A 49,128-nucleotide genomic window follows, 5' to 3' on the forward strand; every position below is an offset into this window, starting at 1 on the left:
GGGCGAGGTGCCCGTAGGGGCTGTGGTTGTCGATGCGCAGGGAGAGATTATTGGTGTGGGGTGTAATGCGCCGGTGGCCAGCTGCGACCCTAGCGGCCATGCGGAAGTTCGTGCCCTACGCGAGGCGGGCAAGCACCAGGGCAACTATCGCCTTGAAGGCTGCACGCTGTTTGTCACCCTGGAGCCCTGCATGATGTGTGCGGGTACGATGATTCATGCTCGCCTGGCCCGCTTAGTCTACGGTGCCGCCGAGCCCCGTGCGGGCATGGTCGAATCAAAGGCTAACCTGTTGGCACAGCCGTGGTTTAATCATCAGATCGCGGTGACCGGTGGGGTATTGGCCGCAGCCTCGCAAAAGCTGCTGAAGCGATTTTTCGCCGCCCGGCGCGAGGAATTGAATCAGTAATACTGAATTGGAAATGCCACGGCGCTGTTAATCAAGCGGCGGGACAAGTTCAAACAATAACAGCGGGTCATCGTTGACAGATGTTTGTTCTAGTTGAAAAAATTGCTGACGACTACGTTCCACATATTGAATCATTTCGTAATAACGACGGATGTTGCGTACGTATATCACCGGCTCACCGCCACGGGCGTAGCCGTGACGCGTTTGGCTATGCCATTCACGCTGCTGTAATAGCGGTAGCGCCGCGCGCACATCTTGCCAGCTGTCGGGGTCGCCGCCGCGCATTTCCGCAATCTTACGCGCGTCATAAAGGTGGCCAAGACCCACGTTGTAGGCCGCCATGGCCATAAACAGGCGATCATCGCCGGTGATGCCTTCCGGTAAGCGGTCTTTAATACTGCGTAAATAGCGGGCACCGCCGTCAATGCTCTGGGCGGGGTCTGTGCGGTCCGTCACGCCCATTTCACCCGCCGTGGGGTTGGTCAGCATCATCAAGCCACGCACGCCCGTTGGCGAGACGGCGTCTGGGTCCCAGTGGGATTCCTGATACCCCACTGCCGCTAATAACTTCCAGTCAAACTCTGTTTCGCGGGCAGCCTGCTGGAACAGTTCCGTGTAACGGGGCAAGCGTGCATCAAGGTGATCAAGAAAGGTGCGCGTGCCGACATACTCTAAATAGTCGTCATGGCCGAAGTAGCGGCTTACCAGCCGATCAAGCGTGCCGCTTTCCTGAAGGTCTTGTAGGAAGCGATTGGCGGCTTCAAGCAATCCTAAGCCGCGACCGCTAGGCACCGCCCATGCCATGGAAAGTGGGTCCCCGAGTATGAAACCACGTTCTACGTTGGGGAAAAAAAGCCGATTTAAACGAAACTGATGCTCGAAAATGACCGCGGCGTCCAGGGTGCCGTCCTCAACGCGTGCCAGCAGTTCGGCGACTTCAAGCTCGTGAGACTCTTTCCAGCTCAAGGTAGGATGACGCCGCTGAAGGTCGCGCAGCGCTTCATCGGTACCGGCTTCGCTGAGTGTGCCAAGTTCTAAGCCGACAAGGTCACTCGGCTCTTTAATGCCATTCAGGCCGCGGCGGTAAACCACCAGCGGCTGCATTTGAATGATTGGGCGTGTGTAGTGGATGCCAGGGCTGTCAGGCAGTAATGGCAGCGCTGCCGCGCCCAGGTCGCCTTTTTCACGCACCGCCGGCAAGACGCTTTCTGGGTGGTGGCTGGCGTCAAGGTTAAGGCTCACTCCCAAGTAATCGGCAAAACGGTGCATCAGCTCGTATTCAAAGCCGGTAGGGCCTTGGCGGCCTTCGTAATAGGTCGTGGGGGTGTTGCGGGTGTGAACGGTAATAAAGTCTTTTGTACCGATATGCGTTAAATGCTCGCCTGGGGGAACAAGAGAGAGAGTGGGCACCATGGTCAAAAGCGTAACGGCAGTTAACGCATAATAAGCGCTGGCACGGGCAATAAAATGTCGGCAAATCAACGTCAGCATGGCGTCTTGTCGGCATGAAACAAGCTGCCACGATACCCAGCCCGGGTCACGCTGTCACCTTGTTGATTTCGTGTGGTGGCTGGTTTCCAGTATCATAGGCGTTTTTCGCTATCATAAAAGCACGGCCGCCTAGCGGCCCGGTGATTTCCCTGCTCGAATTTCCCTGCTCTAGAGGCTTCAGGATATGCTCGAACTGCGAGGCGCGCCCGCCCTTTCTGCCTTCCGTCATGCTCGGCTGTTAACGGTGCTGCGTGAACGTGCTCCCGAGGTGGAAGCGCTGTCTGCCCACTATGTTCATTTTATCGATCTTAATTCCCATGACCGTCATGAGGAATTGGATGACGCTGCCCATGAGCGTTTGGTGCAGTTACTTGACTATGTGACGGGCGATGGCACTCAATCGAGCGTGGAAGTGCCTGAGCGAGCCCAGCGTTTTTTAGTCGTGCCACGCTTGGGCACTCAGTCACCCTGGTCGTCAAAAGCGACCGATATCGCCCACAATTGCGGCTTGCACCAAATTAACCGCATCGAGCGCGGTATCGATTACCGGGTCAGCTTCACCGCTATGCCGAACGAAGAGAGCCTGAGCGCGCTGGCGTCACTGCTGCACGACCGTATGACTGAAACCGTGCTATCCGATGCTTCAGACGCTGCCAAGCTGTTTGCCCACCACGAGCCGGCACCGCTGGGCAGTGTGGATATCCTAGAGGGCGGTAGGGATGCACTGGCAACGGCCAATCAGGCGCTAGGGTTGGCGCTGGCAGAAGATGAAATCGACTATCTTGTCGATGCGTTCAATGAGCTGGGGCGTAACCCCAGCGACGTTGAACTGATGATGTTCGCCCAAGCCAACTCTGAGCACTGTCGCCACAAAATTTTTAACGCCGACTGGGTGATCGACGGTGAGCCGCAAAACCACTCACTGTTTAAGATGATCAAGAACACCTTTGCGTCGTCACCGGATAATGTGCTCTCCGCTTACAGCGATAATGCTGCCGTCATTAAGGGCAGTCAGGCAGGGCGCTTTTTTGCTAAGCCGCTAACCGGGGCTGAAGAAGAGCGGGCGCTTTACGACACCCATCAGGAGCCTATTCATATCCTGATGAAAGTAGAAACACACAATCACCCCACCGCGATTGCCCCGTTTCCCGGTGCCGCAACGGGCTCGGGTGGTGAAATTCGTGATGAGGGCGCTACGGGTATCGGTGGCAAGCCCAAAGCCGGCCTGTCAGGTTTTACCGTCTCCAATCTGCGCATTCCTGAGTTCGTACAGCCTTGGGAAGCCTTCGATTACGGCAAGCCAGGACGGATGGAGTCGGCGCTCAACATTATGCTCGATGGACCGATAGGCGGTGCGGCGTTTAACAATGAGTTTGGTCGCCCCAATTTAACCGGCTACTTCCGTACTTACGAGCAGGAGTCACTGAACGAGGGCGGTATCGAGCGGCGCGGTTTCCATAAGCCGATTATGCTCGCGGGCGGTTACGGCAATATTCGTGCACATCACGTCCAGAAGGGCGATATCCCGGTCGGCGGCAAGCTGATTGTGATGGGTGGCCCGGCGATGCTGATTGGTCTGGGCGGCGGTGCTGCCTCCAGCATGGCGTCCGGTACCTCCAGCGCCGATTTGGATTTCGCCTCGGTACAGCGTGAAAACCCGGAAATCGAGCGTCGCGCTCAAGAAGTTATAGACCGCTGCTGGGCGCTGGGCGATCACAACCCCATCCGCTTTATTCACGATGTGGGCGCAGGCGGGCTTTCCAACGCTTTGCCGGAGCTTGTCAAAGACGGCAACCGTGGTGGCCGTTTTGACTTGCGCGCGGTTCCCAACGCAGAGCCGGGCATGAGCCCGCTGGAAATTTGGTGCAACGAAGCGCAGGAACGCTATGTGCTCGCGGTCGCGCCCGAAGACCTGGACACCTTTGACGCGCTGTGTAAGCGCGAACGTTGCCCTTATGCCGTGGTTGGTGAGGCGATGGAAGCGCACCATTTGGAAGTGTGCGATGGCCATTTCAGCAGCAAGCCGGTCGATTTGCCGATGAGCGTGCTATTCGGCAAAGCACCCAAAATGCAGCGTGAGTTTGAACGCCACGATCCCGAGCTTTCCGGCATGATGCTCGATAATCTTGACCTTCGCGAAGCGCTGGATCGGGTGCTGCGCCTGCCGACAGTCGCCTCCAAAAGCTTCCTGATCACCATTGGCGATCGCTCGATTACTGGCCAAGTGGCCCGTGATCAAATGGTCGGCCCCTGGCAGGTGCCGGTAGCCGATGTGGCGGTCACCACGGCAAGCTATGATACCCAGGCCGGTGAAGCCATGGCGTTGGGCGAGCGTCCGCCGGTGGCGTTGATCAACCCCGCGGCAAGTGCTCGCTTGGCCGTTGCCGAAGCAATTACCAATCTGGCGGCCGCGCCAATTGCCAAGCTTAGCGATATCAAGCTCTCCGCTAACTGGATGAGCGCTGCTGACCACCCCGGTGAAAATCAAGCGCTTTATGATGCTGTTTACGCCGTGGGCATGGAGATGTGCCCGGCATTGGGCATTGCGATTCCGGTGGGCAAGGATTCGATGTCCATGCGCACCGCCTGGACTGATGAGAACGACCAAGGTGAAAGCGAAGACAAGAGCGTTACTTCGCCGCTTTCGCTGGTCGTCACGGGCTTCGCGCCGGTCACCAATGCGATGGCAACGCTTACGCCGCAGATCAACCTGGATCAAGATGAGTCTGATCTGATTTTGATTGACCTGGGCAGCGGTCAAAACCGCTTGGGTGGTTCTGCCTTGGCGCAGGTATACGGCCAGGTGGGTAACGACTGCCCTGATGTAGACGACCCGGAGGATATTAAAGCCTTCTTCGAGGTCATTCAGGGCCTTAACCGCGACGGTAAGCTGTTGGCCTACCACGATCGCAGCGATGGCGGCCTGTTGGTCACCCTGCTGGAAATGGCCTTTGCGGCCCATGCGGGGCTTGAGATCAAGCTCGATTGGATGATCGATGAGCCGGTAGAGGCACTGAATGCGTTGTTCTCCGAAGAGCTGGGCGCGGTCATTCAGGTCAACCGTCAACACACTGAAGAAGTGCTGGCGCAGTTTGCCGTGGCCGGTATTGAAACCTGTGGCGTGATTGCTCGTCCCCGTTACGACGACCAAGTGCGCGTCACGCTATTTGAAGAGCCTTTGCTGGAAACCACGCGTCAGCTGACCCAGCGTACCTGGGCGGAAACCAGCTACCGTATGCAGGCGCTGCGCGATAATCCTGAATGCGCCAAGAACGAATTCGACAACTTGCTCGATAGCCGTGATCCAGGGCTTTCCGCGACGCCAACCTTTGATATCAACGACGATATCAGTGCGCCGTTTGTGAATACTGCCAAGCCCGCCATGGCGGTGCTGCGCGAGCAGGGCGTTAACGGTCAGGTCGAGATGGCCTGGGCCTTCGATAAAGCCGGATTTGAAGCGGTGGATGTGCATATGAGCGACATCCTCGAAGGGCGTGTTTCGCTGGATGCGTTCAAAGGGCTTGTCGCCTGTGGCGGCTTCTCATACGGCGATGTGCTTGGCGCTGGCGGCGGTTGGGCTAAATCGGTGTTGTTCAACGAACGCGCCCGTGAACAGTTCGCGGCATTCTTTGCCCGTGACGATAGCTTCTCGTTGGGCGTCTGCAATGGCTGTCAGATGCTCTCGCAGCTGAAGTCGCTGATTCCTGGCGCGGAAAATTGGCCGACGTTTGTGCGCAATGAGTCCGAGCAGTTTGAAGCGCGGGTCTCTATGGTGCGGGTCGAAAAGAGCCCTTCGATTCTGCTCGCTGGCATGGAAGGCTCTAAACTACCCATTGCGGTTGCCCATGGCGAAGGGCAGGCGGCGTTCCGCGACAGCGCGCATCTGCGTAGCATGCAGTCGAGTAGCCAGATCGCGCTGCGCTACATCGACAACTACGGCCAAGCGACCACCCGTTACCCGGCGAACCCTAACGGCTCACCGTCGGGTATTACGGGGCTAACCACGCCTGATGGCCGTGTGACTATCATGATGCCGCACCCTGAACGTGTCGCTCGGGCGGTCACGAACTCCTGGCGTCCGGCGGAGTGGACTGAAGACGGTGCTTGGCTGCGCCTATTCCGCAATGCTCGCGTTTGGTTGGGCTAACGGATACACCCTCATAGGTGAATGATGACGCAACACCTCAAGGCGGCCTCAGGGCCGCCTTTCTCATCCATAGCCCAGACGCCCCAATTGCGCCCCTATCAACAGGAAGCGGTAAAACGGGTGGTCGTTCATTTTCGTGCTTCCAGTGAGCCGGCGTTGGTGGTGCTGCCTACCGGCAGCGGTAAATCCTTGGTCATTGCTGAGTTAGCGCGCCTGGCGCGGGGGCGAGTGTTAGTGCTGGCCCACGTACGCGAGCTGGTGGAGCAGAACCATGCCAAGTATCAGGCGTATGGGCTTGAGGCCGATATTTTTAGCGCGGGCTTAAAGCGTAAAGAGGCGAGTCGGCAAGTGGTCTTTGGCTCGGTTCAGTCGGTGGTACGCAACTTAGATCGCTTTAATGACGCTAATTTTACCTTGCTGGTCATTGATGAGAGTCACCGCGTATCGCTTAACGAGGATGCAAGCTACCGCCAAGTGATTGAGCATCTGCGGGCCCAAAACCCACAGCTTAAAATTCTCGGGCTCACCGCGACGCCGTATCGGTTAGGGCAGGGTTTTATCTATTATCGCCATCACCACGGCATGGTGCGGGGCAGTGAAGAGAGTTTTTTTCGCGACTGTGTCTTTGAGCAGCCGCTGCGGCTGATGGTGAAACAGGGCTATCTGGCGGCTCCCAAGCGCCTGGATATGGCCATTGAGGGCTATGGTTTCTCAGCCCTCAAGCCCTCTTCAAGCGGTTTTTTTCAGGAGGAGGAACTCAATCGCGTGGTGGCGGGTAGCCGGGCAACGCCGGGTATTATCGGACAAATCGTCGAACGCGCGGCTGATCGCCAGGGGATAATGATCTTTGCCGCCACGGTGGCCCATGCCGAAGAAATTATCGGCTATTTGCCGCGAGCCGAAGCGGCGCTTATCACCGGCGCGACCCCCTCCCAGGAGCGCACAGCGCTAATTGATGCCTTCAAAGCACGGGAGCTGAAGTATCTGGTTAACGTCGCGGTGCTGACCACTGGTTTCGATGCTCCCCACGTGGATCTGATCGCTATTTTACGCCCCACTGAGTCGGTTAGCCTTTATCAACAAATGGTGGGCAGAGGACTGCGTTTATCGCCGGGTAAGAGTGACTGCCTGATTCTGGACTATGCCGGTAACCCCTGGGATATCTTCGCGCCGGAAGTGGGTGAGCCGAAGCCTAATAGCGACAGCGAGCCGGTGCAGGTCGAGTGTCCCGCCTGCGGCCACGCCAATCTATACTGGGGCAAGCGAGATGGTGACATCGTCATCGAGCACTTTGGCCGCCGGTGCCAGGGGCTAATGGAAGATGATGAGGGTAAGCGCCATCAGTGTGACTTTCGGTTTCGCTTTAAAGTTTGCGATGAGTGCGGTGCCGAAAATGATATCGCTGCCCGGGGCTGCCATGGCTGCGACAAGCTATTGGTGGACGCAGATGACAAGCTAAAAGATGCCCTAAAGCTGAAAGATGCCAAAGTATTGCGAGTAGGCGGTATGCAACTGGAAGCGACGACCAATGGTCGTGGCCTGCCGCGTTTGAAAGTGACTTACCACGATGAAGATGGCACCCAGCTCTCCGAGTGGTTCGCACTGGAAACGCCTGCTCAACGGCGTGCCTTTTATGCCGCATTTCTGCGCTATCACCTGCGCGCACCAGGCGGTAAATGGCAGCCGCTAAGCGCTGATGAGGTCGTTGCCGAGCAGCGCCGCCTGCGACATCCTGATTTTGTCGTAGGCCGTAAAGTGGGCCGCCATTTCCAAATCCGCGACAAGCTGTTTGATTACGAAGGACGCTATCGTAAAGCGGTGGAGGCAGGGTGATGCGCTTTCATTACCTGCGACTTGGGCGTCGCCAAGGGTGTCGACTTTGCTAAACTGTGCGATTGTGTTGATCCCCTTTTACCAGGAGAGCCGACCCGCGTGAGCGAGACGCCAAGCGATACGACTGAGCTAGAGAATCCTGACGCTGCGACCACTGACCCAGTGGCGGTTTCGTTTGGGCGCCTGTTCAATGAGCAGATAACGGAAATGCCGGAGGATTTGTATATTCCTCCCGAGGCACTACGCGTCTTTCTGGAGACTTTTGAAGGCCCGCTGGATTTACTGCTCTACCTGATTCGGCGTCAGAACCTGGATATCCTGACCATCAATGTGGCCACTATCACCCACCAGTACATCGAATACGTGGAACTGATGAAGGCCATGGAGATTGAGTTAGCGGGTGAATACTTGCTGATGGCCGCTATGCTCGCTGAGATCAAGTCGCGCACCTTGTTACCCCGCCCGCCGAAGGCCGAGGGCGACGATGAGGAGGATCCTCGCGCAGAGCTTATCCGACGCCTCCAGGAGTACGAACGCCTCAAAGAGGCAGCCGAGACACTGGATACGCTACCGCGCATGGGGCGTGACTGGTTCAGCGTGCAGGCGGGCTTGCCTCCACTGGAATCTCGTGTGATTCACCCTGAGGTGGAATTGGATGAATTGCTCAGCGCGCTTTCGGATATTCTCAAGCGCGCTGAGCTGGTGCAAGCCCACCAGATCAGTCGCGAGGTGCTATCTACCCGCGAGCGCATGCTCAAGATTATGGAGTTACTCAGCTACGATGATGCGCATCATCGCTATACCCCCTTTGAAGCGCTGTTCACCTTAGAAGAAGGGCGGCCTGGCGTGGTGGTCACGTTTATGGCGATTTTAGAACTGGCCAAAGAAGCCATGATTGAAATTGTTCAGAATGCACCGCTTTCGCCGATCCACGTACGTGCTCGGCGTGCCGCCCTTGCCGACGATGAGGAGGGCGCTTTTGAGGCGAGCGAGATAGAAGACGATGCCTATGGTGAGTCCGCCTTTGAATCTGGAGAAGAGACGCCATGAATAGTGCCGCCAACGCGTTAGATGACATTATTGAAGCGGCGCTCCTGGCCGCTGGCGAACCGTTACCCCTTGAACGTCTAGAAATGCTTTTTCTTGAAGGCGAATGCCCGACTCGCAAGGAGTTTCGCGATGTCCTTGAGCGCTTGCAGTTGCGACATTCAGCTGGGGCGCTAGAGTTGTTGGAAACGGTCTCAGGCTATCAGCTACGCATTCGCCCGCGTCTGTCGCAGTGGGTGTCGCGGTTATGGGACGAGCGCCCCCAGCGCTATTCACGGGCCTTGCTGGAAACGCTGGCGCTGATCGCCTACCGCCAGCCGGTTACTCGTGGCGATATCGAAGAGGTGCGTGGGGTCAGTGTAAGCAGTTCAATCATGCGTACCCTGGCGGAGCGCGGTTGGATTCGGGTAGTGGGCCACCGGGATGTGCCGGGGCGCCCGGCGGTATATGCCACCACGCGGAGTTTTTTAGATGACTTTGGATTAAAAACGCTCGATGCGCTGCCGCCGATGCACACCCTGGCGAACTGGGACGAGAGCGAAATACCTGAAGACACAGGGATGACTAATAATGCTGCTATCCAGGAAGAACAAGACACCGGTTCAGACCACGAAGCACTAGACGAAACGATCAAAACGGTGCAGGATGCGCCACCCCAGAAAGAAGACATAACGTCGGCTGAAACAGCCGATACGCACGCCGAGACGGCGTTAACCCAGCCGCTAAGCTTTGCCGATTTACAGGCACGGTTGGCGGCACGTGCGCAGCGCGCGAACGAAGAAGAGCGCGAGCGCACGCAGACTACCGATGTGAGGTCAGACGACCATGAGTCAGAGTGATAGCACCACGCCCCCTACCAGCGAAAAGCTGCAAAAAGTCCTGGCCCGCGCAGGCCTTGGCTCACGGCGTGAGATGGAAACGGCAATTTCCGATGGCCGTGTAAAGGTGAATAGCCAGGTGGCCAAGCTGGGTGACCGTGTTGAAGCGCGGGATAAAGTCAGCTTTGATGATCGCCCGGTATCGCTGCGCCCTGAAGAGGAAGTGCCGCGTCGAGTGATTATGTACAACAAGCCGGAAGGCGAGTTGTGCACACGCAAAGACCCGGAAGGTCGGCGCACCGTATTTGAACGCTTGCCGCGCTTGAAAGGCGAGCGCTGGATTGCGATTGGTCGCCTGGATATTAACACCAGCGGTTTGCTGCTGTTTACCACGGATGGCGAGTTGGCCAACCGCTTGATGCATCCCTCTACCCAGGTGGAACGTGAGTATGCCGTTCGCGTAATGGGTGAAGTGAAGCGCGAGCATATCCTGGCGATGGTCGATGGCGTTATGCTGGAAGACGGCCCGGCTCGCTTCACGGATGTGCAGGAGTTTGGCGGCGAAGGCATCAATACCTGGTTCCACGTGGTAATTTTGGAAGGTCGTAACCGCGAAGTGCGGCGCCTTTGGGAGTCGCAAGCCCTCACGGTGAGTCGCCTGAAACGCGTGCGTTACGGCAACATCTTCCTCGATAAGCGCGCTAAAGCCGGTGAATGGGTTGAACTTAACCAGGATGAGGTGGATGACTTAGCGACATTGGCTAACTTAGAAACCCGTAAAGTGCCTGCGTTGACGCCCGATGAAAAGAACCGCTGGAACCGCGATAAGCACAAGCGTAAGCCGGTTCAAGCGATGCGTAAACCGAAAAGCAAAGCCCGTTAACAAAGCCCGCTAAGTAGATAAGTGAACGTGCCTGAACCGGTCTGTATTGTTCAATCAGGCACGTTGTATGGTTCATTTCTGTTATCCGAGACTAAAAAACACTTGCTATCAAAAGGGTGTAAGCGTAGGATATGCATCCGTTCAGGCGGGTCGTTAGCTCAGTTGGTAGAGCAGTTGACTTTTAATCAATTGGTCGCAGGTTCGAATCCTGCACGACCCACCATCAAAGCCGTTGTTTTTACGATATGTTTGAACAACAAGTGGCGTCGGGTGGTTGTGAACGAAGACAGTATGATGATGTAGCAGCGCAAATTTGGGTCGTTAGCTCAGTTGGTAGAGCAGTTGACTTTTAATCAATTGGTCGCAGGTTCGAATCCTGCACGACCCACCAAATTCAACGCCCCTGGCAGCATAGCTGCCAGGGGCGTTTTGCTATGCGGGTGAAAAGCACTTTTGGGTAATGCCTCTACGTGACAATCTGTTTGCAGCGGGCAGCTATTTCCAATCAGAATGGGCTAGAATAGATATTCAGACGATAGGCCACCGCGAGAGACGTAGCGGCCCATCGCACGCGAGCGGTGCGGGAATAGAGCGAAACGCGCCTGTGCCGTGACCCAGTGTTTAGCAGGGGGATTCCCTGTTCGTCACAGTGGTAGACACGATGACTATTATGACTACTCAAGCCGAGCTCAGTGCTCCGTTGCCCGTTGCGTACTGTCCGACCCGGATTCCGGCGGAAGATTTGGCAAGGGTCGAAGAAATCAAGCAGCTATTGAAAGCTCATAACGCTGTTTTGGTCGCGCATTATTACACCGATGATGCTATTCAGCAGCTCGCCGAAGAGACCGGCGGCTGCGTTGCCGATTCGCTAGAAATGGCACGCTTTGGTGCCCGTCACGACGCCACCACGCTGGTAGTTGCCGGGGTTCGCTTTATGGGCGAAACCGCCAAGATACTGTCGCCGGAAAAGCGCGTGCTCATGCCCACCCTTGAAGCGACCTGTTCACTGGATATTGGCTGCCCTGCCGATGAATTCAGCGCTTTTTGTGATGCGCACCCTGATCGCACCGTGGTGGTGTATGCCAACACCTCCGCGGCGGTTAAGGCGCGAGCGGATTGGGTGGTGACTTCATCGATTGCGGTAGAGGTGATTGAGCACCTGCAGGCCAAAGGCGAGAAGATTCTCTGGGCGCCTGATAAGCATTTGGGCGGCTACATCCAGAAGAAAACCGGCGCCGATATGTTGATGTGGGACGGCGCCTGTATCGTCCATGAAGAGTTCAAGGCCAAAGGCGTTGAAGACCTTAAGCGAATCTATCCCGATGCAGCGGTACTGGTGCATCCCGAGTCGCCCGAGCCGGTGGTGAAACTGGCCGACGTGGCCGGTTCCACTTCGCAGTTGATCAAGGCCGCTAAAGAGCTACCTAACGATAAGCTGATTGTGGCGACGGACCGAGGCATCTTTTTCAAGATGCAGCAGGTGGTGCCCCATAAAACCCTGTTTGAAGCGCCCACCGCAGGTAACGGCGCTACCTGTCGCAGCTGCGCGCACTGCCCCTGGATGGCCATGAACGCGCTGGATAACCTGGCGGGTGCATTGCGCGAGGGAAGTGGTGAGATTCAGGTCGATGAGTCGATGCGTTTGAAGGCCTTGATGCCCCTGGAGCGGATGCTTAATTTTAACGCCTAGCGAGAAAAGATTAACCGAATGTCATTGCGTATAGGGACTCCTCCCCGGTTGCAAGCGACGATGATGGAAAAACATAAGCCGATGCGTGCGTATAGTCGGTCTCTTAATGGGGACGCTATCCCCTGACCCTGATGAACGTCGCGCACCTTCTCTCCTCAACGAACGATAGGCTTTTTCAGCCATCGCAATGATCAGGTTTCGAGAAGGCCGGTCTGACCTGTTTTTCATCGATCCTTGCTCAGCAACAAGGTAGCCGCCTGTCGGCGCTTAGGCGCTGATGGTGCCGCTTAGCTCACTATCAGCGCTGAACCATCGTTAAACTCTCTACAATAGGACTGACCGCTGTGCAGAACCGCCCAGGCGGTTCGTACTGTCTTGTTCGCTAACGCAACAGCCGCTTTGTTCTTGCCAACGCGAGCGACCAGGGATCGTAGCCAACGACTTTTAGCATCCTGTTTGTCACCCACGGTGTTGATGGCCGAGTGTGCGCCACGTATCAGGGCGGCTTTTAGTGAGACTTGACCCGTTCGGCCAATGCCCTTGATGCTTGCGGTACCACCACTGCTGTGTTGCTTCGGCGTTAACCCCAGATAGGCTGACGCTTGGCGACCTTTCTTGAACGCGTCGCCTTTCCCGAGGGCGCTATAGAGCTGCGTGGCGACCACCGGCCCCACACCCTCTATCGCCAGGAGTTCGCGACAAGGCACTGTGGTGCGGCTCATCAGCTCCACCCGCTTATCCAGTGACTGAATACGTTCGTTGAGCCGATCCAGCTCTGCCATTTGTTCAGCGATTAAGTCACGCATCAGCATTGAGAGTTCGTTGTCGGCATCTTCTAACACGCGCCAAACACGTTGCTTTAATGCCTTCTGACCACGACCGCTGATAATCCCGTACTCCTGTAATAGCCCATGAACTTGATTGATCAACTGGGTGCGCTGATGAATGTACCTTTCCCGAATGCGGTGCAGGCTCTGAATATCCTGCTGCTCTACGCTTTTGAGTGGTACGAAGCGCATGTCCGGACGACATCCGGCTTCTACAATAGCGAGGGCGTCATTGGCATCGGTCTTGTGCCCTTTGCGAAAAGGCGTCACAAACTGGGGCGAAATGAGGGCAACGGTATGGCCGAGGGCCTGCAGTTGTCGCGCCCAATAATGCGATCCACCGCACGCTTCCATGAACACCTGACAGGCCGGTTGGCGGCGCATAAAATCCAAGACCTGATGCCGTTTAAGCTCTTTGTTGACCTGAACACGCGAGGAGCGGGTGTCGACAACACACACTTGAAAAACACGCTTTGCCAGATCAATACCGATTATCTTATGCTTGTTCATGACTCTTCCCCTCCGCATTGAAGTGGTTCAACTATCAATGTAGCTCTCTGAAGCTTCGAGAGGGGAGGAGTCCCTTTCATTGAACGAAGTGAAGCAATCTTAGGGTTATTGCAACCGCTGGTTAAGATTGCCGCGTCGCTGCGCTCCTCGCAATGACATGGGTTTAGTTGACCTAGATTTAGTTGAAATCTTCCAGCGCTTCGCGATACTCAATAAAGGCCTCGCGGCGCTGTTCAATCCTGGCTACTACCTGCTGATCATCTTCACGTTCCGCCGCATCGCGAGCGATGGAGAGCTGGCGAATGCCGCGGTCTACTCGGCCCGTCAATTGCAGGTGCTCAGCGCGGGCCAAATGTCCCCAGCCATCATGCCCACTGCGTCCGGCGGCTTCAGCTAATAGATTGAAGACTTGTGGATTTTCTGGGTGCTGATCGGCCATGTCCCGTAACACGTTATAAGCCGATTGAGGATCACGCTGTAGCTGTGCTTCGGCCAATATCAGTTGAGCCGGTAGGTAGTTAGGCATAAAGCGCAGCAATCGCTGGCTGCGCTGGATGGCCTCATCGTACTGACCGGCCTCTAAGGCGACGCTCGCGGCAGAGGCGGGGAGCATGGCAAAGTCAGGCTGCTGATTGGCAAGTTGATCAAGGCGTTGTAAGGCATTATCAGTCTGGCCGTTACGGGCAGCGATCAAGGCGTCCAGATAGCCCTGGGCAGTCTCGTCAGCGCCTTCTTGGGCAAGGCGCGAAGCCGCTTGCTCAGGCGTGTTGGCATAAATGCTCAACAGGGCGCGGGCGCGCATCATGTCGTAAAGGGTGTCGCTGGTATAGGCATCGGCGACATTGAGCTGGGCAGCGCGATCCTGGGCAGCGGTTAAGCGGCTATCGGTGACCGGGTGGCTAAGCAGGAACTCCGGCGGTGTATCGCCCTGCAGACGGGCCATGCGCTGCATAGCGGCGAACATGCGCACCATGGCCTCTGGGTCGTAGCCCGCGTCGGCCATCGCCTGGAGGCCTAGGTTGTCGGCTTCTTGTTCAAATAAACGTGAATAGCTGAGCTGATCCTGTATGAGCGCTGCCTGGGAGCCCATGGCGGCCGCCATGCCCGCGTCACCACCGCCACTCGCAGCAATTAACATGCCGGCTAGCATGGCCGCCATGGCGGGCAGTTGGGTTTGTGATGCCCGTGCGCTTCCCCGTGCATAGTGGCGTTGAGAGAGATGGCCCAACTCATGCGCCAGTACCGAAACGAAGGCACCTTCATCTTCGGCAAAGGCGAACAGCCCTGAATTGATGCCTACCACCCCGCCAGGCACGGCAAAGGCGTTAAGCGATTCGTTATCCACCATCACGGTAATAGTGCGTAGACCATTAATCTTGCTATGGGGGGCGAGCCGGGCAATCAGGCTTTCCAGGTAGTCGCTGGTAATAGGATCTTGCCACTGGGGGGCTTGAGCACGAAACTGTCGTAACCACGCGCGGCCCAGGCGGTACTCTTCATTGCTGACCGAGGTAGACGCCGCCCCCAGGCTCGGCAGGTCGTAATCGTTGATGGCAACGCTTGGGGGGCTAAAAAGTAAACTGCCACAGGCGCAAGCGAACGCACATATCCAGCCTGGGTAAGCGGTACGAAAGGTCGGCATGGCATCCTCATGGGTGATGGTTAAACGCTACAGTCAGGGTATGACATCGATTAATACTATGACATTGATAAAGACGGGGAAGTGCCGTTAAATCGACGACCTAGTGAAATCAATCGCTAACAAGACAGTTTATGCGGCGGCGTCTATTACACAATGTCTATGCAGCAACATTTACAAATCTATGCCGTGAATAGGCAGGTCATTTTGAGGGAGAGTGTATGTCTGAGCAAACCGGGGGCTTTCAACCCGATACGGTGCTTGACGCTTGTGGGCTGCATTGCCCATTGCCACTACTGAAAGCTAAGCAAGCCTTAGCTACCTTGGCAGCAGGTCAGTTGCTGGAGGTGCGTTCAACGGACGCCGGTTCGTGGCGGGATATCGCGTCGTTTACCGATCAAAGTGCGCATACCCTGGAAGGCCGTGAACAGCGTGACGATGTTTATGTGTACTGGATTCGTAAAGCCGGGGATGGTCACTCATGACCCTGCGTACGATTTTAAAAAGCTGGGTTGAGCGCTACTTCTCCGACGAAGAGGCGCTGATTCTGCTGGTAGTATTGGTGGCAGGTTTTGCGGCGATCATTTGGTTTGGCCGTATGCTGGCACCGTTTTTCACTGCACTGGTAATTGCTTTTCTACTGCAAGGCGTGGTGAGCGCACTTACCCGCCGTGGGTTGCCGCATTTGCTGGCGGTGATCATGGTATTCCTGGCGTTTATTAGTGTCTTGTTAACCCTGGCGTTTATTTTAATGCCGCTGATTTGGAATCAGTTAGTGGGGTTGGTACAAGAAACACCGAGGATGTTCGCCAGTGGTCAAGGCTGGCTGGATGAGCTGCAAGCGCGCTACCCCAACATTATTACGCCGGACCAGATGCAGAACTGGATAGGCGTGGCGAGCCGCGAGATCAGCCAGTTAGGGCAGCGTGCCTTAACGCTTTCGCTGGCATCGCTAGGCAACATTATGTCGCTGATTATCTATCTGGTACTGGTGCCGATTCTGGTCTTCTTCATGCTCAAGGATCGCGACGTATTGGTTGGCTTTATGCTTTCACTGCTGCCCCAAAAACGCACGCTGTTATCGCGTATTTGGCGTGAGATGGATGATCAAATTGCCAACTATATCCGCGGCAAGTTCATTGAAATCATTATCGTAGGCACCGTAACGTTCTTTACCTTTGCCTTCTTTGGATTGCCTTATACCGCGTTGTTAGCCGTTCTGGTGGGGTTTTCTGTATTGGTGCCGTATATCGGGGCGGCGGTGGCAACACTGCCGGTGGCTGCGGTCGCTGGGTTTCACTTCGGGCTCAGCGAGGAGTTTGTGTATGTGCTAGTAGCTTATGGAGTGATTCAAGCGCTGGATGGCAACGTATTAGCCCCGGTATTATTTTCTGAAACTAACAATATCCATCCGGTTTCTATCATTGTGGCGGTGTTGTTCTTCGGCGGGATTTGGGGGTTCTGGGGTATTTTCTTTGCTATTCCATTAGCGACGCTGCTGAAAGCGCTGATCTACGCTTGGCCGCGTAGTATGCAGGAGCGAGAGGAGCGTCGTAGCTTGCAAGCCCCAGCAAAAGAGTAAGCGTAGCGCTTAAACACGGCCCGCGCTGGGTATCCTCAGCGCGGGCATAGGGGTTAACTGGCAGCGTTAAGTTGTTCAGCCGCGGCGAGTACCTCATCAACATGACCAGGCACCTTAACACCACGCCATTCGTTGGCGAGCTTGCCCTCTTTATCAATCAAGAAGGTGCTGCGCTCTATGCCGAGATGCTCCTTGCCGTACATTTTCTTGAGCTTGATAACGTCAAACAGCGTGCAGACGTTTTCGTCCTTGTCAGAGATAAGATCAAAATTAAAATCCTGTTTGGCTTTAAAGTTCTCCTGCGCACGTAGGCCGTCGCGAGAGACGCCGAGGATGACCGTATTGGCAGCATCGAAGGCGGATTTACGGTCGCGAAAGTCACCCCCCTCGGTGGTGCAGCCTGGGGTGCTGGCTTTGGGGTAGAAATAAATAACCACTTGTTTGCCGCGCAGCTCCGCCAGCGTCACGGTGGAATCACCAGTTGCAGTAGCGGAAAAGTCAGCAACGGGTTGACCAATTTCAACAGACATAAGGCGTCCTTTTGAGGGTGGGTGTTAAGATTAGTAGTCACGCGCGATTACACGTAAGCCAGGGGCAGTTGTCAAAGCTCAAATCAGGCCGGTGACAAACTTGCACCGCTTTACGCTGTACAGGCTCGAATCGCCTGAGTACCATTTGCTCTCTGTGGAACGCCAGCGCCTTATACAAAGTATCGCGATGGCGCCCAGTTTGCTAAAGACATAGCACGTAAAATACATAGCACTTAAAACACAGATAGTTGATATCACACTTTGGCTGGTGAGGAATAAACGGATGATCACAGGCAGCATTGTCGCCCTGGCGACGCCTATGAAGGTCAATGGCGACATCGACTGGGAGGCGCTTCGTCGTCTGGTGAACTTCCATCTCGAAAATGGCACCGATGGCATTGTGGCTGCTGGCACGACGGGCGAACCCACTACCATGTCCTTCGCGGAGCACTTTGACGTGATTCGCAGCGTTGTCGAAGAGGTCAATGGTCGTATTCCGGTTATCGCAGGGACTGGGGCTAACGCCACTTCTGAGGCGGTTGAGCTGGCGTGTTACGCCGGGGAAGTTGGGGCCGATTACTGCTTGTCAGTGTGCCCTTACTACAATAAGCCCACCCAGGAAGGCCTGTATCAGCACTTTAAAGCGGTCGCGGAAGGCAGCAAACTGCCGGTGATTCTGTATAACGTGCCGGGCCGTACCTGCTCTGACCTCTACAACGAGACCGTCTTACGCTTGGCCGATGTCGATAATATTATTGGTTTGAAAGACGCAACAGGGAACCTGGAGCGTGCGGAAGATCTAATCTCACGTCTAAAGGGCAGTGGCTTTATGCTCTACTCCGGCGACGATGCGACCGCCTGTGACTTTATGTTGATGGGTGGCCATGGCGATATCTCCGTGACGGCGAATGTTGCCCCACGGGCGATGCATGATCTGTGCACCGCTGCCGTGGCCGGTGATGCTGATAAAGCCCACCAGATTAATACCCGTCTGATGCCGCTACACACCAATTTGGGCATAGAGTCGAATCCTATTCCCGTGAAGTGGGCGCTTAATCGCATGGGTTATGCGGACGCAGGCCTTCGTTTACCGCTAACCTGGCTGTCTGAAAAGTACCACGCCACGGTGAGCGAAGCGCTGCAGATGGCAGGCGTCGTAGAGGAGTAACCTGGCGCAATACCCTTTGCTACCCAGCTCAGCGATAAGTTGAGCTGGGTACCTGATTTGTTGACTTAAGGTGGCTTGATGAGCTCTGTGCTTGAAATACGTGCGCTTAAATGGGTTCCGCTGGCACTCGCAGCGGCTGTCGCGCTCTCTGGTTGCGCACGGGATGGTTTTTACCACGACCGTAACCTGGACTACACCGAGGCTGCTCCGGCGCCTCCGTTGGTGTTGCCAGAGACCCGTAATCCCCAACGTTACCGCGATGCGCTGCCGGTTCCTCAAGCCGCCACCCAAGGGACACGGCTTGACGAAGCGGCAGAAATTCGTCCGCCCCAATCACTGGCTATTGGCAGTGGCTTAGAGCCTGAGTACGTTGAGCGCCGCGAAGTCGGTGATCAAACCTGGCTAGTGGTGGCCGCCGACACCGGTACGGTGTGGCCGCAGTTGGAAGAGTTTGTACGCAGCCGACAGCTGAATGTGCTGCAGAGCAGCGCGTCCCAGGGCGTTATCGTGACGTCCCAGGGGGAAATACGCCTGCAGAGTGCGCTGCGCGCAGGCAGTAGCGAAGTTCGCTGTGAAAGCGGTGGGCAAACCATGACTAGCTGTCTGGACGCACTGGAAAGCCATCTAAGTGCACGCAGCGCTTCTGCCAGCGTGTCATCTTCCTGGACCGCTCAGCGCCTTACCGATGAGCAAACGTTACAAGTTCGCCAGCAGGGTGAAGAGTGGGAAGTGGTTATTCCGCAGCCGGTGGACCGCGTATGGGCTGAACTGAACCACTACCTTGAACTGGATTTTGCTCAGGAAGGACAGCGCGACTTGCTTGCCTCTGACCCCAGTAGCCACGAGTTCCTGGTTGAATATATGACCGAAACCGAGCGCAATCGTAACCCGCTGCAAATGGTATTCAGCGCGGACGTACGCAAGATGTCCCAAGAGATCCGCCTTGCCCTACAGCCTGATGGCGACAAGACGATCCTGCGTGCCATCAACGCCAGCGAACGGGCATTCAGCGCCGATGATCAGCGCGAGCTGCTTGAGCGTGTCTCCGGTTATTTACGTTAATTTATTGACCCTTGATCCCTTACGGAGCCCCCATGGAAAAGCGCCAAGAACTCTACGCCGGTAAGGCGAAATCTGTGTATACCACCGACGATCCGGATTTGTTGGTGCTTAACTTTCGTGATGACACCAGCGCCTTCGATGGCAAAAAAGTGGAGTCGCTGGCCCGTAAGGGAATGGTCAATAACATCTTTAACGCCTTCATTATGGAGCGGCTGCAGGAAGCGGGCATTCCCACTCACTTTGAAAAACAGCTCTCCAGTACGGAGAGTCTGGTCAAAAAAATGCAGATGATCCCGGTGGAGTGCGTAGTGCGCAATATCGCCGCCGGTGGTTTGGTAAAACGGTTAGGTGTGGAAGAGGGTATTGCACTAACACCGCCTACCTTCGAGCTGTTCTTGAAGAACGACGAGAAGGGCGACCCGATGATTAACGAGTCGTTGGCGGAGACCTTCGGTTGGGCAACGCCCGAGCAGCTCGCCAAAATGAAAGCATTGACCTTCAAGGTTAACCATATCCTCAAAGCGCTGTTTGCCGAGGGCGATATGCTGCTGGTGGATTACAAGCTTGAGTTTGGTGTCTTCAAGGGTGAGGTGGTATTAGGGGATGAGTTCTCGCCGGATGGTTGCCGCCTTTGGGACGCTAACACCCGTGAAAAGCTGGATAAGGATCGCTTCCGCCAGGGGTTGGGCGGCGTGATTGAGGCGTATGAAGAAGTTGGTCGCCGCCTGGGTATTACCTTTCCCGCTTAAAACGTCATCATTGTTTTATCGCTCGTCGTAAGGTTCGATAGCCATCACCTCTAAGGTGGTGGCTTCGCCTTGTTGACGCTGACGAAACTTAACGTCTACATCGCGCAGGCGTACCCCGTAAAGTCGTTTAGACGCTAACTCTTTTTGCTTATAGGCGGGCCGTGGGTCCTGGCTTAGTACTTGCTCAATTAATGCATGCAGCGTGGCGCTGTCTGAGCGTTGGGTGAGGGTGTCCAGTGCCGCTGGGTGAAACGACACCGCCAACAGTGACGGCGTCTGCGGCGCAAAACCAGCCTTTGCATCAGGCTGAGATTCAGCCCAGGGCAAGTAGGGTTTGATATCAACCACCGGCGTGCCGCTCACTAAGTCGCAGCCCTGTAACGCCAAAACGACGCCTTGCTGAGTGTCGATACCGACTAGCCTTACCAGTGATAGCCCCAGACGATTAGGGCGATGGGTGCTACGGCTGGCAAAAACGCCCACTTTTTTATTACCGCCCAACCGTGGCGGCCTCACCAGCGGCGACCAGCGTTGCGGGCTTTGATGAAATATAAAGCTTAACCACAGGTGGCTGAAGTCTTCTAAACCACGCACGGCGAGAGGGTCATTGTAGGGGGCGGCGAGCACAAGCTTGGCGTTAGCCGCGGGTGCGAGCCCTGGTTGGCGCGGAATGCCGAATTTGTCAGGGTAGTCGCTGACCATGTGGCCAATGGGCGATAGCGTAAAGTGCTCGCTGTTAGGGGCATCGTCCATCACACTGCCTTTTGCTAGGATTTATTGGCGTAGTATAAAACAGTATAAAGCAGCCGATGGCTTAAGCGTGACCCAATAGGGTGTGATCTAAAGCGGCGTGATCGAAGAGGTCTTGCTTGAATAGGCATTGACCAAATGTTAGCTGAACAGTGCAGAGGTGACGCATGAGTAATAGCGATGAGCAGCAAGCGCCAACGAGTGCGCGGGTTATGTATCGCGCGGCACTGGCACGCGATGCCGCCGATCAGGCAGAAGTGTTTTACCACGCCGTCATGCAAGGGGCTGCTACCCACTATACGCTGGATGAGCGGCGGGCATGGGCGCAAGCGCTACCCCGTGAAGGCAGTGCCTGGGCAGTGCGGCAAGCGCTGTATACCACGTTAATTGCTACCTGTGATGGACGCTGCGTGGGGTTTTTGGAAGTAGATTTAGATGCCGGGCGGATTGAAACGCTCTATGTCTGGCCTTCTCTTGCTGGTCGCGGCATTGGCACCACGCTACTGGTTCACGCTGAGCGTATGCTGCTCGAACAGGGCAAAGGCAAGGTGGAGATTGAGGCCAGTTCGATGCTTTACGAGCGTCTAATGCGCCGCGGCTGGGAAAACCACGGCGAGCAGTGGGTGGAGCGCAGTGGTGAATCGCTCAAGCGGTATCGACTTTCCAAGGCACTTAACGCCGTGGAAACGTAAGTCTAGCTACACATTATAGCTGCGGGTTATGCGCATCGATAGGTCGATTGAGGCGATATCCTTGGTTAGCGCACCGCTAGAGATACAGTCAACGCCGGTATCGGCGATTGCCCGTAGCGTAGCGTCGTCCACATTGCCTGATGCTTCCAGGGTGGCTCTGCCGCCGTTAATTTCTACCGCAACGTGCAGGTCTTCAATGGCGAAGTTGTCGAGCATAATAATATCGGCACCCGCTGCCAACGCCTGATCCAGCTCTTCAAAGGTTTCTACTTCCACTTCCACTGGGAGGTCACTGGCCAGCTTGCGTGCTTGTGCAACGGCTGCTTGAATGCCCCCACAGGCAGCAATGTGGTTCTCTTTGATCAAAAACGCGTCCCATAGACCAATGCGGTGGTTATGGCCGCCACCGCAGGTGACCGCATATTTTTGCGCCAAGCGCATGCCGGGTAGCGTTTTGCGGGTATCGAGCAGGCGCACGCCAGTACCTTCAATCAGGTCGACATAAGCACGGGTGGCGGTCGCAGTGGCAGACAGCGTTTGCAGCACGTTAAGCGCCGCACGCTCGCCGGTGAGCAGGATGCGGGCGGGGCCTTCCAGGGTTAAAAAACACTGGCCAGCCTCAAGTCTATCGCCATCAGCGGCGTGCCAGTTCAGGCTTACTCGGTTATCCAGGCGGCGAAAAAGCTCATCCACCCAAGGTGCACCGCACAGCACCGCGGCTTCACGGGTAATCACATCGGCGCTGGCCCACTGGTGTTCAGGGATCAATTGCGCGGTAATATCACCTGGGCCCACGTCTTCGGCTAGCAGACGAGCAGCGCTGGCGCGGATTTCTTCTGCAAGAGCGGATTGATAATGCATGGCAGTGAGTTCTCAGAACGTCGTCAAGTGTGACCAGTATTATAGTGAAAATGAGCAGTGAAAGAGAGCGCTAATATAGAGGAGAGCGTGCGCGTGGAAGAGAAACAACCGTTAAGTGGCTGGTGGGAAGGCGCTCGGCACGTGGTCTCACCCAACTGCGACGCTCGCCCAAGCGACGAAGTCTCGCTGCTGCTACTGCATGCGATCAGTCTGCCCCCAGGCGTGTTTAGCGGTAATGCCATTGAGGCGCTGTTTACCAATCGGCTGGTGGCAGATGAACATCCCTTTTTCACTGAAATAGCTCATCTGAGAGTCTCTGCGCACCTGCTAATACGTCGCGATGGAGAGTGCGTTCAATTTGTTGATACGGATCAGCGCGCATGGCACGCCGGGCGCTCTTGCTGGTGGGATGCATATCAGCTAAAAAGGCGAACAGCGCTCAACGACTTCTCGGTAGGCATTGAGCTTGAAGGGGACGACATTACCCCCTACACCAAAGCCCAGTACAACGCCTTGGTAGAAGCAACGACTTGGCTAATCGCGCGCTATCCACAGCTTAATAGCCGCCGTATCACCAGCCATGCCCATGTCGCGCCGCTGCGCAAAACAGATCCAGGCCCAGCATTTGACTGGGTTTATTTCCAGCAGCGGTTAACGTCACAGGCTGAGAAGTAGGGGGGCGATTAGGTGTTTTAATAACTAAGTGCTTCAATAACAAAGCAATAAAACAGTAGTTTAATTACAATTGTTGGCTTATTTGATACTGAAGAATGAGGTCTTTAATTTGCTTATGTTGCAGTGCAATAGTTTGTTTTCGATAGGCTTTTCCGCCCCGACAGAATTGGCAGCGTGACGACTTTGCGGTATCTTCCCCTATACAAAAGGCTAACTTTTACGACATTTGTGTAGCTTTACTACATAAAACGGTACGTAGCTTGTTGAATGTAGAGCTAAAACCCCTATCCGGCGTTTATTCACCGGCTGAATGTTGGCGCGTGGTGGACTTCCACACCGCCGCCCCAGGCCCATTAGGGTAGCGGGGCTAATTGTCATTTATCGTCATTCGGAGAGACCTCTATGAGTCTGGAGACAAGAGAAGATCTCGATCCGATCGAAACTACGGAATGGATTGATTCCCTAGAGTCGGTATTGGATCGTGAGGGCGAAGATCGTGCCCGCTACCTGATGACCCGCCTGGCGGATCGCCTGCGCCGGGACGGCATGAAGGTGCCCTTCTCGGTGACAACCCCGCACCGTAATACGATCCCGGTTCACCGCGAAGCACCGATGCCTGGCGACCTGTTCATGGAGCGTCGTATTCGCTCCTTGATCCGTTATAACGCCATCGCACAGGTGATTCGTAACAACCGCGCCAAGCCGGGCCTGGGCGGGCACATTGCCAGCTTCATGTCGTCTGCCACGTTGTACGATGTAGGCTTTAACCACTTCTTTCGCGCGCCCCAAGGCGATTTTGCTGGTGACTTGGTGTATATCCAAGGGCATGTGGCGCCAGGCATTTACGCCCGTTCCTATTTGGAAGGACGCCTGAGCGAAGCGCAGATGGATAAGTTCCGTCAGGAAGTCGATGGCGATGGTCTCTCTTCCTACCCGCACCCGTGGTTGATGCCGGACTACTGGCAGTTCCCCACGGTGTCGATGGGCCTGGGCCCGATTCAAGCGATCTATCAAGCGCACGTGATGAAGTACCTGCATCACCGTGAGCTGAAAGATATGTATGACCGTAAGATCTGGTGTTTCATGGGCGACGGCGAGTGTGACGAGCCGGAATCCTTGGGCGCCATTTCACTGGCGGGCCGTGAAAACCTCGACAATCTGATCTTCGTCATCAACTGTAACCTGCAGCGCCTTGACGGCCCGGTACGCGGTAACTCGCGGGTGATGGACGAGTTCGAAGGCGTCTTCCGTGGCGCTGGCTGGAACGTGATCAAGGTCGTCTGGGGCCGCCACTGGGATCCGCTGTTCGAGAAGGACAAGAAAGGCATCCTTCAGAAGCGCATGGACGAAGCGGTCGACGGCGAGTACCAGAACTACAAAGCCAACGGCGGTGCTTATACTCGTGAGCACTTCTTTGGCAAATACCCAGAAACCGAAGCGATGGTCAAAGACCTCTCTGACGAAGATATCTGGAAGCTCAACCGCGGTGGCCACGATCCGTTCAAGGTTTATGCGGCCTACCACGAGGCGGTTAACACCTCTAACGGCAAGCCAACGGTTATTCTGGCCCATACCGTTAAAGGTTACGGCATGGGTAGCGGCGATGGTGAAGCGGCCAACGAAGCGCACCAGGTTAAGAGCATGGAGTACGAGGCGCTCAAGACCTTCCGCGATCGCTTTGGTATTCCGATCACCGATGAGCAGCTCAAAGACGTTCCCTACTACAAGCCGGAAGATGATTCTCCCGAGCTTAAGTACATGCACCTGCAGCGCGAGCGCCTGGGTGGTTACTTGCCCAGCCGTCAGAGCGACTTTGAGGCGCTGGAGATTCCCAGCCTCGAAGATAAAACCTTTGCCTCGCAAATGGGTGGTTCGAAAGGTCGTGAAGTCTCCACCACCATGGCGTTCGTGCGCGTACTGAATGGCCTGGTGAAAGATAAGACGCTTGGCAAAAAAGTGGTGCCGATTATCCCTGACGAGGCACGCACCTTCGGTATGGAAGGTATGTTCCGTCAGTTGGGTATCTACACCTCGGAAGGCCAGAAGTACGAGCCGGTGGATAAAGGCCAGATCATGTTCTACCGCGAGGATCAGAAAGGTCAGATCCTTGAAGAGGGTATTACCGAAGCTGGCGCCATGTCTGCCTGGATAGCTGCCGCGACCTCTTACAGCAACAACAACGTCACGCTGCTGCCGTTCTACATCTACTACTCGATGTTCGGCTTCCAGCGCATTGGCGATTTGGCCTGGGCAGCAGGCGATTTGCAGGCGCGCGGCTTTATGGTCGGCGGCACGGCGGGGCGCACCACGCTCAACGGCGAAGGTTTACAGCACCAGGATGGTCACAGCCTGATTCAGGCTTCCACCATTCCCAACTGCCGCAGCTATGACCCCACCTACGCTCATGAAGTGGCAGTGATTCTGCAGGATGGCTTGAAGCGCATGTTCACCGATAAGGAGAACTGCTTCTACTACCTGACGGTGATGAACGAGAACTACGAGCATCCTGCACTGGAGAACGTACCGGCCGACGATATCGTCAAGGGTATGTACCTGCTGCGCGAAACCAAGGGTGACAAAGGCCGCGTTCAACTGCTGGGTTCTGGCACGATTCTGCGCGAAGTCGAAGAAGCTGCCACCCTGCTTGAGAACGATTGGGGCATCGGCGCCGACATCTGGAGCGTGACCAGCTTTAACGAGCTGCGTCGTGAAGCGCTACAGCTTGACCGTGAAGCCTTCCTAAGCCCAGATGCGGAGGCCAATAAGCCTCACGTGACTAAGTGCCTGGAAGGGCGCGATGGCCCGGTGATCGCGTCAACTGATTATATGAAGCTGTATGCGGACCAAGTGCGCGCCTGGGTGCCGGGTGACTACACTGTACTGGGTACCGATGGCTTTGGCCGTTCAGATACCCGCGAGAAGCTTCGCTACTTCTTCGAAGTGGATCGCTACTTCGTCACTGTAGCCGCGCTGCGTGCGCTGGCTGATCGCGGTGAGATTGATCGCAAGCTTGTCGGCGAAGCGTTGAAGAAGTACGGCATTGACGCTAATAAGCCTAACCCGCTGACTAGCTAAACCGCTGCCCGGTGGGCGAATGCTCACCGGCTCGATCCGATTTGGAAGGAGCGCGACCTTGAGTAGCGAAATCATCAAAGTTCCCGATATCGGTGGCGATACCGATGTCGAAATCATCGAGATTGCGGTGTCAGAAGGCGACGTCATTGAAGCGGAAGACACCCTGATCACTCTGGAATCTGACAAAGCCAGCATGGATGTACCGGCCCCGAAAGGCGGCAAGGTACTTAAAGTGCTGGTCAAGGAAGGCGATAGCGTCTCCGAAGGTGACGATATCGTTGAGCTGGAAGTGGAAGGCGGCGGCGACAGCAGTAGCGAAGACGCTGAGCCAGAAGCAGCCCCAGCGAAAGAAGAAAAGCAAAAGCCCCAAGAAGAAAAGCCGCAGGCCGAGAAGCCTGCTGCCAAGAAATCAGCCGGTGGTAAGCAAACCGTTGATATCAAGGTGCCCGACTTGGGTGGCTCGGATAACGTTGAAATCATCGAAGTCGCGGTGAGTGAAGGCGATGAGGTTGAAGCCGAAGACACGCTGATTACCCTGGAGTCTGATAAAGCCTCCATGGACGTGCCCAGCCCTCATAGCGGCAAAATCGTCAGCTTCACTGTAAAAGAAGGCGACACAGTTTCTGAAGGCGATGTGATCGGCCAGATGGAGATTGCGGGCGAAGGCGGCGATGACGCAGAAGAAGCTTCTGATGATCAAGCCGCTAGCCAAGCCCGCAGCGAACCGGAAGAGCCCGCCGAAGAAGATGATCAGGAAGAAGCCGCTAGTGGCGAACCGGAGCGCAAAGAAATTCGCGTACCGGATATTTCTGGCGCCTCTGACGTACCGATTATCGAAATCGGCGTAGCGGTCGGTGACGAGATCAACGAAGAAGACCCGCTGATCACCTTAGAGTCCGATAAGGCCTCTATGGATGTGCCCAGCCCCTACAAAGGTAAGCTCCTTGAGCTAACCGTCAAAGAGGGCGACACCGTCTCGGAAGGCGATGTCATTGGCTACATCGAAGTGGCTGCCAGCGGCGGTGGCAAAAAAGCCGCGCCGAAAAAGGCGGCCCCTGAGAAAACGGCGCCCGAAAAGGCCCAGCAGAGCAAGGCTAGCGCCAAGCCTTCTGAGTCGCCAGCGGGCACCCCCAGCCCAGAAGCGCAGATGGCGGCCCACAAGCCGCGTGACGGCAAATTGGTTCACGCTGGCCCCGCCGTACGTATGCTGGCCCGTGAGCTGGGCGTCGACCTGGAACTGGTAAAGCCGAGCGGCCCGAAAGATCGTGTGCTTAAAGAGGACGTACAGTCCTACGTGAAGCAAGCCATTGCAAATCAAGGCAAAGCGCAGCCCGGCACAGCTGCGGCCTCCGGTGGTGCGGGTATTCCGCCTATTCCGGAAGTCGACTTCAGCCAGTTTGGTGAAGTGGAAGAGAAGCCGATGGGTCGCCTGCTCAAAATGGGCGCGACTAACCTGCATCGTAGCTGGCTCAATGTTCCCCACGTCACGCAATTCGACGAAGCGGACATTACCGAGCTGGAAGCTTTCCGTAAGGCGATGAAAGCCGAAGTGGAAGCCCAAGGCGCCAAGCTGACGCCGCTGCCGTTTATGGTCAAAGCCTGTGCGTTTGCGCTGCGTAAGTTTCCGCAGTTCAACGTCAGCCTGAAGGGCGATGGCGAAACGCTGGTATGGAAGAACTACGTCCATATCGGTATCGCGGTTGACACCCCCGATGGCCTGATGGTGCCGGTGGTGCGCGACGCCGATAAAAAATCCTTGGTGGAGATTGCCAAGGAAATGGCGGATCTGGGTAAGAAAGCACAAACCAAAAAGCTCAAGCGTGACGAGATGACCGGTGGCTGTTTCACTATTTCGAGCCTCGGCTCGATCGGTGGCACGGCGTTCACGCCAATCGTCAACGCGCCGGAAGTGGCTATTTTGGGTGTGTCTAAAGCGCAGATGAAGCCGGTATGGGATGGCAGTGCCTTCCAACCGCGCTTAATGATGCCGCTGTCACTCTCTTATGATCACCGTGCCATCAATGGCGCTGACGCAGCCCGCTTCACCGCCTTCCTGGCAGATGTGTTGACCGATATCCGTCGTTTACTGCTGTAATTGGTAGCGATAGAGTCTTAAAAGCGGCGCCCCTCGGGGCGCCGCTTGTGTTTGCTAAATGGTTAGCAGGGCGACCAAAGTGGTAGTTTTACGGCATTTGGCTGTTTTAATTTAAAAAAATTGAAATAAAAGCGGGTCTCTCAGGCTTTTGGGGAGTTGTGTCGCCTGAGAGGCGCGGTTATTGTCGGTTAACAGATTTTCCATACTCATTTTCATACTCATTCTTCATACTAAGAATTTCAAGGAGCAGAGCCATGCGTTTAATCCTGTTGGGTGCCCCCGGCGCGGGCAAGGGGACTCAAGCTCAGTTTATTTGCGAGCAATTTAAGATTCCGCAGATTTCCACCGGGGATATGCTGCGCACGGCCATTAAAGATGGCACTGAGCTGGGCTTGAAAGTAAAAGAGATCATGAACAGCGGTGGCTTGGTATCTGACGACATCATCATCGATCTGGTCAAAGAGCGTATCAGCCAGCCAGACTGTGAAAATGGCTTTCTGTTCGATGGCTTCCCGCGCACGATTCCCCAGGCCGATGCCATGAAAGAGGGCGGCGTTAAGCTGGATCACGTGGTGGAAATTGCCGTGCCCGATGAAGAAATCGTTAGCCGCTTGGCGGGTCGCCGTGTTCACCAGGCCTCGGGGCGGGTCTATCACGTTGATCACAACCCGCCGAAAGAGCCGGGCAAAGATGATGTCACTGGCGAAACGCTGATTCAGCGTGAGGATGACCAGGAGTCCACGGTGCGCAATCGTCTGTCGGTTTATCACGATCAAACCGCCCCGCTGGTTAATTATTATCAGCAGTGGGCCGCGCAGGATCCGCAGAGCGCTCCTCAATATCACCGCATTGAAGGCGTAGGCAGCGTGACCGACATCACCCGTCAGGTGAAAGAAGCGCTAAGTTAATAAACGCTATTGTTTAATCGCATCGTTATTACCTGCCAACGATGGCCCGCTTCGGCGGGCCATCGTCGTGATGGCGTGACAAAGGTATAATGCTGCCATCTTTCTTTCGAGTGGCCACTTGCTATGCCGTTACATCTGCTTGCCCTGGACGCCTCCTCTAGCGCGTGTTCTGCAGCCCTATTGCGCCAAGACGAGACGGGGGCTACTTGCCTGGCGCGCTTTGAGATGACGCCCCGTGCCCATACTCGCCGGTTGCTGCCAATGGTGGATGAAGTGCTTGCCGAAGCGCAGGTAACGCCTTCCCAGCTTGATGCCGTAGCGTTTGGCCGTGGGCCGGGTTCGTTTACCGGGCTGCGTATCGCCGCAGGTGCTGCCCAAGGGCTAGCGTTTGGCCTCGATTGCCCGCTATTGGGTATCTCAACGCTGGAAGCGCTGGCGCTTCAGGCTCACCGCCGTTACCACCTTCGCCACGTGGTAACGGCGTTAGATGCCCGCATGGGCGAAGTGTACGCCGCGACCTGGCACTGCCTGAAAGACACGATTACGCCGATGAGCACCGAGGCCGTGCTGGCCCCAGAAGCACTGCGCTTGCCCGGCGATGAAACCGATTGGGTGGGCGTAGGCAGCGGCTTTACGCTGTGGGAGCGCTTCACCGTCGATTTACAGCTAAGCATGCCCCAGCATTTGGATGACTTAGAGCCCCGCGCCGAAGAGATGGCGTGGCTGGCGGCACGTGATTTTGCCGCTGGGTTGGGGCAGGCGGCCCACTTGGTTCAACCGGTGTATCTGCGTAACGACGTCGCTTGGAAAAAGCCCGCATGAGCTTTGTGAAGAGCCCAGTTGAGACCAATGTCGAGAGCGACGTTGAGAACATTGCTCTACCTGACGGCCTGTGCTTGGTTCAGGGGGAAGACGGGTTGGCGCTGGTTGGTGATGAAAAACGCTACGGAAAGCCGCTCAGTGTCGATTTTGTGGCGGGCAAAGCGGCCCATCGGCGACGTTTTGGCGGTGGGCGGGGGCAGCTGGTTGCAAAGGCCTGTGGGCTAGCCAAGGGCGTGTCACCTAGCATTGTTGATGCAACGGCAGGGCTAGGCCGCGATGCGTTTGTGTTGGCCAGTCTCGGCGCCCAGGTGCTGTTAATTGAACGTGTGGCCGCGATAGCAGCCCTGCTGGAAGACGGTTTAAAGCGTGCGTCCAGACATAGCGATACGGCAGATATAGCCGCCCGAATGACGCTGCGCCATGGCGATGCTGCTCAATCTCTGGCGGCGCTTGTTGCCAGTGCTCATTTTGCGCCGCAGGTGATACACCTGGACCCGATGTTTCCCCACCGCGAAAAATCGGCGCTGGTGAAAAAAGAGATGCGCCTGTTTCGTGAGTTGGCTGGGGATGACGACGATGCCCCGCGCCTGCTTGAAGCGGCGCTGGATGTAGCCACCCACCGAGTGGTAGTCAAGCGGCCCCGCAAGGCACCACCTATCGAGGGCCCGGCACCGCAGCACACGCTTGAAGGCAAAACCAGCCGCTATGATTTATATGTCCATCGCTCATTAGTGCGTTAGTGCGTTCGCGCGGTGATCATGCAAGGAGCACCCATGCAGAATGCGTGGCGAGAAGGTAATCGATTTACGCTGCTGCCAGAGGCCACGCGCTTTCTGCCAGCCATGTTTGAAGCAGTACATAGCGCTCGTCACTATGTGTTGGTCGAGCTCTATTTGATGGAGTCGGGGGAGCTTGCCGATCAAGTTATTGCTGAGCTGATTGACGCTGCACAGCGCGGAGTCAGGGTCTGTTTGCTGCTGGATGGATATGGCTCGATGGGGTTGTCTAGCGAAGACCGCCAGCGATTGAAGCAAGGCGGTGTAAAACTGCGTTTTTTTAATACCATTGGCTTTCACTCCTTAGCGCTTAACTTAAGCCGCGATCACCGCAAAATTGTCGTTATTGACGGCGAACGGGCATTTACCGGTGGCTTTGGCGCGGTAGATGAGTTCCTGAATGCCTGGTATGAGATTGCGCTACGTATTGATGGACCGGTGGTGGCGGACTGGGAGCAGCTGTTTAGACGACTCTGGAGCTCGCGGCTAACTCGCGCTGAGAAGGGCGATAATAGCGCGGGTGCACTGCCTGAACAGCGTGAGCCACAAGCGCATGCCGATGGCCAGCCGGGGCGGGCGATGTCGGCGCGGGGCTATCGATACCAAGCAATACGCCATTCACTGCATGAGCGCGTCAACCAGGCGGAAACGCGGCTGTGGCTATGTACACCCTATTTCGTGCCTACCTTCGCGTTGCGGCGTCGCTTGGTGCGGGCCGCACGGCGGGGGATCGACGTGCGCCTGCTGCTGCCTGGGGCAAAGCATGACCATCCTAGCGTGCGTTTTGCTGGTCAACGCTTTTACCATTCGCTACTGAAAGCGGGGGTGCGCATCTTTGAGTTCCAGCCGACCTTTATCCATGCCAAATTTGTGCTCGCCGATAAGTGGGTAAGCATTGGTTCGTGTAACTTTGACCACTGGAACCTGCACTGGAACCTGGAGGCCAATCAAGAGGCGCTAGACCCTCAATTGGCGGAGGATGTGCGTGAGCTTTTTGTACGTAACTTTGCCGCAAGTCAGGAAGTTGACGCCGCTGCCTGGGCGGCGCGCCCCTGGGGGCAGCGCGCTCGTGAGTGGATCTACGGCGTGTTGGATGGAATCATCATGCGGCTTAAATAAGGGCCGCGGCTAGGGTTAGCGTTTTTTGCCCTTGGCAGGCGTTTTCTTGCGCGGCTTGGGTTTGGCGGTTTCTGGCGGTACACGGTAATGCAGGTAAAGGTCCAAAACGAGCTCAGGCAACTGCACCACCAGCGACTCCTGGCGCGCTTGGTCCTTAGCAAGTTCGGCCATGTCGGGTTCATCATCGAACAAGCCGGAGAGCAGCATAAACGGCAGCAGCAACGTGGCGGCGGCCTCTTCATCGTCTTGAAACCAAGCGCTTTCATCGCTGAAAACGCCTTCCATAAAGCCCGCGCACCAGTCGCCAATAGGTGTTTCTTCGGCAGGCTCGCCGGCCAGCGTTAGCTCAAAGGGGAGTTCGGGTAAGCCACCTTGTTCAAGCACTGCCACCGCATTGTCGCGCAGCAGCGTGAGCAGGGTGATAATCTCATCGCGCTCGGCGTCGTCGGCATAGCGTGGCTCGCCCTGAAAAAGCTCTGCCAGCCACTGGGCGGGCGGCACTTCGCTAGGGGCGACGGCAAGCGCCACCAAGAAGCCATGAGCGGAGATCAGATCAAGGGCGTCTTCATCCACTTGATCCGAGTCGAGGAAGTCATCCAGTCTGTCCAGTTGCTCATCCTCGAGCAGTGGCTGCGGGGGCGTGTTTGTGTCGGGCGTGTCGCTGCGCTCTGCCATGAGTAAAGCCTCATCAATGCGAATCGGTAATCATCGGTCACTAGGAAACCATAACGGCTAGTTTATCACTAATGAAGACGTCTCCACTGCCCCCTTGGCCAGCTGCTGAGCTGGCCGACATGACGAAAACAGAGCTGCATTACGCCGCGCGGGTTCGCGTGGAGCAGGCGTGGCTGCGCTGTTGTGAAGTATGCCCTACGCTGCCAGCGCCAAAGGTGTGGTTTAACCTGCGTGGTGCGTCGGCCGGGCAGGCGCATCTGGGGCACGGAGGCTTGCGTTTTAACCCGGTGTTGTTGAGTGAAAACCGCACGGCTTTTTTTGAGGACATTATTCCTCATGAAATGGCCCATTGGCTGGTCTTTCATTTAGACAATGGCCCGCGTTTGAAACCCCATGGCCGTGAATGGAAAACGGTGATGCGCGAGCTTTTCGGCTTAGTGCCCACTGTGACCCATCAGTTTGATATTCAGCAGGCGCAGCCCGCCCCTTATCGCTACCAGTGCGATTGCCGGATTCATCAATTTACTCCCAGGCGTCATGCTTTAGTGGCAAACGGCCGTCGTTACCGTTGCCGTCACTGTGCTAAGACCTTGGTCTACAGGCCAGAAGATAAGCTTTAATTTAATTATAAATGTTTGTTTTTTAAATAAAAAATGCTAATACCAATGTCTAAAGGGAAGCCAGGGCGAGGAGGTTTATGCTAGGGGAACATTAATGGCAGTCGATACCCCTGATAATGGTCAATAACACCCAGCAATGTCTTCAAGTAGCGTCTTCGAACAATGCCTTCAATTAGTGTATCGACTACAGTTTCTTTAGATGGCACTTTATAGAAGAGTGCATTTTCACGGACAGAGGCAATTTTATGAGCGATCAACACAACGTCTATCCGGTGCGCGACGATTTCGCCGCCAATGCCTGGGCCGATAAAGCTAAGTACGAGGCCATGTATCAGCAGTCGATGGACGATCCGGAAGGATTCTGGGCCGAGCAGGCCAAGCGTCTTGACTGGATTAAAGCGCCCACTAAAATCAAAAACACCTCTTTTGCGCGTGATAATGTCGATATTCGCTGGTTTGAGGATGGGCTGCTTAACGTCAGCGCCAACTGCCTGGATCGTCATCTAGAGAAACGCGGTGATCAAACGGCGATTATCTGGGAAGGCGATAATCCCGATGACTCCAAGCACATTACCTATCGTGAGCTCTACGCACGTACGAATCAGTTGGCCAACGCGCTGAAAGAGCTAGGCATTCGTAAAGGCGACACGGTTACGCTGTATATGCCGATGATTCCCGAAGCTGCCATGGCGATGCTTGCCTGTGCGCGCATTGGCGCCGTGCACTCGGTCGTTTTTGGTGGCTTCTCGCCAGACGCTGTTGCCCAGCGGGTGATTGGCGCCGATTCCAAGCTGGTGATTACCGCCGATGAATCGGTGCGTGGTGGCAAGCACGTACCATTAAAAGAGAACGTGGACGCCGCGCTGACCCGTGACGGCACCGATGTGTGCAAAAATGTTCTGGTGGTGAAGCGTACCGGCGGTGAAATTGAGTGGAAAGATGGCCGTGATGTGTGGTTTGACGAGCTGGTGGACAAGCAGTCGAAAGAGTGCGAAGCCGAAGCCATGGGTGCCGAAGACCCGCTGTTTATTCTGTATACCTCCGGCTCTACCGGTGCTCCTAAGGGTCTGAAACACACCACCGGCGGTTACCTCACCTACGCTGCGATGACGCATCAGTACGTGTTCGACTACCAAGAGGGTGAGGTTTACTGGTGTACTGCCGATGTGGGCTGGGTGACGGGTCATAGTTATATCGTTTACGGACCTTTGGCGAACGGTGCGACTACCGTCATGTTTGAAGGTGTTCCCAGCTATCCCACTCATGGCCGTCTGGGCGATATCGTTGATAAGCACAACGTCAATATTCTCTATACTGCGCCCACCGCGGTGCGTGCCCTGATGGCCCATGGCGACAACGTCATGGACTCCAGCAAACGCGATAGCCTGCGTCTGTTGGGCTCTGTGGGTGAGCCGATCAACCCGGAAGCGTGGGAGTGGTTCTATCGTGTGATCGGCAACGAAAAGTGTCCGATTGTAGATACCTGGTGGCAGACTGAAACTGGCGGCATCATGATTGCTCCTTTACCGGGCGCTACGCCGCTCAAGCCCGGTTCTGCGACTGTACCGTTCTTTGGCGTCAAGCCCGCGCTGGTGGATAACGAAGGGAACAAACTGGAAGGCGCTACTGAAGGCAATCTGGTGATTCTCGATTCCTGGCCGGGGCAGGCGCGCTCTATTTGGGGTGACCACGAGCGCTATATCCAGACCTACTTCTCAACCTATGACGGTATGTACTTTACCGGTGACGGCTGCCGCCGCGATGAAGATGGTTACTACTGGATCACTGGTCGTGTGGATGACGTTCTGAACGTTTCGGGCCACCGGATGGGTACCGCCGAGATCGAATCGTCTCTCGTCGCGCACAGCGCCGTTGCTGAAGCAGCCGTTGTCGGCTTCCCGCACGATATTAAGGGACAAGGCATCTATATTTATGTCACCCTGAATGACGGTATTGAGGAGTCTGACGAGCTCAAAAAAGAGCTGACCCAGTGGGTACGCAAGGATATTGGCCCGATTGCCTCGCCAGATGTTATTCAATGGGCGCCCGGCTTGCCGAAAACCCGCTCGGGTAAAATCATGCGCCGTATCCTGCGCAAGATTGCCGCTAACGAGTGCGATGGTTTGGGTGATACCAGCACGCTGGCGGACCCGTCGGTGGTCGATGAGCTGATTGAGCATCGCGCCAATCAATAACGGCGACACCGTAGTAGGCTGGTTAGCCTAATAAGGGCTGTTTACCTAGAAAACAGTGCCGACCCGTGTAGGTCGGCACTGTTGTTTTTGTTGGTATGATCTATCTATTACAAATTGTGCATGTGATGCTTGGGCATGATGAAGCCCATGGGGTACCATGCTTCACAACCGTAAGAGCCTAGCGTCGCGGCGGCAGACAACCCCGCTGCTCGAGGAACCGGAGGAATATCCATGGCAGTAGCTCATAAGTTTATCGTCGCTGACGATCACCCGCTGTTTCGTGCAGCGCTGACCCAAGCGTTACGCCAGTTGGCCCCCCAGGCGGAAATTGTCGAAGCGGATACCATGGAAGCCACCACTGACGTGGTTAATCGCCACCCAGACGCCGATTTGATTCTGCTGGATCTGCACATGCCGGGAGCCCACGGCTTTTCCGGCTTGATTCAATTGCGTGGCCAGATGCCCGATATCCCCGTGGCGGTGGTATCAGGTAGTGATGAGCCCTACGTGGTGCGTCGTGCTATTGACTACGGCGCGTCGGGTTTTATCCCTAAATCATCGTCTCTACAACTCATTGCTGAAGCCGTCGGTGAAATTCTGCAGGGCGAAGTGTGGTTGCCAGAGGCATTGGCCAACGTGCTGGAAGAGACCAGCGAAGAAGAATCGCGCTTTGCTGAGGCGATTGCGTCGCTGACGCCCCAGCAATTTCGCGTGTTGAACATGTTGACCGAAGGCCTGCTGAATAAGCAGATCGCTTATGAACTGAGCGTTTCTGAAGCGACGATCAAAGCCCATGTGACCGCGATTCTACGTAAACTGGGTGTGCACTCACGTACCCAGGCCGTTATTGCGGCTCAGAAACTGGAAGTCGAACCGCCGAAAGTCGTTTCCTAACTACCTGTCTTCTTAATACTTAGCATCTAAGTAATTAGCATCTGAACCGCGGCGCTTAACGCGCCGCGCGATTGGCCTGCAATGTGCGCGTCAATAGCGCCCGCAGCGCCGCGGGTTTAACGGGCTTCAGCAGTAGTTGATAGCCCGCCCGCTTGATCTCTTCAGCCACCGCTTCGGTACGATCAGCGGTGATGACAATGCCCGGTACCGCCCCCTCAAAACGCTCGCTGAGCGCTTCTAGCGCCATTAGACCGGTGACTTCGTTATCCAGGTGATAGTCCGCCAAAATAGCGTCCGGGTCGCCATCCATATTGCGTAGAATCGATTTAGCCCCACCGATACTGGTAGCCGTAAACACTTCGCAGCCCCAGCCGCTTAGCATGGCGGTCATGCCTTCCAAAATCAGCGTTTCATTATCGATACACACAATCCGTGTGCCGCTCAGCTTGTGGCTGCCGCGCCGTGCCTGAGGTTCAAGCTCGCTATTGCTTGGCTCGCGAGCGGTAACGATCGGCACGCTGACCGAGAAAACGGCGCCTTTGCCCACTGTCGAGCGTACTTTGATGGGGTGATCCAGCACACGGCTCATGCGGTCGGCAATCGACAGCCCCAACCCCAGGCCTTTCTCGCTCTCTTTATGGCGTGACACCTGATCCAGACGGCGAAACTCCTGAAAAATTTCGGTGAGCTTAGATTCGGGAATGCCGGGGCCGCTGTCCCACACTTCAATCGAGAGCCAGCCATTATGACGGCGGCAGCCCAGCAGTACGCGTCCCTCTTGGGTGTAGCGAATCGCATTGGATAAGAAGTTTTGTACGATTCGGCGCAGCATCTGCGGGTCTGAGTCGACCCACAGCTGGGTCGGAACCACTTCTAAGTCCAATCCGCGATCATCCGCCATCACCTCAAACTCGGCGCGTAACGGGCGAACGATATCCGCCAGGGCAAAGTGACTGCGGCGTGGCGTCAGGGCGCCTGCGTCCAGCTTGGAGATGTCTAGCAGGGTGCTGAGCAACTCCTCAGCGGCTTGCAGCGAGTTATCGATGTGGCCGACGATACGTTGGGTATCGGTGGTGGTAACGTTTTGCATCAGTGCGGAGGTAAACAGCCGTGCCGCGTTAAGCGGCTGCAGCAAGTCGTGGCTGGCCGCGGCCAAAAAGCGTGTCTTGGAGGCGTTGGCGTCTTCCGCCAACTGCTTGGCCTGACGCAGCGCCAACTCGGCCTCGGCGCGGACCCGGTTCTCCTGGCGTAGCGCCGAGTTGGCTTCAGAAAGCGCCTGAGTACGTTCACGCACGCGCTCCTCAAGGGTTTCGTTGGTCTCTTTCAGGGCAATTTCAGCCTGGCGGCGCTCGGTAATATCCTGATAGAGCGCGAAAAAGCCCAGAATCGCCTGACTATCGCCAAAGTGCGGCGTATACGTGACCAGCATATAGCGCATGGCCTCATTCACCCGTAGCGAGACTTCAAAGCTGACCCGCTCGCCATTCAGCGCACGGGCGACCCATGGTGTGCGCTCTTCCGCTTGCTTGACCGGCAGCACGTCTTCAAAACGACGGCCGATGACGGCGTTGCGGTCAATGTTGAACGCTTGCTCATAGGCGCGGTTGGTAAATAAATAGCGGCACTCTTTGTCGAAGTAGGCAATCAGCGCTGGCACATTATCGGTATAGATACGGATATTGTTTTCCGAGCGGATCAGTGCCTCTTCGATCCGCTTTTGCTGGGTAATATCCTGATAAGTATAAACAAACCCGCCGCCGGGCATCGGGTTGCCCTGTACTTCCAGCACGCTACCATCCTGGCGGTAGCGCACGTAGCGGTGGGGCTGGCCCTCGCGGATATTATCGAGCAGTAGTTGCACGTGCTCTTCCGGGTCGCCCGGGCCATATTCGCCGTTGTGGGCGTTGTAGCGGAAGATGCGGTCGATGGGCGCGCCAACACGGATCAAGTGGTCAGGGAAGCGGAAGAGCTCCAGGTAACGCTGGTTCCACACCACCAAGCGCAGGTTCTGGTCGACCACGCTGATGCCCTGGTTGATGTTCTCGATGGTGGCTTGGAGCAGCGCCCGGTTGAACTCCAGCACTTGGGAAGCTTCATCGACAATCGATATCACATCCGAGATGCCGATGCCGCGCCCCTGTAGCGCCGAGTTAACCACGATGCGCGCTGATGAAGCGCCCAGCACCGAGGCCAGAAAGCGTTCAGTGAACTGGATGATATCAATTGAGGCGCGAGTGCCGTGATCCAACGGTTTACCAGAGCGGCGGGCGTAATCTTCAAAGGCACGATCTACCTGCCCGGCACCCAGGAAGCGCTCACACAGCACTTTTAAATCGCCAACGGTAGTGGCCCCAGTCCAGGGGCGGTTAACCGAGGTCTGGCGCGTCTCTACGCTATCCACGAACAGCGAGGCCTGAATGCGCTCAACCACCCGCTGCGAAGTCACTTGGGAAACAAAAATGTAGCAGAACAGATTCACCCCGAGTGACAGCATCACGCCGTGGGTAAAGCTATCGCCCAAGTTGAGGCCAAATAGCGCCGTGGGTGATAGCCAGTTAAGCCCCAGCGGACCGCCGCTCAGCCACTCGCTCGGCAGTACCCCGGCATTGATCATCGCAGGCAACAGCAGGCTATAGGCCCAGATGGCGAAGCCTGCATTCATACCGACGATGACCCCAAGCCGGTTACCACGCTTCCAGTAGAGCCCGCCAATGACTGCAGGGGCAAACTGTGCGGCGGCGGCAAACGACAACATGCCGATGGAGGCCAGCGAGGTGAACTCGGCAATCAGTTGGTAGAAGCCATAGGCCATCGCCAGCACGGCGACAATGGTTAAGCGCCGCGCTCGCAGTACCAGTCGACCATAATCCCGCGCCTTGGTATCGAACCAGCGCAGCCGGAACAGTGCTGGAATAACAATCTCGTTGGAGATCATGATCGACACCGCCACGGCGGCCACAATAACCATGCCGGTGGCCGCCGAGAAACCGCCGATAAAGGTAAGCAGCGTCAGCCACTGTTGGCCCGAGGCCATGGATAGCGCCAGCACGTAGGTATCGGGTTCCACGCCGCTTTCGGAAAACAGCAGCAGCCCGGCGGCGGCCAGGGGCACCACAAAGAACGCAATCGCCAACAGGTAGAGCGGGAACAGCCAGCGGGCTTTGCTGGCGTCATCAGGGTGAATGTTCTCGACCACCGCCACATGAAACTGGCGCGGAAGGCACAGGATCGCCAGCATGGCGAGCAAGGTTTGCGCCCAGAAGCTCTGGCCAAAATCCTGATTGGCGAGCTGGCGCTGGAGTTCAAGCTGGCTTTCGGCGTGGCCCATTAACTCACCCAGGCCATCAAACATTCCCCAGGTGACAAAGACACCAAGCACCACAAAGGCCAGCAGTTTGACCAGCGATTCAAACGCGACGGCGTGAATCAAACCTTCGTGGTGTTCGGTGGCATCGGTATGTCGAGTACCAAAGAGAATCGCGAAGATAGCCATCACAATGGCAACGTAGAACGCCGTATCGCCAAACAGCGGCGTATGGGTCACATCGGAGGCATCGGTGAGCACACTGAAAGTGGTAGAAACCGCTTTTAGCTGTAGCGCGATGTAAGGCAGGGTGCCGACAAGGGCGACCAGGCTGGCAAAGGCGGCCAGCGACTGGGTTTTGCCGTAACGGGAGGCAATAAAATCGGCAATCGAAGTAACGTTTTGGTGTTTAGCGACACGAATCATTTTGGCCAACACCGGCCAGAACAGCAAAAACGTCAATATCGGGCCGACGAAAATGCTCGCAAACGACCAGCCCGCCGTGGCTGCTTGGCCAACCGCGCCGTAAAAGGTCCATGACGTGCAGTAGATCGCCAGCGCCAAACTATAGATAATCGGGCGCCGCCGGGAGGCGCCATGAGTCCGCGCACGGCGGTCACCGTACCACGCAATACCGAACAAAACGGCAATATAAAGTAGCGATACCGCGACCAGTAGCCCGCCGTGAAACATGCTTTTCTCCCCGCCAGAGTGTGCGACCCACTTATATGTGCGCTAAACGTACGCTAATAAAAAAAGGCTTCATTCTAGGCGAAATAGGGGGCCATGTACGACCACTACGTAGGCTTGTTGTTATCCCGGCTAACTTTATCTATGCGCATACGTTGTTGAGTAACGGCGATGTTTCTCGCAGCGTGCGTATCTCTTCGAGAATAGGCTCGCGGGAGTCTTGATCCAGCGGCACTAGCTCACGGTTATCACAGTTGAGCAGATAGGGCTGGGTGATCAAAATATCGGTGTGGTGACGCTCAAACTGATAAAGGATAAATTCTGCTAAGCGGGCGCCATCCTGCTCGCTTATGCGGACGTTTTCACTATCGACCATGCTGAACTTAGTGGTCATCGGAAAGGCAAAGGTCCATGGGCGCCATACGGCGGTACTGCTCTCGGTTGAAATGACCGTGGCAGAGTCAGGAAGCTGCGCCTGCTTGTGTTCAAACCAGCTGTACTCCACCTGAATTTGATAGGCCAGCATACCCAGCGCGCCACACACCGGCACTATCCATTTGGGCAAACGTTTGCCGCTCAAGGTGCGCAGTATCAACCCAATCCCTGCGGCTGCAAGGCCCGCAAAAACGGCGGCGATCAAATGCCATATCATAAAATATCCTTTCAAAAAGCCGTCTATAAAAGCTATCTATAAAAGCCATCGGGCTTCCCTAAGGAAGCCCGATGGTAAGGTCAATTCCTAAGCGACATCACAACAGTGCGATAAGCCGCCCGGATGGAGTATGACTTAGTGATCTACCGCCATACCAGCACCTTTCGGATAGCGAACGCTTTCCACCAGATCCTGAATTTCCTGCGGCGGTGCCGCGGTCACTCTGGAAACTGCAAAGGCAACGGCGAAGTTGATCATCGCGCCCACCGCACCAAAGGAGAGCGGCGAGATGCCAAAGAACCAGTTATCCGGCGTGTTGGCCAGCATGTTGGTCTCCGGTATGAAGAACCAGCCTAGATAGGTGAAGATGTACAGCAAGGTACAAACCAAGCCCGCTAACATGCCGGCAACGGCGCCTGGGCTGTTCATCCGCTTGGAGAAGATCCCCATCATCAGCGCAGGGAATAGCGATGCGCCAGCGATACCAAAGGCGAGTGCCACCGTCTGTGCCGCAAACCCTGGCGGATTAAGCCCCAGATAGGTGGCCAACAGGATCGCGCCACCCATGGAGATTCGCGCCGCTAACATTTCGCCTTTCTCGGAAATCTTCGGATTGATCATGGTCTTGATCAAATCGTGACTGATCGCCGAAGAGATCGCCAACAGCAAGCCTGCCGCGGTAGACAGCGCCGCCGCAATACCACCGGCTGCGATCAAACCAATAACCCAGCTTGGTAGGTTGGCGATTTCCGGGTTGGCGAGTACCAGGATATCGTTATTAACGGTTAGTTCGTTGCCTTCCCAGCCACGATCAGAGTAGTCGGCGGCATCATTATACATCTGAATACGGCCGTCATTGTTGCGATCATTGAAGCTGATCAGGCCGGTTTCTTCCCATGTGCGAACCCAACCTGGGCGCTCTTCGTACAGAATCGGGTTTTGCGCAGCCTCTTCGTAGTTCTCAACCTGCCCCGCCATCTCTGGATACACGGTGGTCGCCAGGTTCAGGCGAGCCATAGAGCCTACTGCCGGTGCGGTCAGGTAGAGCAAGGCAATGAAGACCAGCGCCCAACCAGCGGACCAGCGCGCATCGGCCACTTTCGGTACGGTGAAGAAGCGAATGATAACGTGGGGAAGACCGGCAGTACCGACCATCAACGACAGCGTGAACAGCACCATGTTGAGTTTATTGTCCACATCGGCGGTGTAGTCTTGGAAACCAAGCGCATTGACCACATCATCCAGTTTTTCCAGCAGCGGTACACCGGATTCAGTGTGCGTGCTGAACATGCCGAACATCGGAATCGGATTGCCCGTCAGTTGGAACGCGATGAACACCGCCGGAATGGTGTAAGCGATGATAAGCACCACATACTGTGCCACCTGGGTGTAGGTGATGCCCTTCATACCGCCAAATACGGCGTAGAGGAAAACGATCAGCGCGGCTAACCAGATACCCCAGGTGTTGCTGACTTCAAGAAAGCGCGAGAACGCCACGCCTGCACCGGTCATTTGACCGATAACGTAGGTCACCGACGCTACAATCAAGCACACGATCGCCACTAGGCGAGCGGTGTTGCTGTAGAAGCGGTCACCGATGAAGTCGGGCACGGTGAACTTACCAAACTTACGCAGGTAAGGGGCCAGCAGCATCGCGAGGATAACGTAGCCACCCGTCCAGCCCATCAGGAAGGTGGAGTTAGCGTAGCCACCGGAGGCCAGCAAACCCGCCATGGAAATAAACGACGCCGCAGACATCCAGTCGGCGGCAGTGGCCATGCCGTTGGTGATGGGGTGAACCCCGCCCCCGGCGACATAGAAGTCTTTTGTTGAGCCGGCGCGCGCCCAAATCGCAATGCCTATATACAAGGCAAAGGAGGCGCCGACGAACAGTAAGTTAATTGCAAACTGGCTCATACCGGCTTACTCCCCAAGGCCAAATTTTTGATCGAGCTTGTTCATCTTCCAGGCATAGAAGAAGATCAGCACGATAAACGTTAAGATAGAGCCCTGTTGTGCAAACCAGAAGCCTAGGTCAGTGCCGCCAACCGGAATGCCGGCGAGCAGTGGGCGAAACAGGATAGCGCATCCGTAAGAAACAAATGCCCAAACGGCCAGGCATCCGAAAATTAACCGGACGTTTGCTTTCCAGTATTCAGCAGCATTGGTTTTGTCGTCTGCCATTGTGTTGCTCTCCACTTGTGATTTTTAAGGTTGGGAAAGTTCACGAGGAATAGCGTGTGACCCATCAGGGCAATCGCACGTCTAAAGCCACCCAATTGTTAGTAGTGGTGAGTCAGCTTCTCTTGGCACATCACCTTATTATTCGATATGAAATGTCGAGTCAGTTAGTGACGTGCGATTACCCTGCATGACTCATTGTTAATACTGGGCAATAATCGTTAAAAAATAAATCCCAGACTTTGGTATCAATAAACAGAGAAGTGGCTGTTTGATAACTGTATGTTGTTGAAAATAGGTGTTTTTAGACACTGGTTAAGCAGATTTTGTAGGTGTTTTTAGCACTATAGGACAATAGTCTAGTAAGCAAATAAATGCAGTTATTGGCTGCTTTAAGTACATGCGCTGCGTTTAGTGGTCAGTGACCGTTAGTCACTATCAATACTTTGGTCGCGTATCTAAAGTCGCTTCGACTTTAGCGTGATAGCTAAAGGTATAACAAGGTTCTACTTGCTACTTGGGAAGTGAATCCTTTATACCCGTATAGTCATCTTCATATAATAATCGATAACTGCTTTCTGAAGCGTTGGAGTGGGCCAGCATTGAGTCACGATATTTATTTGTTTTTTCTTATGTCTACCAGTTTGTCTTAAGGCAAAGCCTGGTTAGTCGTAGCCCTGTTTAATGAGGTCATACCCATGGTCGATGTGGATCTATCCCAACTGCCGTTCACGCTTCTTGACGATGAAGGTCGTGACCACATTCGCCGAGGCATTGACCTTGCGTATTTTGACCGCGACGAAATAATCCTAGAGACCGGACAGGCGGGCGAGTTTGTTTACCTAATACATAAAGGTGAAGTGGCAGAAATCGACCCCACGCTGCCCTCGTCTACCTCGCGTATTGGTCATTACACGGCCGGGGACCTATTTGGTGCGATCAGCATTCTCAATGGTAAAAGCCGCTATCGTTTTAAGGCCGAGCAGGAGTGCTTGTGTTACCTGCTGCCCAAAGCGTTGTTTCAGCAGTTGTGCCGTCATTACCCGGACTTCAGTAATTTCTTTCGCCAATCGCTGACGCATAAAGCACGCTTACTGACTGAAAAGCGTGCCGAAGGTGGCGTCACCATGGCGGGTTTTATGTTAGCCAAGGTAAGCGAATGTATGCGTGCGCCGCTGTTAATGGCGGCGGCTACTGATATTGCCAGCGCGGTGAAGCAGCTCAACGACAGCCACGCCGACAGCCTGCTCGTCGAGACTCAAGGCAAGCTAGGCATGGTGACGAAAACCGACCTGCTCAATGGATTGGTATTGCACGGTAGAGCGTTGTCATCACCGCTTGATGAGATCGCCCATTTTAATCTGGTCACCGTCGCGCCGGATCAATACTTATTTGAAGTGCTGGTACTGATGACGCGGCATAAAGTGACGCGTGTAGTGGTGCTGAAGCAAAACGTTCTCAAAGGCGTCGTCGAACTCACCGACGTACTTAGCTATTTCTCCAGTCGCAGCTACGTGGTGAGTCTACAAGTCGAACAGGCGGGCAGTTTGGAAGCACTGTCGGCGGCCAGCCAGCGCACACCGGAGCTGGTGAAGGCGCTGATGGCTCAAGGCGTAAAGCTACGCTTTGCGATGGATCTACTCGCCGCGCTGAATGGCCGTATCATGAGCAAGGCGTGGGAATTCACTATTGCTGAGAAGTACCGCGAACAGAGCTGCATGATGGTGATGGGTAGCGAAGGGCGCGGCGAACAAATACTAAAAACCGATCAAGATAATGGCTTGATTTTAGCCGACGATGCGCAGTGGCCAGATCTTATGAGCCACATGCAAACGCTCACTGATACCTTAATCCAGCTTGGCTACCCGCCGTGCCCCGGCAACATCATGGTATCGAACCCCGAGTGGGTGGCCACGGTGTCCCAGTGGAAAGCCAATATTGCCAAATGGGCGCATGAGCGTGACGGTGACAGCTTAATGAAGTTAGCGATTATGCTTGATGCACACGCCGTGGCGGGCAACCCCAGTTTACTTGAAAGCGTGCGTAACGAGCTTTTTGAACGCTGCTCAGGTGATGAGCTGCTGCTTTCTTATTTCGCTCGCACAGCACTGCGCTTTTCAACACCGCTGACGCTATTTGGGTCGTTGAAAAAGCCCCAGCACGGTATCGATATCAAGAAAGGCGGCATTTTCCCCATTGTCCACGGCGTGCGCACCATGGCGCTGGAGCGACGAATCAAAGCGACCTCAACACTGGATCGTTTAGACGCGCTGGCCGCCGATGGCCGCTTGGATCGCCGGTTCGCCGACGACCTGGGCGAAGCGCTGGCGCTGTTTTCCGAGCTGCGTCTCAAACAGCAGCTCACGGCCCTAGAGGCAAGTAGCACATCGCAAGAGGCGAACCGCACCAATCGTGTCGTGGTGCAAAGCCTCTCTTCGCTAGAACGCGACTTATTACGTGAAGCTTTGCATATCGTCAAAGACTTTAAGCAGCGGCTTTCCCATCGTTATCATCTGGAGTATTCGTGAGCGGAATGCGGCTGTTAGATCGACACGTGGCACTTTTTAGCGGTTCCTTACGCACCTTGTTGCGTCGCGAAAGCGACCGGCGACGCTGTGCTGATTCTCCTTACGCCTGGCTCTTTCAGCCCTATATGGGCGAAGAACTAGTAGCGCTTGCCTGCACATCAACGCCAACGCCGACGTCACCTGTGATCAGTTTGGCCGCCGTGGTGCTTAGCCAACAGCAGGTGCGTACTAGCCGTGCTTTTGTGCTGACGCTAGGCGCACAGGGGCAGGCTAGCAATGCATCGCTGCGTCGCCATCACCTGCTGTGTCAGGCGGGGGAGGTGGCGGCGCCAAACCGCGACAATTTAAATGCGTTAGTAGAGTTTATTGGCAATCGCCCTATTGTCGGCTGGCAGTTAGACCAGCGGATTGGGGCGTTAAATGCGTTGCTGAGAAAGCGGTTGGATTTCGCGCTGCCCAATGCCCAGGTCGACGTAGAAAAGCTGCATCAGCGCCAGCTGCGGCGCTTGCATCCGGAGATAGAGGCGCCGAGTAGCTTTGCCCAAGCGCTGGCGTGCTGGCAAGTACCCGCGATGGGGATGCAGGGTGTGTTAGGTGAGGCCACTTCCAGCGCGCTGCTCTATATGCGCCTGCAGCGCATTATGGCGGAGGCTGCTTAGTCATAGGCAGCGCTGTATACGAGTAGTTGGGTCAGGGCGGCGAGTGTTGTTAGAATAGTAGCCACTTTTTCTTGAATGCCTTCCACCCTCGGCAGTGCTTATACCATGCAATCTCTTGATCATTTTGACCCGGCTTCCCTCGGAGTCGCCCACGCTGATGTAGAGCAAGACTCGCCAGAGCTGGCTGATGCAAAGCAGAAACGTGAATTTAACAAGCTGCAAAAGCGCCTACGCCGAGAAGTAGGCAATGCGATTATTGATTACCAGATGATCAATGAAGGCGACCGCGTCATGGTCTGTCTCTCCGGCGGCAAATTATAGGCCATATATTTTTTGTAAAGTTATTTCCTGCCTCTTCATCTCCCAAAAGCCCGTTTTTCGGCCTATCTGAAGAGTTTTAATTGACAAAGACTTGTCAGAGTAATAGATTTTTGTAATCTGTTTATAGGATTACATATTTTGTCAAGGATTAGACTTAAAAAATATCTTTATGGTGGCATCCAATTCGTATCAATTGTAGACGAGAACGATTGTCCTTTAGACGTCTATGCGGCAGCTTACATAAATAGCGTATTATCTCGAAAGGCGTTTAATACAACGGTGAGATACTCAAACGAACTATTGTTTGCGCTTTGTTATTTCACTAACCGCTCGATAGATCTGACCGCCCGAGTAGCAAACGGCAGGTTAATTTCATACCCAGAGTATTTAAGTTTTTTTGATTTTTGCCACCATCAAAAAAGCGCACCACTTGAGCCTCACGTAATACCTTTTCTTGGTGTCGAGGATAAGCATCTGCGAAATGCTAAGTGCCTGATCTTAAGTTTTCGTGTAACGTTGGAGTCTGATATCTCTAACGGATGGAACCATGTTAAGGCGTTTCGTTGCTCCCCTTACTGACTCTGAACAGCAGACGCTGTCCTCCGCCTATCACCACGGTGAGAAGCGTGCTCTACGACGCCGTGCACATGCCATCCTACTGAGCAATCAAGGCCATACGATCAACCAAATTAGCCAGATACTGGAGGTCCGCCGCGACGCCGTATCACGATGGCTCAAACAATGGGAAGCGTCAGGCCTCGATGGATTGATCGACAAGCCCCGCAGTGGTCGCACGCCCGTCTTGGACGAGAGCGATCATCAGCGACTGCAGGAGCTCGTCGCCGAACAGCCTCACCAGATTCGATCCTTGCAGGCCCGTTTTGAAGAAGAGACGGGCAAGACCGTCAGCACGGTGACCCTTCGCCGAGCGTTGAAAAAAAAATGACTTCAGCTTCAAACGTATCCGGCACTCACTCAAAGCATTGCGTGACGAGACGGATTTCCGAAACACCCAAGGCCTCCTCAAGGCACTCCATCAGCAGGAGGACCAGGGTGAGCACGAGCTCTATTACTTTGATGAATCGGGTTTTTCACAATCGTCGTCGGTACCCTATGCGTGGAGTCCCATCGGGCAACCCTGCGAGGTGACCGCCTACTCACACAGCCGAAGGCTGAACGTATTGGGGTTCCTCAGCCGTGCTGGGAAACTGATCTACCACACCACTACCGGGTCAGTGACCACCGAGACGGTCATCGAAGCGTTTGACCAGTTTGTAGCACAGAAAAAAACCGATACCTTCGCTGTTGTGGTGCTCGACAACGCCAGCATGCATCGCTCGCAGGCCTTCAGGCGGAAAATAGTCGAGTGGATGTCGCACCGTGTGCATCTGGTTTACTTATCGGCCTACTCGCCGGAGCTGAATCTGATTGAGATACTGTGGCGTCAGATGAAGTACGCATGGCTGCCGTTGAGTGCTTACCTTTCGTTTGATCACCTCTGTGAAGAGGTACACCGGCTATTGGGTAGCTATGAAGCTGATCACGCGATTAATTTTGAATAAGCACTTATGACAGCGAACCTCCGGGCTTTCTCAAAGGTAGCTCCAGAAACTATTCAGGGTCGAGTACGTCGGCTTAGGCAATATCTAGAGTGGCTATTTGATGAATTTCACGGAGGAAAGGTAGTTACTGACGAAGTCGAGGATCGCTTTCATAAATTGATCTCAAAATTAAAGCTTGATGAGCAATCGTTTGGCCGAAATTCGGATTTCAATCCTGTCTCAACTACCGATTCGGTAATACCTGACAGCGTATTCGAAAGCCTACAAGAAATGATCCTTCCTGAGTCTAAGCACAATCCCTTTAAGTCTTCCAAAGTAAGAAACTATCTGATTGTTTCACTGCTTGAGCAGACGGGCATCCGGCGCGGGGCGCTCGCAAAAATTAAGATATCAGATTGCCGGTTTCATGGTAGCTATGACCGAATATCTATCTATCGTTCGCGTGGCGCGGATGTTAGCGATCCCCGACTAGAAAAGCCAAATCAAAAGACTCGTTCCCATGAACCTGAATCCGTGAAGCCGGCGCCGACACTTTCCCTATCACCGCCAGCGAGCACTTTTTGATCATTCGCCCGTGCAAGTTGGCTTTCGCAAGCCCGTTATTGCCAAAACCCACCGTGCTGATCGGTGCTGACGGCCCGTTTTGTCATGCCTTTCCACCCGCCAGGCACGACATATCTGGCGATCGCGTG

Annotated in this window: 39 protein-coding genes, 2 tRNA genes and 1 pseudogene (1 of these 42 only partly in view); 30 read left to right on the forward strand and 12 right to left on the reverse strand. The window is 55.3% G+C overall.

Annotated elements, in window-relative coordinates; all coding sequences use genetic code 11:
- Nucleotides 1-406 carry the 3' portion of a tRNA adenosine(34) deaminase TadA gene (gene tadA / locus V8L71_RS07530; protein WP_336273680.1) on the forward strand. Its footprint begins 62 nt before the window's first position, so only the last 406 of its 468 coding nucleotides appear in the window; its start codon lies beyond the left edge, outside the window; its stop codon occupies nucleotides 404-406.
- Nucleotides 407-433: 27 nt separating this feature from the next.
- On the opposite strand, the gene mltF is transcribed toward tadA, so the two are convergent.
- Nucleotides 434-1,897, reverse strand: coding sequence for a membrane-bound lytic murein transglycosylase MltF (gene mltF / locus V8L71_RS07535; protein ID WP_035562114.1), 1,464 nt, complete (start codon nucleotides 1,895-1,897; stop codon nucleotides 434-436).
- Nucleotides 1,898-2,081: 184 nt separating this feature from the next.
- On the opposite strand from mltF, the gene purL reads away from it, so the two are divergent.
- The 8 genes from purL (at nucleotide 2,082) to nadA (ending at nucleotide 12,315) form a co-directional block, all read left to right on the forward strand.
- Complete coding sequence (purL, locus tag V8L71_RS07540) at nucleotides 2,082-6,044, forward strand: phosphoribosylformylglycinamidine synthase (RefSeq protein WP_336273681.1); 3,963 nt, start codon at nucleotides 2,082-2,084, stop codon at nucleotides 6,042-6,044.
- A gap of 21 nt (nucleotides 6,045-6,065) precedes the next feature.
- Nucleotides 6,066-7,877, forward strand: coding sequence for a DNA repair helicase RadD (radD, locus tag V8L71_RS07545; protein ID WP_336273682.1), 1,812 nt, complete (start codon nucleotides 6,066-6,068; stop codon nucleotides 7,875-7,877).
- A gap of 99 nt (nucleotides 7,878-7,976) precedes the next feature.
- The gene (locus V8L71_RS07550; protein ID WP_336273683.1) at nucleotides 7,977-8,927 is read left to right on the forward strand and encodes a segregation and condensation protein A; all 951 of its coding nucleotides are present in this window, start codon (nucleotides 7,977-7,979) and stop codon (nucleotides 8,925-8,927) included.
- Nucleotides 8,924-9,763 (forward strand): SMC-Scp complex subunit ScpB, encoded by an 840-nt coding sequence (gene scpB / locus V8L71_RS07555; RefSeq protein ID WP_336273684.1) that lies wholly within the window; start codon nucleotides 8,924-8,926, stop codon nucleotides 9,761-9,763. The genes V8L71_RS07550 and scpB overlap by 4 nt, the downstream gene beginning before the upstream one ends.
- A complete protein-coding gene (gene rluB / locus V8L71_RS07560; RefSeq protein ID WP_008957531.1) occupies nucleotides 9,750-10,625 on the forward strand; it encodes a 23S rRNA pseudouridine(2605) synthase RluB in 876 nt (291 codons plus the stop codon). The genes scpB and rluB overlap by 14 nt, the downstream gene beginning before the upstream one ends.
- A gap of 147 nt (nucleotides 10,626-10,772) precedes the next feature.
- Nucleotides 10,773-10,848 (forward strand) — tRNA-Lys (locus tag V8L71_RS07565).
- 92 nt (nucleotides 10,849-10,940) lie between these two features.
- A tRNA-Lys gene (locus tag V8L71_RS07570) sits at nucleotides 10,941-11,016 on the forward strand.
- Between the two features lie 270 nt (nucleotides 11,017-11,286).
- Nucleotides 11,287-12,315: a quinolinate synthase NadA gene (gene nadA, locus V8L71_RS07575; RefSeq protein ID WP_336273685.1), complete on the forward strand. Its 1,029-nt coding sequence runs from the start codon at nucleotides 11,287-11,289 to the stop codon at nucleotides 12,313-12,315.
- A 287-nt stretch (nucleotides 12,316-12,602) separates the two neighbouring features.
- Here nadA and V8L71_RS07580 read toward each other — a convergent pair whose 3' ends face one another.
- Both V8L71_RS07580 and V8L71_RS07585 read right to left on the reverse strand, forming a co-directional pair.
- Complete coding sequence (locus V8L71_RS07580) at nucleotides 12,603-13,652, reverse strand: IS110 family RNA-guided transposase (protein WP_336273686.1); 1,050 nt, start codon at nucleotides 13,650-13,652, stop codon at nucleotides 12,603-12,605.
- A 178-nt stretch (nucleotides 13,653-13,830) separates the two neighbouring features.
- Nucleotides 13,831-15,294: a M48 family metalloprotease gene (locus tag V8L71_RS07585; protein ID WP_336273687.1), complete on the reverse strand. Its 1,464-nt coding sequence runs from the start codon at nucleotides 15,292-15,294 to the stop codon at nucleotides 13,831-13,833.
- A gap of 218 nt (nucleotides 15,295-15,512) precedes the next feature.
- Here V8L71_RS07585 and V8L71_RS07590 point away from each other — a divergent pair, with 218 nt between their 5' ends.
- Nucleotides 15,513-15,776 carry a sulfurtransferase TusA family protein gene (locus V8L71_RS07590; protein ID WP_035562136.1) on the forward strand — a complete coding sequence of 88 codons (264 nt, stop codon included), beginning with the start codon at nucleotides 15,513-15,515 and terminating at the stop codon, nucleotides 15,774-15,776.
- Entirely contained in the window at nucleotides 15,773-16,873 is a 1,101-nt protein-coding gene (locus V8L71_RS07595; protein WP_008955947.1) for an AI-2E family transporter, read from the forward strand. Before V8L71_RS07590 ends, V8L71_RS07595 begins: the two co-directional genes overlap by 4 nt.
- Before the next feature lie 53 nt (nucleotides 16,874-16,926).
- On the opposite strand, the gene V8L71_RS07600 is transcribed toward V8L71_RS07595, so the two are convergent.
- Complete coding sequence (locus V8L71_RS07600) at nucleotides 16,927-17,403, reverse strand: peroxiredoxin (protein ID WP_035562142.1); 477 nt, start codon at nucleotides 17,401-17,403, stop codon at nucleotides 16,927-16,929.
- 283 nt (nucleotides 17,404-17,686) lie between these two features.
- Between V8L71_RS07600 and dapA the strand changes: the two genes are divergently transcribed.
- From dapA to purC, 3 genes are all read left to right on the forward strand, one after another.
- A complete protein-coding gene (gene dapA / locus V8L71_RS07605) occupies nucleotides 17,687-18,571 on the forward strand; it encodes a 4-hydroxy-tetrahydrodipicolinate synthase (protein ID WP_035562146.1) in 885 nt (294 codons plus the stop codon).
- 78 nt (nucleotides 18,572-18,649) lie between these two features.
- Nucleotides 18,650-19,633: an outer membrane protein assembly factor BamC gene (locus tag V8L71_RS07610; RefSeq protein WP_101147551.1), complete on the forward strand. Its 984-nt coding sequence runs from the start codon at nucleotides 18,650-18,652 to the stop codon at nucleotides 19,631-19,633.
- A 32-nt stretch (nucleotides 19,634-19,665) separates the two neighbouring features.
- Entirely contained in the window at nucleotides 19,666-20,382 is a 717-nt protein-coding gene (purC, locus tag V8L71_RS07615; RefSeq protein WP_035562154.1) for a phosphoribosylaminoimidazolesuccinocarboxamide synthase, read from the forward strand.
- 15 nt (nucleotides 20,383-20,397) lie between these two features.
- On the opposite strand, the gene tsaA is transcribed toward purC, so the two are convergent.
- Nucleotides 20,398-21,135 (reverse strand): tRNA (N6-threonylcarbamoyladenosine(37)-N6)-methyltransferase TrmO, encoded by a 738-nt coding sequence (gene tsaA, locus V8L71_RS07620; protein ID WP_035562158.1) that lies wholly within the window; start codon nucleotides 21,133-21,135, stop codon nucleotides 20,398-20,400.
- 164 nt (nucleotides 21,136-21,299) lie between these two features.
- On the opposite strand from tsaA, the gene V8L71_RS07625 reads away from it, so the two are divergent.
- Nucleotides 21,300-21,824, forward strand: a complete 525-nt coding sequence (locus V8L71_RS07625) for a GNAT family N-acetyltransferase (RefSeq protein ID WP_008955953.1) — start codon at nucleotides 21,300-21,302, stop codon at nucleotides 21,822-21,824.
- A 6-nt stretch (nucleotides 21,825-21,830) separates the two neighbouring features.
- Here the strand turns inward: V8L71_RS07625 and nadC are convergent, their stop codons facing one another.
- Nucleotides 21,831-22,685: a carboxylating nicotinate-nucleotide diphosphorylase gene (gene nadC, locus V8L71_RS07630; RefSeq protein ID WP_035562164.1), complete on the reverse strand. Its 855-nt coding sequence runs from the start codon at nucleotides 22,683-22,685 to the stop codon at nucleotides 21,831-21,833.
- A gap of 93 nt (nucleotides 22,686-22,778) precedes the next feature.
- Between nadC and ampD the strand changes: the two genes are divergently transcribed.
- From ampD to V8L71_RS07665, 7 genes are all read left to right on the forward strand, one after another.
- Entirely contained in the window at nucleotides 22,779-23,360 is a 582-nt protein-coding gene (ampD, locus tag V8L71_RS07635; protein ID WP_035562168.1) for a 1,6-anhydro-N-acetylmuramyl-L-alanine amidase AmpD, read from the forward strand.
- Between the two features lie 402 nt (nucleotides 23,361-23,762).
- The gene (gene aceE, locus V8L71_RS07640) at nucleotides 23,763-26,435 is read left to right on the forward strand and encodes a pyruvate dehydrogenase (acetyl-transferring), homodimeric type (RefSeq protein ID WP_101147550.1); all 2,673 of its coding nucleotides are present in this window, start codon (nucleotides 23,763-23,765) and stop codon (nucleotides 26,433-26,435) included.
- A 58-nt stretch (nucleotides 26,436-26,493) separates the two neighbouring features.
- Nucleotides 26,494-28,530 carry a pyruvate dehydrogenase complex dihydrolipoyllysine-residue acetyltransferase gene (aceF, locus tag V8L71_RS07645; RefSeq protein ID WP_035562171.1) on the forward strand — a complete coding sequence of 679 codons (2,037 nt, stop codon included), beginning with the start codon at nucleotides 26,494-26,496 and terminating at the stop codon, nucleotides 28,528-28,530.
- A gap of 254 nt (nucleotides 28,531-28,784) precedes the next feature.
- Nucleotides 28,785-29,438, forward strand: a complete 654-nt coding sequence (gene adk, locus V8L71_RS07650) for an adenylate kinase (RefSeq protein WP_035562174.1) — start codon at nucleotides 28,785-28,787, stop codon at nucleotides 29,436-29,438.
- A 123-nt stretch (nucleotides 29,439-29,561) separates the two neighbouring features.
- Nucleotides 29,562-30,260, forward strand: coding sequence for a tRNA (adenosine(37)-N6)-threonylcarbamoyltransferase complex dimerization subunit type 1 TsaB (tsaB, locus tag V8L71_RS07655; RefSeq protein WP_035562177.1), 699 nt, complete (start codon nucleotides 29,562-29,564; stop codon nucleotides 30,258-30,260).
- Nucleotides 30,257-31,000: a class I SAM-dependent methyltransferase gene (locus V8L71_RS07660; protein WP_336273688.1), complete on the forward strand. Its 744-nt coding sequence runs from the start codon at nucleotides 30,257-30,259 to the stop codon at nucleotides 30,998-31,000. Before tsaB ends, V8L71_RS07660 begins: the two co-directional genes overlap by 4 nt.
- 33 nt (nucleotides 31,001-31,033) lie before the next feature.
- Nucleotides 31,034-32,155, forward strand: coding sequence for a phospholipase D-like domain-containing protein (locus V8L71_RS07665; protein ID WP_336273689.1), 1,122 nt, complete (start codon nucleotides 31,034-31,036; stop codon nucleotides 32,153-32,155).
- 15 nt (nucleotides 32,156-32,170) lie between these two features.
- Here V8L71_RS07665 and V8L71_RS07670 read toward each other — a convergent pair whose 3' ends face one another.
- Nucleotides 32,171-32,830 (reverse strand): YecA/YgfB family protein, encoded by a 660-nt coding sequence (locus tag V8L71_RS07670; protein WP_336273690.1) that lies wholly within the window; start codon nucleotides 32,828-32,830, stop codon nucleotides 32,171-32,173.
- A gap of 71 nt (nucleotides 32,831-32,901) precedes the next feature.
- Here V8L71_RS07670 and V8L71_RS07675 point away from each other — a divergent pair, with 71 nt between their 5' ends.
- Both V8L71_RS07675 and acs read left to right on the forward strand, forming a co-directional pair.
- Nucleotides 32,902-33,450 carry a SprT family zinc-dependent metalloprotease gene (locus V8L71_RS07675; protein WP_336273691.1) on the forward strand — a complete coding sequence of 183 codons (549 nt, stop codon included), beginning with the start codon at nucleotides 32,902-32,904 and terminating at the stop codon, nucleotides 33,448-33,450.
- 245 nt (nucleotides 33,451-33,695) lie between these two features.
- Nucleotides 33,696-35,645, forward strand: coding sequence for an acetate--CoA ligase (acs, locus tag V8L71_RS07680; protein ID WP_336273692.1), 1,950 nt, complete (start codon nucleotides 33,696-33,698; stop codon nucleotides 35,643-35,645).
- Nucleotides 35,646-35,752: 107 nt separating this feature from the next.
- Here the strand turns inward: acs and V8L71_RS07685 are convergent, their stop codons facing one another.
- On the reverse strand, nucleotides 35,753-35,878 hold the full coding sequence (locus V8L71_RS07685; protein ID WP_022522133.1) for a hypothetical protein: 126 nt from the start codon (nucleotides 35,876-35,878) through the stop codon (nucleotides 35,753-35,755).
- On the opposite strand from V8L71_RS07685, the gene V8L71_RS07690 reads away from it, so the two are divergent.
- A complete protein-coding gene (locus tag V8L71_RS07690) occupies nucleotides 35,877-36,539 on the forward strand; it encodes a response regulator (RefSeq protein WP_007113812.1) in 663 nt (220 codons plus the stop codon). The two genes, V8L71_RS07685 and V8L71_RS07690, sit on opposite strands and share 2 nt — an antisense overlap.
- A 55-nt stretch (nucleotides 36,540-36,594) precedes the next feature.
- Here V8L71_RS07690 and V8L71_RS07695 read toward each other — a convergent pair whose 3' ends face one another.
- The 4 genes from V8L71_RS07695 to V8L71_RS07710 form a co-directional block, all read right to left on the reverse strand.
- Entirely contained in the window at nucleotides 36,595-40,536 is a 3,942-nt protein-coding gene (locus tag V8L71_RS07695; RefSeq protein WP_336273693.1) for a hybrid sensor histidine kinase/response regulator, read from the reverse strand.
- Between the two features lie 139 nt (nucleotides 40,537-40,675).
- Nucleotides 40,676-41,185, reverse strand: a complete 510-nt coding sequence (locus V8L71_RS07700; protein ID WP_101147542.1) for a hypothetical protein — start codon at nucleotides 41,183-41,185, stop codon at nucleotides 40,676-40,678.
- A gap of 135 nt (nucleotides 41,186-41,320) precedes the next feature.
- On the reverse strand, nucleotides 41,321-43,102 hold the full coding sequence (locus V8L71_RS07705; protein WP_101147541.1) for a sodium:solute symporter family protein: 1,782 nt from the start codon (nucleotides 43,100-43,102) through the stop codon (nucleotides 41,321-41,323).
- Nucleotides 43,103-43,108: 6 nt separating this feature from the next.
- Nucleotides 43,109-43,369 (reverse strand): DUF4212 domain-containing protein, encoded by a 261-nt coding sequence (locus tag V8L71_RS07710; RefSeq protein ID WP_007113808.1) that lies wholly within the window; start codon nucleotides 43,367-43,369, stop codon nucleotides 43,109-43,111.
- A gap of 695 nt (nucleotides 43,370-44,064) precedes the next feature.
- Here V8L71_RS07710 and V8L71_RS07715 point away from each other — a divergent pair.
- The 5 genes and pseudogenes from V8L71_RS07715 (at nucleotide 44,065) to V8L71_RS07735 (ending at nucleotide 49,000) form a co-directional block, all read left to right on the forward strand.
- Nucleotides 44,065-45,894 (forward strand): DUF294 nucleotidyltransferase-like domain-containing protein, encoded by a 1,830-nt coding sequence (locus V8L71_RS07715; protein WP_336270022.1) that lies wholly within the window; start codon nucleotides 44,065-44,067, stop codon nucleotides 45,892-45,894.
- Nucleotides 45,895-45,899: 5 nt separating this feature from the next.
- Nucleotides 45,900-46,553 carry a 3'-5' exonuclease family protein gene (locus tag V8L71_RS07720; protein ID WP_336270065.1) on the forward strand — a complete coding sequence of 218 codons (654 nt, stop codon included), beginning with the start codon at nucleotides 45,900-45,902 and terminating at the stop codon, nucleotides 46,551-46,553.
- 105 nt (nucleotides 46,554-46,658) lie between these two features.
- Nucleotides 46,659-46,868 (forward strand): annotated as a pseudogene (locus V8L71_RS07725) (tRNA 2-thiocytidine(32) synthetase TtcA); the annotation flags it as partial.
- Between the two features lie 553 nt (nucleotides 46,869-47,421).
- Nucleotides 47,422-48,436 (forward strand): IS630-like element ISHsp2 family transposase gene (locus V8L71_RS07730; RefSeq protein WP_076611625.1). Its coding sequence is split into 2 segments (ribosomal slippage): nucleotides 47,422-47,808 and nucleotides 47,810-48,436, totalling 1,014 coding nucleotides; the frame shifts between segments, so codons are not numbered across the junction.
- A 6-nt stretch (nucleotides 48,437-48,442) separates the two neighbouring features.
- Nucleotides 48,443-49,000, forward strand: coding sequence for a site-specific integrase (locus tag V8L71_RS07735; protein ID WP_336270703.1), 558 nt, complete (start codon nucleotides 48,443-48,445; stop codon nucleotides 48,998-49,000).
- Nucleotides 49,001-49,128 lie beyond the last annotated feature (128 nt).

The sequence above is a fragment of the Vreelandella indica genome (assembly GCF_037070225.1).
GTDB lineage: Bacteria > Pseudomonadota > Gammaproteobacteria > Pseudomonadales > Halomonadaceae > Vreelandella > Vreelandella arctica.

Excerpts from the sequence above, each read along its gene's own strand:
- mltF (WP_035562114.1), bottom strand. The coding sequence starts at position 1,897 with ATGCTGACGTTGATTTGCCGACATTTTATTGCCCGTGCCAGCGCTTAT.
- purL (WP_336273681.1), top strand. The coding sequence starts at position 2,082 with ATGCTCGAACTGCGAGGCGCGCCCGCCCTTTCTGCCTTCCGTCATGCT.
- radD (WP_336273682.1), top strand. The coding sequence starts at position 6,066 with ATGATGACGCAACACCTCAAGGCGGCCTCAGGGCCGCCTTTCTCATCC.
- scpB (WP_336273684.1), top strand. The coding sequence starts at position 8,924 with ATGAATAGTGCCGCCAACGCGTTAGATGACATTATTGAAGCGGCGCTC.
- rluB (WP_008957531.1), top strand. The coding sequence starts at position 9,750 with ATGAGTCAGAGTGATAGCACCACGCCCCCTACCAGCGAAAAGCTGCAA.
- nadA (WP_336273685.1), top strand. The coding sequence starts at position 11,287 with ATGACTATTATGACTACTCAAGCCGAGCTCAGTGCTCCGTTGCCCGTT.
- V8L71_RS07580 (WP_336273686.1), bottom strand. The coding sequence starts at position 13,652 with ATGAACAAGCATAAGATAATCGGTATTGATCTGGCAAAGCGTGTTTTT.
- V8L71_RS07585 (WP_336273687.1), bottom strand. The coding sequence starts at position 15,294 with ATGCCGACCTTTCGTACCGCTTACCCAGGCTGGATATGTGCGTTCGCT.
- V8L71_RS07590 (WP_035562136.1), top strand. The coding sequence starts at position 15,513 with ATGTCTGAGCAAACCGGGGGCTTTCAACCCGATACGGTGCTTGACGCT.
- V8L71_RS07595 (WP_008955947.1), top strand. The coding sequence starts at position 15,773 with ATGACCCTGCGTACGATTTTAAAAAGCTGGGTTGAGCGCTACTTCTCC.
- V8L71_RS07600 (WP_035562142.1), bottom strand. The coding sequence starts at position 17,403 with ATGTCTGTTGAAATTGGTCAACCCGTTGCTGACTTTTCCGCTACTGCA.
- dapA (WP_035562146.1), top strand. The coding sequence starts at position 17,687 with ATGATCACAGGCAGCATTGTCGCCCTGGCGACGCCTATGAAGGTCAAT.
- V8L71_RS07610 (WP_101147551.1), top strand. The coding sequence starts at position 18,650 with ATGAGCTCTGTGCTTGAAATACGTGCGCTTAAATGGGTTCCGCTGGCA.
- purC (WP_035562154.1), top strand. The coding sequence starts at position 19,666 with ATGGAAAAGCGCCAAGAACTCTACGCCGGTAAGGCGAAATCTGTGTAT.
- tsaA (WP_035562158.1), bottom strand. The coding sequence starts at position 21,135 with ATGGACGATGCCCCTAACAGCGAGCACTTTACGCTATCGCCCATTGGC.
- V8L71_RS07625 (WP_008955953.1), top strand. The coding sequence starts at position 21,300 with ATGAGTAATAGCGATGAGCAGCAAGCGCCAACGAGTGCGCGGGTTATG.
- nadC (WP_035562164.1), bottom strand. The coding sequence starts at position 22,685 with ATGCATTATCAATCCGCTCTTGCAGAAGAAATCCGCGCCAGCGCTGCT.
- aceE (WP_101147550.1), top strand. The coding sequence starts at position 23,763 with ATGAGTCTGGAGACAAGAGAAGATCTCGATCCGATCGAAACTACGGAA.
- adk (WP_035562174.1), top strand. The coding sequence starts at position 28,785 with ATGCGTTTAATCCTGTTGGGTGCCCCCGGCGCGGGCAAGGGGACTCAA.
- tsaB (WP_035562177.1), top strand. The coding sequence starts at position 29,562 with ATGCCGTTACATCTGCTTGCCCTGGACGCCTCCTCTAGCGCGTGTTCT.
- V8L71_RS07660 (WP_336273688.1), top strand. The coding sequence starts at position 30,257 with ATGAGCTTTGTGAAGAGCCCAGTTGAGACCAATGTCGAGAGCGACGTT.
- V8L71_RS07665 (WP_336273689.1), top strand. The coding sequence starts at position 31,034 with ATGCAGAATGCGTGGCGAGAAGGTAATCGATTTACGCTGCTGCCAGAG.
- V8L71_RS07670 (WP_336273690.1), bottom strand. The coding sequence starts at position 32,830 with ATGGCAGAGCGCAGCGACACGCCCGACACAAACACGCCCCCGCAGCCA.
- V8L71_RS07675 (WP_336273691.1), top strand. The coding sequence starts at position 32,902 with ATGAAGACGTCTCCACTGCCCCCTTGGCCAGCTGCTGAGCTGGCCGAC.
- acs (WP_336273692.1), top strand. The coding sequence starts at position 33,696 with ATGAGCGATCAACACAACGTCTATCCGGTGCGCGACGATTTCGCCGCC.
- V8L71_RS07690 (WP_007113812.1), top strand. The coding sequence starts at position 35,877 with ATGGCAGTAGCTCATAAGTTTATCGTCGCTGACGATCACCCGCTGTTT.
- V8L71_RS07685 (WP_022522133.1), bottom strand. The coding sequence starts at position 35,878 with ATGGATATTCCTCCGGTTCCTCGAGCAGCGGGGTTGTCTGCCGCCGCG.
- V8L71_RS07695 (WP_336273693.1), bottom strand. The coding sequence starts at position 40,536 with ATGTTTCACGGCGGGCTACTGGTCGCGGTATCGCTACTTTATATTGCC.
- V8L71_RS07700 (WP_101147542.1), bottom strand. The coding sequence starts at position 41,185 with ATGATATGGCATTTGATCGCCGCCGTTTTTGCGGGCCTTGCAGCCGCA.
- V8L71_RS07705 (WP_101147541.1), bottom strand. The coding sequence starts at position 43,102 with ATGAGCCAGTTTGCAATTAACTTACTGTTCGTCGGCGCCTCCTTTGCC.
- V8L71_RS07710 (WP_007113808.1), bottom strand. The coding sequence starts at position 43,369 with ATGGCAGACGACAAAACCAATGCTGCTGAATACTGGAAAGCAAACGTC.
- V8L71_RS07715 (WP_336270022.1), top strand. The coding sequence starts at position 44,065 with ATGGTCGATGTGGATCTATCCCAACTGCCGTTCACGCTTCTTGACGAT.
- V8L71_RS07720 (WP_336270065.1), top strand. The coding sequence starts at position 45,900 with ATGCGGCTGTTAGATCGACACGTGGCACTTTTTAGCGGTTCCTTACGC.
- V8L71_RS07735 (WP_336270703.1), top strand. The coding sequence starts at position 48,443 with ATGACAGCGAACCTCCGGGCTTTCTCAAAGGTAGCTCCAGAAACTATT.